General features: G+C 70.2%; 49 protein-coding genes and 2 pseudogenes (1 of these 51 running past the window's edge). 33 read left to right on the top strand and 18 right to left on the bottom strand.

All coding sequences use genetic code 11. The features are described 5' to 3' along the window. Positions 1 to 148 precede the first annotated feature (148 nt). From ABGB08_RS42405 to ABGB08_RS42425, 5 genes are all read right to left on the bottom strand, one after another. The gene (locus tag ABGB08_RS42405) at positions 149 to 1,225 is read right to left on the bottom strand and encodes a hypothetical protein (RefSeq protein WP_347602577.1); all 1,077 of its coding nucleotides are present in this window, start codon (positions 1,223 to 1,225) and stop codon (positions 149 to 151) included. Next, positions 1,222 to 2,136 carry a helix-turn-helix transcriptional regulator gene (locus ABGB08_RS42410; protein ID WP_347602580.1) on the bottom strand — a complete coding sequence of 305 codons (915 nt, stop codon included), beginning with the start codon at positions 2,134 to 2,136 and terminating at the stop codon, positions 1,222 to 1,224. Before ABGB08_RS42410 ends, ABGB08_RS42405 begins: the two co-directional genes overlap by 4 nt. A gap of 120 nt (positions 2,137 to 2,256) precedes the next feature. Beyond that, positions 2,257 to 2,451, bottom strand: a complete 195-nt coding sequence (locus ABGB08_RS42415; protein ID WP_347602583.1) for a hypothetical protein — start codon at positions 2,449 to 2,451, stop codon at positions 2,257 to 2,259. 678 nt (positions 2,452 to 3,129) lie between these two features. Further along, positions 3,130 to 4,047 carry an AAA family ATPase gene (locus tag ABGB08_RS42420; RefSeq protein WP_347602586.1) on the bottom strand — a complete coding sequence of 306 codons (918 nt, stop codon included), beginning with the start codon at positions 4,045 to 4,047 and terminating at the stop codon, positions 3,130 to 3,132. Positions 4,048 to 4,049: 2 nt separating this feature from the next. Then, the gene (locus tag ABGB08_RS42425) at positions 4,050 to 5,549 is read right to left on the bottom strand and encodes a Mu transposase C-terminal domain-containing protein (RefSeq protein WP_347602589.1); all 1,500 of its coding nucleotides are present in this window, start codon (positions 5,547 to 5,549) and stop codon (positions 4,050 to 4,052) included. A 180-nt stretch (positions 5,550 to 5,729) separates the two neighbouring features. Between ABGB08_RS42425 and ABGB08_RS42430 the strand changes: the two genes are divergently transcribed. From ABGB08_RS42430 to ABGB08_RS42445, 4 genes are all read left to right on the top strand, one after another. Next, on the top strand, positions 5,730 to 6,350 hold the full coding sequence (locus ABGB08_RS42430) for a recombinase family protein (protein WP_347602592.1): 621 nt from the start codon (positions 5,730 to 5,732) through the stop codon (positions 6,348 to 6,350). Next, a complete protein-coding gene (locus ABGB08_RS42435; protein ID WP_347602595.1) occupies positions 6,347 to 7,351 on the top strand; it encodes a hypothetical protein in 1,005 nt (334 codons plus the stop codon). Before ABGB08_RS42430 ends, ABGB08_RS42435 begins: the two co-directional genes overlap by 4 nt. An 828-nt stretch (positions 7,352 to 8,179) precedes the next feature. Next, positions 8,180 to 9,004 (top strand): hypothetical protein, encoded by an 825-nt coding sequence (locus tag ABGB08_RS42440; RefSeq protein ID WP_347602598.1) that lies wholly within the window; start codon positions 8,180 to 8,182, stop codon positions 9,002 to 9,004. Positions 9,005 to 9,417: 413 nt separating this feature from the next. Continuing rightward, entirely contained in the window at positions 9,418 to 11,742 is a 2,325-nt protein-coding gene (locus ABGB08_RS42445) for a hypothetical protein (protein ID WP_347602601.1), read from the top strand. 176 nt (positions 11,743 to 11,918) lie between these two features. On the opposite strand, the gene ABGB08_RS42450 is transcribed toward ABGB08_RS42445, so the two are convergent. The 5 genes and pseudogenes from ABGB08_RS42450 to ABGB08_RS42470 form a co-directional block, all read right to left on the bottom strand. Then, positions 11,919 to 12,521 (bottom strand): Tn3 family transposase, encoded by a 603-nt coding sequence (locus ABGB08_RS42450; RefSeq protein ID WP_347602736.1) that lies wholly within the window; start codon positions 12,519 to 12,521, stop codon positions 11,919 to 11,921. Continuing rightward, positions 12,516 to 13,407 (bottom strand): annotated as a pseudogene (locus tag ABGB08_RS42455) (alpha-amylase family glycosyl hydrolase); the annotation flags it as partial. The pseudogene ABGB08_RS42455 and the gene ABGB08_RS42450, both read right to left, overlap by 6 nt. A gap of 86 nt (positions 13,408 to 13,493) precedes the next feature. After that, positions 13,494 to 15,308: a glycosyl hydrolase family 28-related protein gene (locus ABGB08_RS42460; protein ID WP_347602604.1), complete on the bottom strand. Its 1,815-nt coding sequence runs from the start codon at positions 15,306 to 15,308 to the stop codon at positions 13,494 to 13,496. Positions 15,309 to 15,336: 28 nt separating this feature from the next. Then, the gene (locus ABGB08_RS42465) at positions 15,337 to 15,561 is read right to left on the bottom strand and encodes a hypothetical protein (protein WP_347602607.1); all 225 of its coding nucleotides are present in this window, start codon (positions 15,559 to 15,561) and stop codon (positions 15,337 to 15,339) included. A gap of 221 nt (positions 15,562 to 15,782) precedes the next feature. Next, entirely contained in the window at positions 15,783 to 16,787 is a 1,005-nt protein-coding gene (locus ABGB08_RS42470) for a LacI family DNA-binding transcriptional regulator (RefSeq protein WP_347602610.1), read from the bottom strand. 279 nt (positions 16,788 to 17,066) lie between these two features. Here ABGB08_RS42470 and ABGB08_RS42475 point away from each other — a divergent pair, with 279 nt between their 5' ends. Continuing rightward, entirely contained in the window at positions 17,067 to 18,359 is a 1,293-nt protein-coding gene (locus tag ABGB08_RS42475; RefSeq protein WP_347602612.1) for a hypothetical protein, read from the top strand. 2 nt (positions 18,360 to 18,361) lie between these two features. Then, on the top strand, positions 18,362 to 19,039 hold the full coding sequence (locus tag ABGB08_RS42480; RefSeq protein WP_347602615.1) for a hypothetical protein: 678 nt from the start codon (positions 18,362 to 18,364) through the stop codon (positions 19,037 to 19,039). A 160-nt stretch (positions 19,040 to 19,199) separates the two neighbouring features. Here ABGB08_RS42480 and ABGB08_RS42485 read toward each other — a convergent pair whose 3' ends face one another. The 3 genes from ABGB08_RS42485 to ABGB08_RS42495 form a co-directional block, all read right to left on the bottom strand. After that, positions 19,200 to 20,471 (bottom strand): ricin-type beta-trefoil lectin domain protein, encoded by a 1,272-nt coding sequence (locus ABGB08_RS42485; protein ID WP_347602618.1) that lies wholly within the window; start codon positions 20,469 to 20,471, stop codon positions 19,200 to 19,202. A gap of 84 nt (positions 20,472 to 20,555) precedes the next feature. Beyond that, positions 20,556 to 20,705, bottom strand: a complete 150-nt coding sequence (locus ABGB08_RS42490; RefSeq protein ID WP_347602621.1) for a hypothetical protein — start codon at positions 20,703 to 20,705, stop codon at positions 20,556 to 20,558. Next, on the bottom strand, positions 20,698 to 21,201 hold the full coding sequence (locus ABGB08_RS42495) for a hypothetical protein (protein WP_347602624.1): 504 nt from the start codon (positions 21,199 to 21,201) through the stop codon (positions 20,698 to 20,700). Before ABGB08_RS42495 ends, ABGB08_RS42490 begins: the two co-directional genes overlap by 8 nt. On the opposite strand from ABGB08_RS42495, the gene ABGB08_RS42500 reads away from it, so the two are divergent. The 20 genes and pseudogenes from ABGB08_RS42500 (at position 21,161) to ABGB08_RS42595 (ending at position 42,811) form a co-directional block, all read left to right on the top strand. After that, positions 21,161 to 21,442 (top strand): hypothetical protein, encoded by a 282-nt coding sequence (locus tag ABGB08_RS42500; protein WP_347602627.1) that lies wholly within the window; start codon positions 21,161 to 21,163, stop codon positions 21,440 to 21,442. The genes ABGB08_RS42495 and ABGB08_RS42500 overlap by 41 nt on opposite strands. Beyond that, the gene (locus ABGB08_RS42505; RefSeq protein WP_347602630.1) at positions 21,439 to 22,179 is read left to right on the top strand and encodes an ABC transporter ATP-binding protein; all 741 of its coding nucleotides are present in this window, start codon (positions 21,439 to 21,441) and stop codon (positions 22,177 to 22,179) included. Before ABGB08_RS42500 ends, ABGB08_RS42505 begins: the two co-directional genes overlap by 4 nt. Continuing rightward, positions 22,180 to 23,970 carry an FtsX-like permease family protein gene (locus ABGB08_RS42510; RefSeq protein ID WP_347602633.1) on the top strand — a complete coding sequence of 597 codons (1,791 nt, stop codon included), beginning with the start codon at positions 22,180 to 22,182 and terminating at the stop codon, positions 23,968 to 23,970. A 91-nt stretch (positions 23,971 to 24,061) separates the two neighbouring features. Then, on the top strand, positions 24,062 to 25,267 hold the full coding sequence (gene trpB / locus ABGB08_RS42515; RefSeq protein ID WP_347602636.1) for a tryptophan synthase subunit beta: 1,206 nt from the start codon (positions 24,062 to 24,064) through the stop codon (positions 25,265 to 25,267). Positions 25,268 to 25,341: 74 nt separating this feature from the next. Next, positions 25,342 to 26,006 (top strand): annotated as a pseudogene (trpA, locus tag ABGB08_RS42520) (tryptophan synthase subunit alpha). Positions 26,007 to 26,015: 9 nt separating this feature from the next. Further along, a complete protein-coding gene (locus ABGB08_RS42525; RefSeq protein WP_347602639.1) occupies positions 26,016 to 26,768 on the top strand; it encodes a GntR family transcriptional regulator in 753 nt (250 codons plus the stop codon). A 41-nt stretch (positions 26,769 to 26,809) separates the two neighbouring features. Beyond that, a complete protein-coding gene (locus ABGB08_RS42530) occupies positions 26,810 to 27,682 on the top strand; it encodes an LD-carboxypeptidase (protein ID WP_347602642.1) in 873 nt (290 codons plus the stop codon). 124 nt (positions 27,683 to 27,806) lie between these two features. Then, positions 27,807 to 28,718, top strand: a complete 912-nt coding sequence (gene gnd, locus ABGB08_RS42535) for a phosphogluconate dehydrogenase (NAD(+)-dependent, decarboxylating) (RefSeq protein ID WP_347602645.1) — start codon at positions 27,807 to 27,809, stop codon at positions 28,716 to 28,718. Positions 28,719 to 28,732: 14 nt separating this feature from the next. Next, on the top strand, positions 28,733 to 29,803 hold the full coding sequence (locus ABGB08_RS42540; protein ID WP_347602648.1) for a hypothetical protein: 1,071 nt from the start codon (positions 28,733 to 28,735) through the stop codon (positions 29,801 to 29,803). After that, complete coding sequence (locus ABGB08_RS42545) at positions 29,800 to 30,018, top strand: phosphopantetheine-binding protein (protein ID WP_347602651.1); 219 nt, start codon at positions 29,800 to 29,802, stop codon at positions 30,016 to 30,018. The genes ABGB08_RS42540 and ABGB08_RS42545 overlap by 4 nt, the downstream gene beginning before the upstream one ends. Further along, on the top strand, positions 30,015 to 31,427 hold the full coding sequence (locus ABGB08_RS42550; RefSeq protein WP_347602654.1) for an amino acid adenylation domain-containing protein: 1,413 nt from the start codon (positions 30,015 to 30,017) through the stop codon (positions 31,425 to 31,427). Before ABGB08_RS42545 ends, ABGB08_RS42550 begins: the two co-directional genes overlap by 4 nt. Positions 31,428 to 31,429: 2 nt before the next feature. Next, positions 31,430 to 32,725, top strand: a complete 1,296-nt coding sequence (locus ABGB08_RS42555) for a hypothetical protein (protein WP_347602657.1) — start codon at positions 31,430 to 31,432, stop codon at positions 32,723 to 32,725. Continuing rightward, positions 32,718 to 33,944 (top strand): MFS transporter, encoded by a 1,227-nt coding sequence (locus ABGB08_RS42560; RefSeq protein WP_347602659.1) that lies wholly within the window; start codon positions 32,718 to 32,720, stop codon positions 33,942 to 33,944. The genes ABGB08_RS42555 and ABGB08_RS42560 overlap by 8 nt, the downstream gene beginning before the upstream one ends. A 17-nt stretch (positions 33,945 to 33,961) precedes the next feature. Further along, positions 33,962 to 35,008, top strand: a complete 1,047-nt coding sequence (locus ABGB08_RS42565) for a thioesterase domain-containing protein (protein WP_347602662.1) — start codon at positions 33,962 to 33,964, stop codon at positions 35,006 to 35,008. A gap of 194 nt (positions 35,009 to 35,202) precedes the next feature. After that, positions 35,203 to 36,276 carry a sugar ABC transporter substrate-binding protein gene (locus ABGB08_RS42570; RefSeq protein WP_347602665.1) on the top strand — a complete coding sequence of 358 codons (1,074 nt, stop codon included), beginning with the start codon at positions 35,203 to 35,205 and terminating at the stop codon, positions 36,274 to 36,276. A 10-nt stretch (positions 36,277 to 36,286) separates the two neighbouring features. Next, on the top strand, positions 36,287 to 37,834 hold the full coding sequence (locus ABGB08_RS42575) for a sugar ABC transporter ATP-binding protein (RefSeq protein WP_347602668.1): 1,548 nt from the start codon (positions 36,287 to 36,289) through the stop codon (positions 37,832 to 37,834). Next, a complete protein-coding gene (locus tag ABGB08_RS42580) occupies positions 37,831 to 38,841 on the top strand; it encodes an ABC transporter permease (protein WP_347602671.1) in 1,011 nt (336 codons plus the stop codon). Before ABGB08_RS42575 ends, ABGB08_RS42580 begins: the two co-directional genes overlap by 4 nt. Next, positions 38,842 to 40,188, top strand: coding sequence for a hypothetical protein (locus tag ABGB08_RS42585; protein WP_347602674.1), 1,347 nt, complete (start codon positions 38,842 to 38,844; stop codon positions 40,186 to 40,188). Next, entirely contained in the window at positions 40,185 to 41,303 is a 1,119-nt protein-coding gene (locus tag ABGB08_RS42590; RefSeq protein ID WP_347602679.1) for a DUF917 domain-containing protein, read from the top strand. Before ABGB08_RS42585 ends, ABGB08_RS42590 begins: the two co-directional genes overlap by 4 nt. After that, positions 41,300 to 42,811 (top strand): helix-turn-helix domain-containing protein, encoded by a 1,512-nt coding sequence (locus tag ABGB08_RS42595; RefSeq protein ID WP_347602682.1) that lies wholly within the window; start codon positions 41,300 to 41,302, stop codon positions 42,809 to 42,811. The genes ABGB08_RS42590 and ABGB08_RS42595 overlap by 4 nt, the downstream gene beginning before the upstream one ends. Before the next feature lie 37 nt (positions 42,812 to 42,848). Here the strand turns inward: ABGB08_RS42595 and ABGB08_RS42600 are convergent, their stop codons facing one another. Both ABGB08_RS42600 and ABGB08_RS42605 read right to left on the bottom strand, forming a co-directional pair. Then, positions 42,849 to 44,525 (bottom strand): hydantoinase B/oxoprolinase family protein, encoded by a 1,677-nt coding sequence (locus tag ABGB08_RS42600; protein ID WP_347602685.1) that lies wholly within the window; start codon positions 44,523 to 44,525, stop codon positions 42,849 to 42,851. A 13-nt stretch (positions 44,526 to 44,538) separates the two neighbouring features. Further along, positions 44,539 to 46,596 (bottom strand): hydantoinase/oxoprolinase family protein, encoded by a 2,058-nt coding sequence (locus ABGB08_RS42605; protein ID WP_347602688.1) that lies wholly within the window; start codon positions 46,594 to 46,596, stop codon positions 44,539 to 44,541. A gap of 160 nt (positions 46,597 to 46,756) precedes the next feature. Between ABGB08_RS42605 and ABGB08_RS42610 the strand changes: the two genes are divergently transcribed. Together ABGB08_RS42610 and ABGB08_RS42615 are read left to right on the top strand one after the other, a co-directional pair. Next, positions 46,757 to 48,139, top strand: a complete 1,383-nt coding sequence (locus ABGB08_RS42610; RefSeq protein ID WP_347602691.1) for a leucyl aminopeptidase family protein — start codon at positions 46,757 to 46,759, stop codon at positions 48,137 to 48,139. Further along, entirely contained in the window at positions 48,136 to 49,071 is a 936-nt protein-coding gene (locus ABGB08_RS42615) for an ornithine cyclodeaminase family protein (RefSeq protein ID WP_347602694.1), read from the top strand. The genes ABGB08_RS42610 and ABGB08_RS42615 overlap by 4 nt, the downstream gene beginning before the upstream one ends. Positions 49,072 to 49,352: 281 nt before the next feature. Here ABGB08_RS42615 and ABGB08_RS42620 read toward each other — a convergent pair whose 3' ends face one another. After that, a complete protein-coding gene (locus tag ABGB08_RS42620; RefSeq protein WP_347602697.1) occupies positions 49,353 to 52,823 on the bottom strand; it encodes an indolepyruvate ferredoxin oxidoreductase family protein in 3,471 nt (1,156 codons plus the stop codon). A gap of 134 nt (positions 52,824 to 52,957) precedes the next feature. Between ABGB08_RS42620 and ABGB08_RS42625 the strand changes: the two genes are divergently transcribed. The 4 genes from ABGB08_RS42625 to ABGB08_RS42640 all read left to right on the top strand — a co-directional run bounded on the left by ABGB08_RS42625 (position 52,958) and on the right by ABGB08_RS42640 (position 55,180). Further along, positions 52,958 to 53,785, top strand: a complete 828-nt coding sequence (locus tag ABGB08_RS42625) for an IclR family transcriptional regulator (RefSeq protein ID WP_347602700.1) — start codon at positions 52,958 to 52,960, stop codon at positions 53,783 to 53,785. 98 nt (positions 53,786 to 53,883) lie between these two features. Next, positions 53,884 to 54,144 carry a 3-keto-5-aminohexanoate cleavage protein gene (locus ABGB08_RS42630; protein ID WP_347602703.1) on the top strand — a complete coding sequence of 87 codons (261 nt, stop codon included), beginning with the start codon at positions 53,884 to 53,886 and terminating at the stop codon, positions 54,142 to 54,144. Further along, positions 54,066 to 54,422 (top strand): dihydroxy-acid dehydratase, encoded by a 357-nt coding sequence (locus tag ABGB08_RS42635; RefSeq protein WP_347602706.1) that lies wholly within the window; start codon positions 54,066 to 54,068, stop codon positions 54,420 to 54,422. Before ABGB08_RS42630 ends, ABGB08_RS42635 begins: the two co-directional genes overlap by 79 nt. A gap of 32 nt (positions 54,423 to 54,454) precedes the next feature. After that, the gene (locus tag ABGB08_RS42640; RefSeq protein ID WP_347602709.1) at positions 54,455 to 55,180 is read left to right on the top strand and encodes an SDR family oxidoreductase; all 726 of its coding nucleotides are present in this window, start codon (positions 54,455 to 54,457) and stop codon (positions 55,178 to 55,180) included. A 27-nt stretch (positions 55,181 to 55,207) separates the two neighbouring features. Here ABGB08_RS42640 and ABGB08_RS42645 read toward each other — a convergent pair whose 3' ends face one another. Together ABGB08_RS42645 and ABGB08_RS42650 are read right to left on the bottom strand one after the other, a co-directional pair. Beyond that, positions 55,208 to 56,002 (bottom strand): IclR family transcriptional regulator, encoded by a 795-nt coding sequence (locus ABGB08_RS42645; protein ID WP_347602712.1) that lies wholly within the window; start codon positions 56,000 to 56,002, stop codon positions 55,208 to 55,210. 16 nt (positions 56,003 to 56,018) lie between these two features. After that, entirely contained in the window at positions 56,019 to 56,975 is a 957-nt protein-coding gene (locus ABGB08_RS42650; protein ID WP_347602715.1) for a LysR family transcriptional regulator, read from the bottom strand. Positions 56,976 to 57,101: 126 nt separating this feature from the next. Between ABGB08_RS42650 and ABGB08_RS42655 the strand changes: the two genes are divergently transcribed. After that, positions 57,102 to 57,671 carry the 5' portion of an MFS transporter gene (locus ABGB08_RS42655; RefSeq protein ID WP_347602718.1) on the top strand. Its footprint extends 669 nt past the window's final position, so only the first 570 of its 1,239 coding nucleotides appear in the window; its start codon is at positions 57,102 to 57,104; the stop codon falls past the right edge of the window.

Below are 57,671 nucleotides of genomic sequence, written 5' to 3' on the forward strand. Positions count from 1 at the left end.
CACCAAGCGGATCACCTCATCAGGGACAAAGCACGCACCCGGCTCGGCGTGTCGCCCGGCAACCCATGAACCTTGCTCGCCACACGAGGCTCACGAACACCCAGAGTCACTGGCGTGAATGTTTACCGCTATCTGTCGCTGTTCGGAGTTACTCACTTCTGTTGTCCTGTAGCTGGCCGGGTTTGAGAACGCCGGTTCTAGCAAGCAGCGATAGCAGGGGGCGTAGGACGCGTCGCGGCCCGAACTGGCGCTCAGGGAAATACCCATCCTTGGCGCTCGTACCAGTGGCGGAGACGAAGTGTAGTGTGCTGCTGACGAATTCATGGGTCGGCATCAGCCATGGCGAGCCTCCCTTGATGGCGAGGAACGCGTATACGTCTTCACTTTCCTGTTCAACTGTGCTCAGGTCAGTGTCGTCATCGCGGAGCAGCCAGCGTGCCACCTCAGGCATTTGATACTGCAGGAGGTCCGACTTGCTGATCACTGTCGCGATGGGTAGGGGGATGAAGCGCTCGTTCTCGTGGGAAATCTTGAGCCTCGCACAGATGTTGCTGAAGGTCGGGTCTCCGAGGGGGGAACCTGACCGGCGCTTACCGAATCCGGGTATCAATTCGGGGTCCGCGAGAAATATCAACGCGCTAGCAGCATTGAGAGTGAGGGGCGGGTTGTCTCTATGGAGTACTTCTCCTGAGAAGTCGAAGAATGCCAGCACAAACGGTCGCCCAGTTTGATGGTTGTATCCTCGCCAGGCATGCATGAAGAAGACATCATCCGTGGGACCCGTGTAGGGCAATCGTTGGCGCTCTTCTATCAGAGGCCTCACATAATTTGTTCGGAATATCTGGCCGAGCGTAGGGTCGAGTGGTTGGAAGCTCAGTTTCCCGGCCAGGATGGTGCCTCGCTCAAGTTCGGCAGCGAGCATGGTTAGCAGGTGGGTCTTCCCGCTGTTGGAGGTCCCCACAGCCACGATGATGATGGGTTCACCGTAGGCGCCGTAGAGGACGGGCAGGAAATGCCGGTAGAAGTCGCTGTTCGTGCATCGAATCCATGCATTCGCGGTTCGATGGAGCCAACTCTGCTCTGACTCACCACGGCGACGCTCCAGCGGCTCGTACCTGCGTGAATCTTCGTCAAACACGAACAGGCCCGCTTCTTTGGCCTGCCTCCAGTTGATCTGCTCAAGACAGATAGGACAGCGCACGGTGCCGGAGAAGGAGTTGCTCACAGAAATATCCCAACCACGAAAGCGATTAACAAAAGAGCGGAGAGTAGAGCGATTAATACGAATCGCCGAACGCGTACGGTGAACCAGCGTTCCCCGCGCCAAGCCGATAGGCGAGGTAACCCTTTCGAGTCACCATCATGTGGGGAGCGATGATCTGGGGTGGAGGTACCGTCGAGCTCGGCCGATTGCTGAGCGGCCTGCAGAGCGCGGAACCGCCTACGGGCGGTCTCCTCGGCTGCGGCCGTTTCGCTTATCAAAGAGCGGCCTTCTCTGAGGGCCAGCCCGAGTTGGGTGTCGGAAGAGGTCAGTCTCTGATAAGCGATCAACCAGGAAGCAAGCTCATGGCGATAACTGCCGCACAACTCAGCGATTCGCAGCACCTCATTCCAACGTGGTTCTCGGACACCCCGGAGAAGATCGGAAACCGTGGATCTCGACAGCACGGTTGGTTGACCAGCCATACCTGGAGTATCCAGCGAACGCTCTTCCAGCTGACGAAGACTTAGACCCGACATACGGCGAAGCTGCTCAAGCATGGCTGTGAGTTCGGGGAGCGATTGGGCTGCCATTGGATCAGGACGGGTGATCTCAACATTTTGGCCTGCCGGCCTGGTCGCAGGCATGACGTCGCTGACTCGAGTCCCGGCCACGGCCGCCGAATGGGCGATGCCGGGCTGGCCGGTACCAATGATCGGGGTGGCAGCCGCCTCCCACCGCCAACGCCACTCCTGTTCATCACCGCCACATGCGATGACGTAAGCAGCGGTGACCTCCCAGGAAGGAAGCCGTCCACCGGCCGCAGCCTGCGACAGCGCCGTAACCGAGAAATGTGCCTTTTGCGCCATCTCCCGGTAGCTCGGAGCGCCAGCCCAGCGACGAAGGTCCCGCAAAGCGCAGGCGAACGCCGCCACTGGGCCAGCGTCTGGATCGAGAGGCTTTTCGGGTCGGCCCACGCCTGCTCCTGCCGGAATGAAGGACACGGTCAACGGGAAAGGGCGTGGTGGCGGTCTTCAGCCGCCACCACGCCTTTCCTAGATGGTGACCATTCGGTGAGCGACCTTGGCAGCCGCAAGGCCCGCAGCAGCGGCGATCGCGGTCGCGGTCGCCGGATCGTTCCCCTGGACCACTAAGACGAGCACAACAATGAGCACGACGATGGCGACCAGAGCGCGATAGGCGGATAGGAGCAGGCGTGTGCCGCCGCGTGGCGCATCGGGGAGATTCATAATGAGGCGTCCCTCCTGGAAAGCATTGGCTCGGGCTGATGTGGACTGTTGACTTGATAGGACTCAGAGTGGGTTCAGGAGTGGTTGCCGCCACCGCTGAAACCTTTGCCCTACTTCTCGTCGCTCATCATGACCGGCGACTCTGGCCGGTGGAAGAGCCTTCCAGTACTGAGGTTGTTTGCGAACAAGTAGCACGCTTGCAGATGAGCGGTGCCATCCGGACCGTACGATTGTTCGCGGATCCCGAGCCGGAATGATGATCAGCGTGAACAACTGGCCGGATCCCGAGAAGAACAATCCGCTAAACGATCACCTTGGTGCATATGTGCAGGTTGGATGCGTGTTGAAAGCGCATCGCTAAGGGTGATGCGTCCGGGAAGCTCTTGACGCCTTGCCGGACAACCCCTCCTGTCTGTTTCCTGCAGGAGGAAGCCCACCGCGTCGATCTCGGATCGCGCCTTGGGCGAATCTCGATCGCGTCCCCTGTTGGCTCGGGCGGACACGTAGTGCGGGGTTTCCTGTTGCCGCGGGAAACCCCCGCACGTCCAACCCTCAACTCCGGTGACTGGGAAGACCGCCGGGTGGTCGGTGGACCTTCTCTTCAGGCTGGCTCGGATGGAAGAGTGACGCGGACGCGCCTCAGCTGACCCTGTCGATGAATCGAAGGGATTCCGGACGTTACAGCGTGCCGATCACGAGGGACTCGCGGGCGGTCTCGACGACTTCTTTGGTGATGGTCCGGAGTCCGTTGATCTCCAGGATGCGGGTGATCTGGGAGAACAGGCGTTGCACGAGGCGGAAGTTGCCCATCGTGATCCGGTGGACCGCGGCCAGGGCCTCGGCGTCGGTGAAGTCATCGGCGGCCAGGGTGAGCCCGATGGTGTGCCAGTGGTGGCGCAGGACGAAGGTGAGCTCCTCAGGTGACAGCGGCCGGTATTGGTGGACGAAGCCGATCCGGCTGTAGAGCTGGGGGTAGCGGGCCAGGCGTTTCTCGATGCCGGGCATGCCGATGAGGATCATGCCGAATCGGCTGCGGTCGTAGTGGTCGCGCAGTTGTTCCAGGGCTGTGGTTTTGAGCCGGTCGACTTCGTCGACGATGAGCAGTTCGACGAAGGCAGGCAGGCCGTGCGGGTCGGTGAAGGTGCGCCGGTCGTAGGGGTCGGGGGCGCGCAGGGTGGCGAAGTCCCAGCCCATGTGGGTGAGCTCTTTGTCGATCATGCGGGGGGTGGCGCTGACGGTCGGGGTGTACAGCAGGGTGTGCCAGTCGTCGCGGTCCTTGCCGAGGGTGAAGTTGCGGGAGGAGGCGCGCAGCAGCGGTGCCACCTCCTGCCAGCAGGCGTAGCGGCGCGCCGACAGGGTCTTACCCACCCCGGGCGGGCCATGGCAGAGGCCGATGTAGTGGTCACGGCGAACCGCGTCGGCGAATTCGATGAACCGGCGATGTTCCTTGGTGACGATGAAGGAGACATCGTCCAAGGGGACCTGCGGCCCGGACAGTTCGACGGCCGGGAATGCGCGCTCGACCACGCTGGCCAGCGGATGGACATCGCCGAGTTCAGGCTGGGCCGGATCGGACGGGCCAGGGCCGGGAGGCATGGCTACTCCTCTCGGTAACGCTTGAGCCGCCGCACCGGCGGCGCCTCGGCAGGGGCGGCTGGCGGCGGGAGCGGCATGGGGTCGGGCACCTGGTGGGCCTCGATCAGGCGGTCGACCACGCTGGCGCGGTCACGGAGTTGGGCACGCAGGTCGCGGCGGCGGGCGTTGCGGGCGGCGGTGATGTCTTTCAAGCTGATGGTGTGGTTGGCCAGGTCGGGGCAGATCGCCCGGCACAGGAAGTGGCCGGTGTGGAAAATGCGGATCTCGGCCATGTCGCGCGGGTCGTAGCGGATGACGACGCTGTCGCCGACGTAGGCGGCCAGGATCGGGTCCAGGTAGCGCAGGCCCTGGAAGTGGATCCCGTCGGGGTGGATCTTGCGGGGTTTGGCGATGGTGAGCAGCAGCAGGTCCAGCTGCTCCAGGGAGTCCGGCATCCGGGGGATGAACGAGGCGGATTCCCAGCGCTGCTGCGGAGGGACGCCGGTCTCGCCGTGCGGGGAGTGGTTGTAGATCGTGCGGATGAAGGTGCCGATGGCGGTATCGAGTTCGGCCAGGGTGAGCTGGGCGCGCCCGGCCCGGTCGCGGGTGCCGCGCGGAGCGTATCCGGGCAGCTGGGACAGGCACATCTGGTTGACGGTGCCGAAGATCCGCTCCACCTTCCCCCGGCCGCGTGGCCGGCCGGGAAGGGAGAAGACGGGTCGGATGCGCAGGTCGGCCATCACTTGCTCCAGGTGCAGGGAGGTGAAGTCGCTGCCGTGGTCGACGTGGAAGATCTCGGGGATGCCGCACACGTGCCAGCCGGGATCGCTCTTGCGCCAGATCGCCTGCCGCAGCGTCAGCGCGGTCGTCAACGCTGTGGGGGCGCCGAGGTTGACCGCGTACCCGGCGATCGCCCGGGAGTGGTCGTCCTGGATCACGGTCAGCCAGGGCCTGGCCGGTCTGCCGGCGGGGGTGATCACCCACAGGTCCAGCTGGGTGTGGTCGGCCTGCCAGATCTGGTTGGGCCGCTCGGCCTGGCGGCGGTGCACCAGGTCGAAGACATCCCGGTAGCGCTTTTCCCCGTCCAGCGCCAGGGTGGCCATGGCCGGGTCGATCCGGCGGACGATGTCGTAGACGGTGGCGTAGGACGGGATCGGCCACCCCTGATCCCGGGCGACCGCGGCGGCCTGGCGGGCAACGGTAGCGATGCTCGCCCGTGGCTCGCGTAGCGCCAGCCCTTCGATCAGCAGCCGCAAGTCAGCGGGGAAGTGCCGCCTGCCCTTGTCCGCGCGCGGGCGGCGGGCCAGGCCCGCGAGCCCGTCGTTCCGGTATGCGGTCAGCCACCGGTGCAAGGTCCGCGGCGAGGCATCGGTGGCGGCGGCGAGCCGGGTGATCGCAACCCCGTCTTCCAGATGGGGGCGAAGAAGCCGCCAGCGGCGCATGGCCTGCTGCCGCTGCGCTTCGGTCAGCTCGGCGAGTGCGGCAACCGGATCATCCGGTCGTCCGGCCGCGGATGAGCTCATTCCCTCAGAATCACCCCGGTCGGCGATCGTTCGCAGGCTGTTCCACAACCTTGGAAGTGGAACACCCACTCCCGACCCTCGCCAGACCCGGGCGACGACACCGGATTTCGTTCCACAAGTCGTTCCGGAAGTAATGTTCCGTAATGGGAGTACGGAGTTGACTTCCGGTACGATTCCGGCATGGTATCCGATCATGATCACCCCACGCGAGGGCTGGAACTCGGCTACGCCCGCGTTTCCACCACCAAACAGTCCCTGGAGCGCCAGCTCGACGCGCTGACCGCGACCGGCATCCCGCTCGATCGGATCTACACCGACAAGAAGACCGGCACCAGCATCGACCGCGACGGCTTGACCGCCCTGCTCGGCTACGCCCGCGCCAGCGACACCATCGTCGTGCACACCCTGGACCGGATCGGCCGCAACCTGCGCGAGGTCCTCAACCTCGTCCACGACCTCTCCGAACGCGGCATCGGAGTCCGCTCCCTGGCCGACCCACTGCCGATCAACACCACCGACGACGGGATGGGCCGCATCGCCTTCCTGCTGCTGGCGCTGTTCGCCGAGATGGAACGCACCTTCACCGCCGAACGCGCCGCCCACGCCCGCGCCGTCGCCGAAGCCCACGACCGGCGCGTCGGCCGCCCCATCGCCCACCCGGCCGACAAGATCGAATACGCACGCCTGCTCAAGGCACAAGGACGCTCCCTCGGCGAGATCAGCACCAAGACGGGAATCCCCAAGACCTCCCTGCACCGCTACCTCGCCGATGAGGTATCCGCACCCGGCGGCGCATCGTGAGCGATTTATGGGATGTGCCGGATGATCTGTGGGCGGTCCTTCAGCGCCGAAGCCGCTGGAACCGGACCCTGCTGCTCAAGGTCGATGGGGAACCCCTGCGCAAAGGCCGACTCGGCGCACGATCCGCCGCCGCAATCCAAAAACAACTCATCGGCCAGATGATCGCCTATCGCCGCCATCCCTACACCGGGCCCATCGCACTTGACCTGCACGCCGTCGCGGCACGCAAGAATCCACCCAGCATCCACCAAACAGCCAAGTACCTCCTGGACGTCCTGGGCAACGCCGACGCGAGCCTCGCCCAGCCCCGCCGACGCAGTGTTCTCTACCGCGACGACCGCCAGGTCAAGTACCTGTACGTGTCCCTCGACCAGGCCTGGAATCGCGACCGCGACCGTAGCGACGGATCAACCCACCTGATCGCCCGGCCCGGTCGTGACGTCACCGCTGACTTCCGAGACGCTCACCAACTCAGGCTCAACGCCTCCGGCGAAGAGGAGGAGGACTACGACAACGAGCGCAACCCCTTCTGGTGCCCGGACCTGCCAGAGGATGATCCCGACTGGGACCCGCCCATCGATACTCCCCGCGGTCAGATTTCCGTTCTCGAGTCCTACTTGGAGGAGTCGCACCGCTTCTACAGCCTCATGCGATTACAGGACTCTTTGCTCGCCCGCAACGACGCCATCCTCACCTCGGCCCTGTCCTCCTACCTCGACAGACCTCCTCATACGAAGGAGGATCAATGGGCAGCGCTGTTATCCCCTGAGTCCAAGGCCCTTTCGCTCAAGACGCGCCGCATGGCCCGCAACCTGCTGTTGGCGAATCCGCTCACGGTCCGCCTGCCTGCACTCCCTCAAGCCAACATGGCCTCCAGCGACTTCACGCGGGAAGTCAGTGAGCGGCTAGGCGTCTATCTGGCCCGTTCTCCGCCCGCTCGTCATCCCTGGTGGGCTCACATCGCCGATTATCTCGACCAACGCGCCCGACGGTTCGGGTAAACCCTTATCACAGGCTGCCTTTTTCGACGCATCATGTCTACTTTCGAAGGGCCGCGACAACAGATCGTCTAGGGGGCATCAGCCCAGATCCGGCCACACTGCGAGGTCGCCACACACATACCAACGACTGGATTCCGTTTAACGGGTGGTCACCAACCGCAATTGCGGATTCCCCTTAATGGGCCTCGTGTAATGTCAATCCGCATTAAGTGGATCTATAGGGTATGGAGCATCCAGGGCTGGGGATGGATGAGCTGACCAAGCGGACCGTGCTGGGTTACGAGGCCGATTCGGCCAATGCTATGAAAGAGTTCCCACCAGGTTGATGTTCGCGTTCCTGCTCGAGGACTACACCGAGCAGGCAAGCTCTCCTCGCGACCAGGTCTGTCAGAAAATCCACCGACATAGATCGCAAGCCCCGAGAGCCGTCAGGAGCTTGAAGTGACTGTGGACGAAGCGGGTCTGGTGAGGATCCTCTGTGGAGCCGACAGTAGCGATCCATTCGGACACCAGGCGGGGGTAGCCGTCCACTTGGATGTCGTCTCGCCCGACGACGCGCAAACCGGTTCGGCGATATCCGCACCGATACCTCCAGGTACGGCGTTCCGGACCGCACCAATTCTGGCGATCCTCGATACCGGTGCGGGCCAACTCGTGGTGGTCGGCCACTGCCAGGTGACCGTAGATCCGCATCGCGCCCCTGTTGTCCGCGTGCTAGCCCAGGGATTGTGGCTGGCGTCGCACATTGCCGACACACCGCGCCCGCGACGTCGTCGCCCAGGTCCTAGCGCAGGCCGACCGCCCAGCACCACAGACCATAACTGGCAGATGATTCCCGAGTTCGACCGACTGCGAGACCTGCTGGTCCTATGGTTTCGCAACAACCCGCACGCGATTCCGGCCGACGGGGAGGGCCGCGCGACGGTGATCGCCAAGGCGATCGCTGAGTCGTCTCGCAACGAGGTGTACACCGTGCGTGCACTTCGCTACGAAGTCGAACGTGTGATCGGTGCAAATTTGCGCCGGTTGCGGACCCAGGAACTAGAGGTCATCCTCGCCGACGTCGTCGAACTCACCTTGGCCATCAGCCGTGCCCGCGACGAAGCTACAGAAGCATGGCGTAACGGTCTAAGCAGTTGGCGCAGCGATCCCGCGGCCTACCACGCACAGCGGCGGCTTCAGGATCCGACACTGCCGCGCCGCGCCGGGGCATGGCGGGCCCGCCGCCGACCTTGGTTTGCGATCCTCGACGCCGGAGTTCGCCAGTGCAAGGCGATGGATCAGCTATTGGCCGAGGAGACAACGCTGTTGCACCAGCTGCTAGATGCCGCCGCCAGTGTGTCCGTGGCCAGGGACGCGCAGGCGCAGGAGACATTCACCCTGGTCGCAACCGTTGGTGGTGTACTGATCGGCGTACCAGCGCTGATCATCGCGCTTTACGGTGCGGACGCGGTGCTTCCGCTCAACCTGTCGAACGCTGTCGTTCTTCTACCGGTGGGGGCGGCCGGCCTCGTGGCTGGTCTCTTGGCCGCCTTCCTTCCGGGGCGTGAGCGCGTCGGCAAGATTGGACGGTTCTCCGCGACGCTGATCGCCACAGCGGCCGCGATCATCCTTCTTGCATTGGCTGGCTCGTTGGTCAGCCCGAAAGGCTAACCCGGGACAGCTGTCGTTTCTTGTCGAGCCGGCTCGACAAGATCGTTATCCTCAATGCGAGCCAGTACATGTGGTCCGTGACAGGGGTATCTGGATTGCCGCGCGGTACGGGCTCTTCCCGACGAAACCTGACGCTAAGATCACCCATTCGATGTGCAGTCCGGCGACCCAGCGGCCTGAAAGCACCGAAGAACCTCGGCCATTTAATGCTGAAGGTCACAGTCAGGATGGCACGGGCCAGCGGCTGCCGCAGTAAATCCGGTATTTACTGCGGCAGCGTCGATGAGGACCGCCCATGGGTACCCAAGCTCTCGGCCGCGCTCCCGAACGCGTAGTTCATCACATAACGGAACCGCGTTCCGGCCCCGGCGAGTACCGCCCGTTGCAAGTACTCACAGAGACCGGAGTTCCCCATGAAGATCGATTTCAAGCGTCTGCTGGCCGGAGCGGCCACACTGGCGATAGGCATGACGGGCTGGCAGACCGGCACCGCGTCAGCGGACTCGGCCTCCTGCCTGGCCACCACCAAGGTCAACACGTTCACCGCCACCGGCAGCCCGTTCGGCGGCACCACGCTGTCGTGGAACGTCACGCCTGGATGCCCCGGCGTGGCCGTCGTCCTGCTCGGCGGCGTCGGCGAGAACGGCGGTGTCGGCGCGAACGGCAACGTGGTCAAGAATCCCGCCACCACCACGGAGTACCGGCTCTACGCCATGACCGGAACCCTGCTGACCAAGCAGCTCGGCTCCCAGGTGGTGCTGGCCGGCAAGAGCATCGGCTACAAATCGACACAGGAGGGTGACTCCGTCACCGTGGGGCCATGCGGGACGCCACCATGGAATGGCTATAACTTACAGTTTTACCCTAAGACCATTGCTGCGACGCAGCCCTGGGTCGCCCGATGGTGCCCCGCTCCTGGGTCGCCATCCGTTACCTCGGTCAGCCTCGGCTACTACGGCACAGGCGGCTACTCGGGCACAAGCTCTCAGCCTATGTGCATTCCCCAGAACACCGAAGTGCCGATCGGCACCAAGATTCTGACCCCGGGCCCGGACGGTTATCCGCGACAGGCGCCGCCGCATGACCCCGGGGAGCTGGTCACACACACCGGCGGGGGTGGACTCGATTGCGCTTCGCTGCCACCGGGCGACTGGCCGGGGCCGCGCGTCAGACTGGAGGCCAAGCTGCGTACGTCGAACGCCGCAGTGCCCGGTGAGTCCTCTCGGCCGATCAAGCACGCCAAGGTGGCCCTGTTCTATCTCGGTCCACCGGATGGGGAGGACCCCGACGCGCTGCCCGAGTGGCAGCCGGTGCGGAAGAAGGCCGGGAACACGGGAGATGCGGTGATTGCCCATACGAACGGGAATGGGGATCTGTCGCTGGACTTCAACTACCCTCAGGACCACCAGCTGGCTGACGGCAGCACGTGGTTCGGCTGTCGGCCCAGCGACCCGCCTCTAATGTTCCTGCGCTCGCATGCATGCGAGGACTCCGACATCGAATTGCGGGTCTATGGCGAGAGCGAAGACGGCTCCGTCATCGTCAAGGGGCTCGACAACGCAGTAGCCGAGTTGGATGCCATCCCCATCGGCCGCTTCTTCCAGGATCCGAGCGATCCCATCACCTACAACATCGACAATCCCGGAGGTCACGCCTATCGAGGTGCCTACAACGTCAAGGACGTTACCGCCAGCCTGCCGGACGGTCTGCGACCAGGCAATGTGGCGATCAGGCTGACAAACCAGGACGGTTCCCGCTACGACGCCGCCTCGAGGACAGTGTTACTCAGCCACGTCGACGCTCCCTTCGACAGCGTCGAACACGAGGTGGCGCACAGCTATCATCACCACCTGGCGGCCAGCTTCCCCGACATCCCCAACACGGGCTGCCAGGGGCACAGGACCCCCGATCCCAGTGACGTCTGGTGCGCGTGGACGGAAGGTCTGGCCGAGTTCCTCGCGGCTGCGGCGGTCAACGGACCCGGAAACCTGAGCCCCCCGATCACCTATCGCGCTCTAGGCTTAATCGACGTTGAAGAGTGCGGACTGCTGGCGAATGGACAAGCGGATATCGCTCGCTGCCAGCCGGGCCCGGAGGTAGAAGGCCGGATCATGGCGGCGTTGTGGGATATCTACGACGCCGCAGGCGACGAGGAGGACGAACACGGGCTTCGTGATCGTCTGGCTGAGCCACTGCAGGCAATCGCGGCCGTGGTGGCCAGCGCCGAGCCCGACACCTTCGCCGAGTTTTGGTCAGCGTGGCGCTACGGGCGGGCTATCAGCGGCCCTGGCGATGAGGACAACGAAACAATGTTCGCCAACACGCTGGTGTATTCGGCAATCGAGGATGCCGACAAGGCTCTCGGCACAGGTACCTGGAACGAGGTCGCTTGCAACAACTGCCTGGGCGGCATGTTCCTGCGCTCTGCGCCGTCCTGGGAACAGACAGCGGAAATGGCCTGGCAGCCAACCCTAAGCCCGCAGAGCGGGGTGAAGTATCACGTATGGGTGCATCTGCCCAACGACGGTAACCTGGCCGGACGAGACGGCCGCGCCGGCTATCTGGTGCCCACGAGTGCCGGCCAGCAGACGGTGACCGTCGATCAGAGTGCCAGCTCAGGTTGGGTCCGTATCACCGGTGAGGCGCTGGATCTCAGCCCTGGTCCAATCCGGCTCGTCAACGGAGACACAACTCGATTGCTGGCTGCCGATGGTCTTATCGTCGTACCAAACAATTAGTCACGCTCCTGCCCTGTCGGAACGACCCAACGCTGTTCAAGCTGCTGTCCACGGTGTACCAGGGCGTCCTGATCTGCAACCCGTCAGCTTCTGCAGCCTGTGACGGTCAGGCCCCCGACGTCGCATCCTCGGCGTCGGGGGACGGCACCATCGAGCAGGTCAAGGAGCACACAGCGTCAGTCCTCGTCGTCCCCGTCGTGGGACGCGTCGGGGTCACGAAGGTCGCGGATCGCGCCCGGAGCCAGATCCGGCAGAAGGAAACTGTAGGTCCCGTGCACGCCCAGGTGCTTGCGGACGAACGGCGACAACCGGGCCATGTCCTGCTCGCGGACCGGATAGCCCTGCGCCTTGAGCTGGGCAACGGCGGCGTCCAGGTACACCGTCGTCCACAGAACAACGCAATTCAAGACAAGTCCCAGGACACCGAGCTGGTTCTCCAGGCCGCGTTCATAGCGGTGATGGAGCTCGCCCTTCTTGCCGTGGCAGATCCTCCTGGCCAGGTCATGGCGGCCTTCTTGCAGGTTGCGGATGTGCATGATGTCGCGCCGGTAGGTCTCGTCGACGTAAATGTAGGCCAGGATGTGCAGGGACTTGAAGATCCGGCCGTAGGCGGCGATCGCCTCCCCGAGCGCGGTGGGGTGGCCGTCGCGCTGCAGCATGGTGATCACGTCGTAGGCGCGGACCGTGCCGGTGTAGATGGAGGCGACCACGCGCAGGATGTCCTCCCAGTTCCGGCGGACCTTCCGCAGGTCGATCTTGCCTCGTGCGAAGGCGCGTATCGCGGCGGCGTCCCAAGGGCAGCCGAGGAAGTCGAAGTTGAAGGCGGCGTGCATTTCGTCGGACCGGAGATAGCGGGCGAACCTGGCGGTGTCGGCCAGCCATACCTCGCCGATGAGGGCGCGGGGGGTGGGGTAGGAGTCGGCGACGGCCCGCCAGCGGGGTAGATGTCGTGGACGTCTTCCCTGTCGACGTAGGGGTGCGGGTCGGGCGGCGACGCGTGGTCGAAGTCGGGTAGCGCGGGGTCTTTGACGCACATTGTGGCGGAGTCGACGCGGATGCCGTCGACGCCGCGGTCGAACCAGAACCGGAGCACGTCCTCGAACTCGTCGTGAACCCTCGGGTGGTTCCAGTTGAGGTCGGGCTGCTGGGGGGCGAACAGGTGCAGGTACCAGGGCCGGGGAGGCCGTCGGGCTCGGTGACGCGGGTCCAGGCGGGGCCGCCGAAGATCGACTCCCAGTCGTTGGGCGGGAGTTCGCCGTGCTCGCCCCGGCCGGGCCTGAACCAGAAAAGGTCGCGGGCCGGGCCGCCGGCCAGGGCCTCGTGGAACCACTGGTGCTCGTTGGAGCAGTGGTTGGGCACGACGTCGACGATGATGCGGATGCCCCGCTCGTGCGCCTCCTCGATGAGCTTCTCGGCCTCGGCGAGGGTGCCGAACAGGGGGTCGATCTCGCGGTAGTCGGTCACGTCGTAGCCCGCGTCGGCCATCGGCGACAGGTACCAGGGGTTGAACCAGATCGCGTTGACTCCCAGCCTGCGCAGGTAGTCCAGGCGCGAGCGGACACCGGCCAGGTCACCGACGCCGTCGCCGTTGCCGTCGGCGAAGCTGCGGGGGTAGAGCTGGTAGATGGCGGCGGTGCGCCACCAGTCGCGATTGTCGACGGTCACGGGACCTGCTTTCGGGGTGAGTGAGGGTCCCGGCCGGGGACCCGTGGTGGGGTGGGGGTCCCAGGCTGGGACCCCCACCGGGTGGGTCAGAATCCGCTGTTTCCGGGACCACGGATGATCGTGTAGCCGGACGGGTTGTTGAGTCCGCCCGAGGCCGCGCCGGTCACCGTCACGTAGGTGAAGGTGGCGCTGCCCGCGGCGTTGAGGTCGATGCCGTGGGTGCCCGCACCGTTGAACGTCACGTGGTCGAGGGTCAGGTTGCTGATGGTCTTCTGCCAGCTCAGCAGCAGACCCTGGTAGGTGCTGTCGGTGACCGTCAGGTCCTTGAGCAGGACGGGCGCGGTGATGTCGCGTCCCTCGGCGTAGATCCATACGGCGCCCTGGCTGCTGTTCCAGTCGTTGTTCCAGCCCCCGGTACGGGTCAGCGTGTTGCGCTGGACCACGGTGGTCCCACTGAAGGGCAGGGCCCCGTGCCACGTGCTGACGGTGACGCCCGCGGCGGTGTAGACCGTGTCGGAGAAGAGGTTGTCCTCGATACGGTTGCCGTTGCCGCCGTAGATGGCCGAGGTGTTGGCCAGCATCGGGAGGGTGGCGGTGTTGAAGGTGAACGCGGAGTTGCTCACCGAGGCGTTCTTCGACCACATGGCCAGCGCGTCGTCGCCGGTGTTGCGGAGCACGCTCTGTTCGACGCGGGTGTTGCTGAGCGGGTCGTTGCGGTTGGCCTCTTCGGACGCGGTGTTGAGGTTGACGCCGTCGGTGGTGACGATGGCGTCGGGGTCCCGGTAGCGTACGTCGCCGGCGAAGGTGAAGTCGGCCAGCTGGACGTTGCCGCCGACCGCGTAGAAGCCGCCCCGGCCGTTGTTGCCGCGGACGGTGGTGTGCCACATGCCGGCGCCCCGGATGGTGACTCCCGCCACCTCGACCCGCGAGGTGAGGTCGAACGTGCCCGCGGGGATCCACACGCTCCTGCCCTGCGATTTCGCCGCGGCGACGGCCGCGTTGATCGCCGCCGTGTCGTCACCGGATCCGGATGTGGCGCCGTACGCGGTGATGTCCACGGAGTTGACGGGTGCGGCGAACGCCGGCGGCACGACCTCGGTGTCGGCGAGGTCGACGGTGATCGGGGTCGACGTCTCGTTCTGGAGCCGCAGGACGGTGCCCTCGGCGAGGGTCGGCAGCGTCGCGCGCACCTCGTCGAAGAAGCGGTGCGCGCCGCCGAGCGCGGGATCGTTGGGGAACGGGTAGTTCCCGTACACCCAGCTGTAGGCGGAGGTGAGGGGCAGGTCCTTGATCTTGGCGCCGCCCGCGTAGACGGCCAGCGGAGCGGTGCTGCCGGTGCCTGCGGCGTTGTCGGGGATGGAGTAGCGGACCACGATCCCGCTGGCCGGACGGGTCAGGGTGAACTGGACGTGCTTGCCCGCGTTGTCGAGCCTTACGGCACGCCGGCCCGAGGACTCCGACGCCAGCGTGCGGTAGGTGCGGTCGGGGCCGAGGACGGTGCCGTTGGTGCTGCCGTTCTCTGCCTCGTACCCGGTGTAGGGGACGGTGGCGCCGCGTTCGGCCAGGGCGGCGCCGCCGGCGACGGTGACGTTGTCCAGGGCCACGTTGCCGGTGTCGCCGGCGTCGAACTGGTAGCCGACGAGGTTCAGACCGGCGCGCAGTGCCAGGTTCCGCGACTGGGTGAGCCATCCCGATCCGGGGGGCAGGGAGATCTGGCCGGACTTGACGCCGTTGGCGTACACGCTCAGCCGCTGGGTGGCACCGGTTCCGTTGGCGTAGCGGAGGGTGACGGCGGCGGTGGCGGCGGACGGCAGGTTGACGGTGCGGATCACTCTCGCGCCGGCGGCGGTGAGGCCGGTGACGTAGCCGCTGCCGGTGTAACCCGTGGTGGCCGTGGCCACGGTCGCCCCGCCGGAGGTGAAGCCGGTCTCAAGCTCGTAGGCCGGCCCCCCGGGTGTGGGGCTGGGGCTCGGGCTGGAGGTCGAACTTCGCCCGGTTGAACGCGTCGGTCGCCGGGGGCATGCCGTTGACCGTGATGGTCACCGGGCCGGATGCGGCCGTCGGCTTGCCGGGGTTCGTCTGGCTGGAGCATGCGGTGCCGAGCAGGGCCACGCCGGTGACCAGTGTCACCCCGAGCGCCGTACCTCGCTTCATGGATGCCGTCCCTTCATGTACGCGCGCCGAAGCCCGGCCAGGGGACGTCCGAGGTCCGTGTCGGCACGGTGTTAAGTCCGTGTTGCCGCCCTGTCGCCCGAAGATTTCGAACGGGGGGACGTAGCCAGAACGGTAAAACCGCGATCAAAGCGCGTCCAGAGATTTATGCAAAAAATCGATAAAATGATCTGTTATGCTTGCATAACAGAGCAAGCCTTCGACTATCTGACGGCAGGCATGCTCGTTGAGCCACGCACGATCAGTTCGGGGTCGAACAGCATCTCCTCGCCGGAGACCGCATGCCCTTCGACCTGCGCCATCAGCGACGCGATAGCCGCCGTGCCCATCGCCTGGATGGGCTGGCGCACCGTCGTCAGAGGCGGGTCGGTCACGTTCATGTACATCGAGTCGTCGAAGCCGACCACCGACAGATCGCGCGGCACCTCCAGGCCCTGGCGGCGCGCGGCCCGGATCGCGCCGAGGGCCAGCGCGTCGCTGGCGCAGACCAGCGCGCTGACCCCTTCCGCCAGCAACCGGGTGGCCGCCACGCTCCCGCCCTCCATCGAGAAGATCGTGTGAGCCACCCGCCGACGCCAGTCCGCCTCTCCCCTGCGCTGCCAATAGGCCGCGTACGCTGCGAGTTTGCGTGCGGAAGGGACATGACCCCGCGGCCCGACCACCAGTCCGACGCGCTCGTGCCCGAGCATGACCAGGTGGGCCAGGGACTGCTCCACGGCCAGCTCGTCGTCCACGCAGACCCGGGGCACCCCGAGGTTCTCGTCGGCCGCGTTGACCAGCACGATCGGCAACCGGGTTTCCCGCAACGTACGGCAGTGCTCGGGCCCCGCGTCCGCGAAGGACGCGCCGACGAAGACGATTCCCGCCACATTGTGCGCCAGCAACATCTCGATGTAGTTCGCCTCCGACACCCCGTCGGCCGTCCGCGTGCACAACACGGTCGACAGACCTTTCTTGACCAGCGCCGACGTCAGAACCTCGGCGAACGCCGGGAAGATCGGATTCTGCAGGTCGGGCAGCACCAGGCCGACCAGGGCGGCGCCCTCGTGACGCAGACCCGACGGCCGCTCCCAGCCCAGCACGTCGAGTGCCGTCAGAACCGCCTCCCTGGTCGCCTTGGCGGTGCCCGGCCTGCCGTTCAACACCCGGCTGACGGTCGCAGTGCTGACCCCTGCGAACTTGGCCACGTCGATGATTCGCTTCGTCACCTTGTCAGCGTACAAGATGGAATGAAAATTCATCCATAGCTACGCAAAAAACTGACAACCAGGGCTTCTGGGAGCGCTCGGTGCTGGATGCAGTGATCGAGCAGAGGCCAGCCTCCTGAAGGGGGCAGGGAAAACCCTCGGTTCCGCACCGAGCGGGCACCGATGTGTCCGGCGTGGATACAGCGCATTCTCATAGCGCACGCAAATCCCGCCAATCGACACTGGAGGAGACATGGAACGCCCGGTGCACCACCACATGAACCGCGCGAGGTGACCGTCATGGAGATCGCCATCGTGATCACCCTGGCCGCGGGCGTCGTCAAGGGACTGGCCTGGCTCCAGCAGCGTCTTCGCAGGCGCAGAACGGAAGGCGGCGTCCCGCTCGGGCAGGCCAGTATCGACTCCGCCGTCCCGACCTTCCGGATCGTGTCCCTCGGACTGCAGGGCGCGGGCAAGACGCTGCTGCTGGCCAGCATGTTCCACGAACTTCAGGCGCCGACGCGGCAGAGCTACTACCTGTCCGCCGCGCCGGCCGACGTGGCCAAGCTCACCGAGTGGTTCGCCACCATGGCCGACACCACCGACCCCGGGGGCTGGCCGGCCGGGACCACGCTGAGCGAGACCCGGCGTTTCGCCTTCACCGTCAAGACCAGGACCGCGGACTCCGTGCACGACGTCCTGCGCCTGGACTACCTGGAGTACGCCGGCGAACTGCTCACCCGCACCGACCCGGCCGGAGCCGAACGGCAGGCGGAACTGTTCGCCCAGGTCCAGTCGGCCGACGCCGTGCTCGGCATCCTGGACGGCCAGCGGATCCGCCAGCACCTGGACGGCGAGGCGCGCGGCTGGGCCGAACTGGACCGGACTCTCAACATCCTCATCCCGCACATGATGAACATCACCTGCCCGATCAGCTTCGTCCTCACCAAATGGGACCTGCTGGCCGACCTGCACGAGGACGAGGACACCCGGCTGGCCCGCGTCCGTGACCTGCTGATGGCCAACGGTCAGTTCCGGGCCCTGGTGAACACGCACGGCACGCAGCGCGTGGTCCGGCTCATCCCGGTGAGCGCGGTCGGCCGGGGATTCGCCACCATCGACCAGCACGGTCACGTGGTCAAGGTCCCGAGCGCCCAGGCGCAGCCGACCTACGCCGACGTGCCCCTGTCCGCCGTGGTTCCCGACGTCTTCGACCAGGCCGAGATGCGCCTGCACGAGGAGTTCACCGCCGACCTGGACGAGGAGATCCGCCAGTGGACCCGGCGGACGCCGCTGGAGCGGCTCTCCTCGGCGGCCACGCTGGCCGGGCAGTCGGCCGGGCGGGCGCTCCTGCAGTACATCGGCACGCCCGCTGTCACCGTGATGGGCGACGTGATGATGGGCATGTTCCTGGACTCCCGCCGCCGCCGCGCCGAGACCGAGGAGGTCCAGGTCGACCGGCAGGTGAACCAGGTCGAACAGCGGGTCCAGGAGTTCCTGCACGCCCGCCGACGAGTGCTCCGCGACATGCGCGGCAAGCCTGACCAGCTCGAAGGCCGGCTTCCCAGTTCCCGTCTCACGGCTGGACTGTGATCATGGCCACCGTGACCGCGCAGGCGTGGCCCTTCCTCGTCGCTCGGGGGCGGCGCGCCGGTTACCGCACGCTGCTGATGCCCCAGCCGTTCCTCGCCGAAGGCGATGCCGCCCTGCTGGAGAACAACGTCCAGCCCAGCGGCGTACCTGACCGGCCGGAGGTCCTCAACCTCACCACCCGCATGGGGAGGGCGATCAGCGTGGTCCACGCGACCCATCGCCTGACCGCGGCCGACCTGGGCCAGGCCGATGATCCCAAGGACGAACACGGCCGCCCCCTGCAGTTGCTGTACGGCTACGTCCGCCCGCGCGGTGCCCGCGTCGAGCCTGACCCGGCGGATCTGCGTACGGCCCGGGCCACCGCCCTTGAGGTGTACCGCCGGTTCCTCGACGACGAGGCGAACTTCACCACCGGCGCGGGTCAGCCCTTCCCCCTGCGAACCAGCCTCCGGACGCCTGGAGAAAGCAGGCCCGCGCCCGGCGCCGCCCCACGCTGGCGGCCGTCCCTCCCCGTCGTCCTCGCCGCGACGCTGGCACTCCTGTGCATCGTGTTCTTGCTGCTCACGCTGACGATCCTGGGTGACACGCCGGCACCGCCCAAGCCCGGATATGTGATCGGGGCCGACACCACCCACTGCCCGACGCCGACCCCGCGCGGGAGCCCGTTCACAGCGGGGTGATCACATGCGCCGCGAGGGAGACGCCGGCGAACCGCTCCGTCGCCTCGGAACTCGTTTGAAGGTCACGGTCTGGGCGGGCTACGCGACCCATGACACCGTCCGACCGGTGAGACCAGGGCGATAGCACGTGCGCGTGGACGGGGATGCCGCTGACGCTGACCTACCACATGGTCCATTGCTGATTGGGATTTCCCAGGCAGTCCCAGAGTTGCACCCGGGTGCCGTCGGACCTGTCGGCCATGGGGAGGTCGAGGCAGCGGCCGCTCAGGTTGTGGACGAATGTGCCGTCGCCGGGTACGTGCCAGACCTGGCTTTGCGATGCGGGGTCGCAGGTGCGCTGGCGTAGCCGGGATCCGTTGCCGAGGCCTTCGACGTCCAGGCACAGGCCATCGGCGCGGAACGCCCGGCCATCGTAGTGCCAGTACTGGTTGTTGCCGCCGTTGCAGGTCCACACCTGCACGATCGCGCCGTCGGGGATGGGACTGCCGCCGGAGTTGTCGGCATCCAGGCAGGTGGCGGTCTGCCCGAAGCGTATGGTGGTGGGCCGCTTGGTCGGGGTGAGGATGATGCTCTGAGTGGAGGTCAGCTCCAGGGCGAGCTCACCGGTAGGGCGCAGACGGACCCGCTTCTCGTTGTAGGCGCCGTATCCCCACGTGTTGGAGGCCCAGACCTTGGTGCCGTCGCCTCTCAGCAGGACGAGGTTGCCGTCCGCGCCCATGGCGAGACTCTTGGCACCGGACCCGGCCGTGTGGGTGGACCAGCGGACGTTGTATCCGGGGGCGTAGAGCACCAGGTCGCCGTCGGCGCGCAGGAGCAGGTGGTAGACGCCGCCGTAGTGGAGGTCACTGGAGGTGAGGTAGTTGTAGCCGCGGGGCGGGGCGAGCAGGGCGTCGCCCGCGTACAGCGAGTCGACCGGGGTGGACGGCCGCACCGCCGGAATGCGGGCCGGGGCCAGCTCTCTGACGAGCGCGCCGGTAGTGCTGTTGGCGATGGTCAGCCTGCCGGACCTCTCGATGGTCAGCTGCGCGCCGGCGACGTGCGTGTCCGACTGCCAGGCGGTGCTGCCGTCGGGCCGGTACACCACCAGGTTGCCGTCCATCCGCATCACGACGCGGTTGCCCGGCTGGCCGGAGGTGCCGGTCGACCACCACGCGTACGGCCCGGGGCAGTCATCGGGCTGAAGGAACCCGCACGGCGCCGGACCGTACAGGACGAGGTCGCCGTTGAGCTGCATGATCAACCCATAGCGGCCGTCGTCGGAGGTCAGGTACTGGCCGGGATTGATGAACTGGTCATGGTTCATGCAGCATCGGCCGACGTGGGCGGCGTACAGGAAGGGATCCGGTCCGGGCACGGCGGCGGCCGCACCGGCCGGTACGGCCATGGCGACGGTCGCCACAAGCGCCAGCAGAATCCGCAGGAGGTGTCGCATCGGTGTCGTCGCTCTTTCGTGAGAGTCGAAGTGAGTCGACGATCTGTCGCGAGTATCCACGGATCCGGTTCATTCCTCCTGCGGCTACGTGCCGTACATCTTGGCGAGATCCCTGACGGTTTCGGCCATCAGGTCACGCAGGTCGGGCGGGTCCAAGATCTTCATCGGTCTGGTCGCCCCACCCAGCACGAGCGTGACCGCCAGGTCGGTGATGATCTTCCCGGGGTCATGCACCGCCTGGGGCTTCGGCGGTCAGGAGCTGGACCAGTGTCGCGTCGGGCACGGATCCGGCGTCGAGGAGGTCCACGCCCGCGGGCACCCGCGGCTGGTTGAAGTGGACGTAGTCGACGGTGAGCCGCAGATCGGGTTGTCCCTTCACACGTTTCTTGTTCGCGGCCATGGGGTCGGCCTGGAGCGGGCCGAAGCTGTCCCAATCGGTGTAGGCGGCGATGCCCCACTGGAGGGTGTCCGGCAGGTCCTCGCGCCGCCAGCGGGCGCCCACCCACCAGGCGCCGCCGTCCGGGCGGTAGAGAGAGATGACCGCGCCGCCGACCCGGGCCAGGACGAGGTCCACCCATTCGGTGGTCATCGGCCGCAGGCTCAGGGTGGACTTGCCGTTCTCGGTGGTCTTGATCTCGACCTCGCGCGGGCGGTTTCCGGTGCCCGTGGTGATGAACAGCCAGTTGGCGGTGTTCGGGCCGGATCCGGGGGCGAGCGGGACGCGGACCATCGGGCCGCGGAAGTCGGCCGCGGCCCGGCTGGCCGACCCGGTGGAGCTGGTGGCGGCGCAGCGCCGCGAGTTACTGCGGCGCTTGCGTGAGGCGCAGCAGGCGGCGCTGGCCGAGCCGGCGGGGTCGGGCGCCGGCCTGCTGCTGGAAGGGGTCGCGCTGCGGCTGCAAGCGGACCTGCGCTGGCTGGATGCCTGCGAGCGGGCCTGGTCCAAGGCCGATGACGAAATCGAGGGTGGATGAACGTGTCAAGTGCCGTGGTCCGGGCCTGCGGCCTGGTGAAGACGCATGGTCAGGGGCAGAGCCGGGTCCACGCGGTGGACGAGGTCGACCTGGAGGTGCCTCAGGGGCAGATGCTGGCGGTGATGGGGCCCAGCGGCTGCGGGAAATCCACGCTGCTGCACCTGCTGGGTGGCCTGGAGCGGCCCACCGATGGAGAGGTGTGGGTGGCCGGGCGGCGCATCGACACGCTGAGCGAGCGAGCTCTGGCGCGCATGCGGCGCCGGTCGGTGGGGTTCGTCTTCCAGGCCTTCCATCTGGTGGAGGAGTTGTCGGCGGCCGAGAACGTGGAGCTGCCCGCGCTGCTGGCCGGGCGCTCGCGGCGCCAGGCCAGGCGGCGCGCGAGCCTGCTGCTGGACCGGGTCGGGCTCGCCGCGCGCGCCCGGCACCTGCCGTCGCAACTGTCCGGCGGGCAGCGCCAGCGGGTCGCCGTCGCCCGCGCGCTGGTCAACGACCCGCTGGTCGTCCTGGCCGACGAGCCGACCGGCAACCTCGACACCGCGGCGACCCTCGAGGTGCTGAGGATCTTCGAGGAGCTGCGTTCCGCGGGGCAGACCCTCGTGATCGTCACTCATGACGAGCGGGTGGCGGCCACGGCGGATCGGGTGGTCTCGATGCGCGACGGGATGTTCGTCGACGACACCCGGCTGGCCGGCTCCCAGCCGCGCGGGCTCGGCGGGCTGATCGGACTGGAGGGCTGAATGGGCTCCATCGTGCTCGTCGTGCGCCTGGTGCTGGCTGACGTGCGCCGGCACAAGGTCCAGGTCGCGATCCTCCTGCTCGCGGTGACCGTGGCCACCGCCACGATGGCCCTGGGCCTGTCCCTGCGCGACGTGAGCGACACGCTGTACGAGCAGACCCGCGCGGCCACCGCCGGGCCGGACGTGGTGGCGCTCTCCGGCGACAGGGGCCCCGCCGTGACCTCGGCCCTGGCCTCGCTGGCGAAAGATCCCGAAGTCGTCGCCCACCATGGCCCCTATCGCATCGTCTACGCCGACCTCACCACGCGCGATTCCACGTCGTCCCCCGTGGTGGTGCACGGTTTCGCCGAGACGCCCGGCGCGGTCAACCGGCCGCTGGTGACCTCGGGTCAGTGGGTACGCCCCGGCGGCACGGTCCTCGAACGCGGCTTCGCCACCGCGCTGGGCGTCGGCGTCGGCGACCACGTCACCATCGCCGGCCGGTCGTACCCCGTCGTCGGGATCGCCGTCACCGCGGCCACCTCCATCTACCCCTGGGCGGCGCAGATCGGCCCGGGCGGCGGCCCCAGCGACTACAGCGGCCTGGCCTGGATGACCCGATCAGATGCCCGGACGCTGGCGTCGTCCCAGGACCTCCCGGTGACCTTGGCCCTGGACCTCAAGCTGCGCGACCCCGCCGCCACCGAGGCCTTCCGCGACGCCCACCACGTCTCCATCATCAGGATCAACTTCCACTCCTGGCAGTTCAAAGCCATCCAGGACATGGTCATCCTCCGGGACAGCCAGCCGATCCTGGTCGTCGGGAGCTGGCTGCTCAGCTTCCTGGCCATCACCGGAGTGACCGCGCTGGCCGTGGGACGCGCCGCCGAGCAGACGCGCCGGGCCGGGCTGCTCAAGGCCGTCGGCGCCGCCCCGGGTCTGATCGCCGCCGTCCTGCTCACCGAGTACCTGGCGCTGGCGCTGGCCGGCGACGCGCTGGGGCTGGTGATCGCCCGCCTGACCATGCCCGCCATCGCCAGCCCCACCGCCAGCCGGATCGGCGACGCCGCCGGGCTGACCGTCGCCACCGTTGCCACGGCGACCGTACTCGCCGTGGCGGTGGCGGTGCTGTCCACGCTGCGCCCGACGCTGCGGGCCATGCGTACGGCGACCGTCACGGCGCTGTCCGCCACCGCGTACCAGCCCCGGCACCGCCCCTGGCTCACCGCGCTGTCCGCGCTGCTGCCCACGCCGCTCCTGCTCGGGCTGCGGCTGACCGCCCGCCGGCCGGGCCGCGCCGTGCTGCAGGCGTGCTCCACCGCCACCATAGTGATCGCGATCGTCGCCCTGCTGATCCGCTATGCCCAGCGGGAGCGGGGCTACGGCCTTGATGGCTCCTCCGCCCTGCCCAACCTGCGGGGCGAGCACGACCGCCAGCTGATGCTCGCCGTCGCCATCCTGCTGATCGCGCTCGCCGTCGTGAACACCATCACGCTCACCTGGACCACTGCCATCGAGGCCCGGCCGAGCATGGCCATCGCACGTACGCTCGGCGCCACCCCGGGACAGATCTCCGCGGGGCTGTCCACCGCCCAGCTCCTGTCCAGCCTGCCCGGCGCCATCCTCGGCGTTCCCCTGGGCCTCGGCCTGTTCTCGATATTCGCTCTCGGGAAGTGGACCGTACCCCCCTCCTCCTGGCTGCTCGGCGCCGCGCTCGCGACTCTCCTGGCGACGGCTGCGCTCACCGCGCTGCCCGCACGCCTGGCGGCGCGCCAGCCCGTGGCGCAGGCCCTCAGCGCCGAAACAGCGTGATCGACGGCGGTGGTGGCGCGTCCACGCTGTCCGTGCCATGCTCACTGTTATAGAACTCTTGGATAGAGTTATAGAACGATAGGAGCATGGCATGCGAGACGTGTTGCCGTGGCGTGAGCCGGTCCCGCTGGACGGGACGATGGGCGAGCCCCGAGCGCGGGGCCGATTCGGCGAGTACGGCGGACGGTACGCGCCGGAGTCCCTGGTGGAGGCGTGCCGCGAAGTGGACGCGGAGTTCAGGGAGGCCTGGGCGGATCCGGGGTTCCGCGGCGCCCTGGCGCGGCTGCTCGCCGTGCACGCCGGGCGGCCGACCCCGCTCACCCCGGCCGGTCGGCTGTCGGAGGCGCTGGGCGTGCGGCTGTACCTCAAGCGCGAGGATCTCACCCACACCGGCTCCCACAAGATCAACAACGTGCTGGGCCAGGCCTTGCTGGCCACCCGGATGGGACGGCGCAGGCTGATCGCCGAGACGGGAGCGGGCCAGCACGGGGTGGCCACCGCGACCGCCGCCGCGCTGCTCGGGCTGGAGGCCACGGTGTTCATGGGCGAGCGCGACATCGAGCGGCAGGCGCTGAACGTCTTCCGGATGCGCATGCTGGGCGCCGAGGTGGTCCCGGTGACCACGGGCAGCCGTACCCTCAAGGACGCGACCAGCGAGGCCATGCGGCACTGGGTGGGCGCGACCGGCGACTCCCACTACTGCATCGGCTCGGTCGTCGGGCCGGATCCGTACCCATGGATGGTCAGGGAGTTCCAGCGGATCATCGGCGACGAGGCGCGCGGGCAGTGCGCCGCCGAGCTGCGGACCGGCGTCCCGGACTACGTGGTCGCGTGCGTCGGCGGCGGCTCCAACGCGGCCGGCACGTTCGCCGGATTCGCCGACACCGCGGCGCGCCTGGTCGGGGTCGAGGCGGAGGGCGGCGCCGGGGCGGCCCGCGGCCGGCTTGGCGTCCTGCACGGCTGCCGCTCGCTGTTCCTGCAGGACGGCGACGGGCAGATCACCCAGGCGCACTCCATCGCCGCCGGGCTCGACTACCCGGGAGTCGGCCCGGAGCACGCCCACCTGCGCGACCTGGGCCGGGCCCGCTACGTCACGGTGACCGACGACGAGGCGGTCGGCGCGGCGGTACGGCTGGCGCGTACCGAAGGCATCGTCCCGGCGCTCGAATCGGCGCACGCCCTCGCCTGGGTGATCCGCGCGGCGGGCGGCGGGGACCTGCCCGCGGGATCGACGGTGCTGATGACGTTGTCCGGCCGGGGCGACAAGGACGTCTCAACCCTGAAGGAGCTGCTGTGACGAGCCCTGCCCTGGCCGCGGGCGCGGTCGAACGCCACCTGCGTGCCCGCCGGGACACCGGCCGCGGCCTGCTCATGCCGTACGTCACCGGGGGGATCACGCCCGGCTGGACGGACTACCTGCGGGCGTTCGCCGCCGCCGGGGCGGACGCGATCGAGGTCGGCCTGCCCTTCTCCGACCCCACGCTGGACGGCGTCACCATCCAGCAGGCCAGCCGGACCTGGGCGTGCCGCTGGTCATCAGCACTTACTACAACCTGGTGCTGCACGACGGCCCCGAGGCGTTCTGCGCCGCGCTGCGCCGGGCCGGCGTCGGCGGCCTGATCGTGCCCGACCTGCCGGTGCACGAGGCGGACGAGCTGACGGACGTGGCCGTCGCCGCCGGGATCGAGCTGGTCCTGCTGGCGTCGCCGGCGACGCCGCAGCCGCGGCTGGCGGAGATCTCGGGCCGCAGCCGCGGATTCGTCTACGCGGTGTCGCTGATGGGCACCACCGGTGAGCGGGCCGCCCTCGCCGCTTCGGCGGCGGAGCTCACCGAGCGGATCAGGCGCGTCACCGACCGGCCGGTCTTGCTAGGATTTGGCATTTCCACCCCGGACCAGGCACGCGAAGCCCGCCGGCACGCCGACGGCGTGGTGGTCGGCGCCGCGGTCATGCGGCGGGTGCTCGACGGGGCTGGGCCGGACGACCTGCGGGCCTTCCTCGCGACCCTGCGGCAGGCCCTCGACCAGGAGTTGTGACCGACCACGATGACCCCCGACTCTGGGCACGAGGCGAGATACCGCGCCATCGCCGCCGACCTCGCCGCGAAGATCCGGTCGGGACACTACGCCCCCGGTGCGGCCCTGCCGCCGCAACGGGAGCTGAGCGCCTCCTACGGGGTGACTCTTATGACGCTGCGCCAGGCGTTGCGGGAGCTCAGCGACGAGAGGCTGATCGTGCAGCAGCCCGGCAGCGGCACGTTCGTCGCCCCGCCCCACCTGGCGTACCAGCTCGACTCGCTCCGCAGCCTGGTCGACGACCTGCGTAAACAGGGCCACGACGTGCGCACCGCGGTGGCCGGGCGGGCGGTGCGCCGCGCCCCCGCCCGGATCGCCGCGGAGCTACGGCTGCGTCCCGGCGACACCGCCCTGCGGCTGGAGCGGGTCCGCGAGTTCGCGGGACGTCCCGCCGTACACCAGGTGTCCTGGGTCCGCCGGCCGGTGGCCGACCAGATCCGCGACCGCGACTTCACCGCCGTCTCCCTCTACACGGCCCTCGCCGACGCGGGAGTGGCGGTCGCCCGGGCGTCCGAGGTGGTCCGGCCCGGTCTGCTCGACCCCGCCGCCGCCCGCCACCTCCACGAGCCGCAGGGCAGCCCGGTGCTCGTCAGCACCCGGATCACCTACACGCTCGACGCCACGCCCGTGGTGTCCGACCATGCCACCATCCTCGGCAGCATGATGGAGATCCGCACCGAACGCGCCGCCACCGGCCTCTCCCTCACCTGGGTCGCCACCTGACCGCGATTGCGCGCCCACCCAGGCTGCGGCCGGGAGACCGGGTGGCCGTGGTCGCACCCAGCGGACCGGTCTCGCCGGAACGGCTGGCGTACGGTTGCGCCCGCCTCCGCGCCGCCGGCCTGGACGTGGTCACCGGCGAGCACGTCCTCGCGCGGCATGGCCTATTCGCCGGCACCGACCAGGAGCGGGCCGCCGACCTTACCGCCGCTTGGTGCGACGAGCGGGTCCGCGCGGTGCTGTGCGCTCGTGGCGGGTACGGCGCGTTGCGAGTGCTGGATCACCTCGATCCGGAGCGGTTCGCCGCCGCCGCACCGAAGCCGCTGGTCGGCTCGAGCGACGTGACGGTGCTGCACCGCTGGCTGGCCGAGCACACCGGTACCGTCGGCCTCTACGGGCCGATGGTGGCCGGTACGGCACTGGGCACCGATCGCCTCGGCGACCGATGGGCCCAGGAGCTGATCCGGACGCTGATGTCCCCGGAAGAGACGCAGCGCCTGCACTGCCCGGCCGCGACCGAACTGGTGCCCGGACGGGCCGGCGGCCCGGTCGTCGGCGGCAACCTCAACCTGCTGGCAGCCCTGCTGGGCAGTCCCGAGGCCGGGTCGGCGGCGGGCTGCGTCGTGGTGCTGGAGGACGTCAACAAGGAACCGCACCGGCTTGACCGGCTGTTCACCCAGATGCTGCGGTCCGGCTGGTTCGACGGCGCCGTCGCGGTGGTGGCGGGGCGGTGGCAGAACTGCGGCCCGGATCCGGACGCGATCGTGCGCGAGCGTCTCGGCCCGCTGGGCATTCCGATCCTGGCCGGTTTCGACGTCGGGCACGGCCCCCGCCAGCTCACCGTCCCCCTCGGCGTCCCGGCCGTGCTGGACACGGGCAGCCGATCACTGCACTACACCGTGCCGGCCCTGAGGTGAAGGGCGACGCTCGACATTGCGCCTCCGATTTCCGGATCTTAAATATCCGAGACTAGGCCGGGCGTTTTGATAACGTGCGAAACGCAACATTTCACCGTAACGGGGCACGGCGTCGGGAGGTTGCATGGACATCGGGCTGGTGGGACTCGGGCGGATGGGGGCCGGGATCGCGCGGCACTGGCTGCGGGACGGTTACCGGGTGGTGGGCCATGACCTGGACAAGGCGGTGATGGCCGAGCTGGCGGATGACGGTCTGGAACCGGTCGAGGACCTCGCGGCCCTGATCTCCGCCCTGCCGGCACCGAGGACGGTGTGGACGATGCTGCCGGCCGGTCCGCCGACGCGGGCGGTCACCGCCTACCTCGAGGAGGCTCTCGAACCGGGAGATCTCCTGATGGATGGCGGGAACACCAACTTTCACGAGTCGGTTGAGCGGGCCGCCCGGTGCCGGGAGAAGGGCCTGCGGTTCCTCGACGTCGGCACGTCGTCGGGGCTGCTCGGCCGGGCGGAGGGGTACTGCCTGATGGTCGGCGGTGACCCCGAACTGGCGGCGGAGACGATGCCGGTCCTGCGGAGCATCGCCGCCGAGGGCGGCTGCCGGTACGTCGGCCCCTCCGGTGCCGGGCACTACGTGAAGATGATCCACAACGGCATCGAATACGGGCTGCTGGAAGCGTATGCCGAAGGCTTCGAGGTGCTCAACGCCAGCGAGTACGACCTCGACCTGCCCGCGATCGCCGAACTGTGGCGGCACAACAGCCTGGTCCAGTCCCGGCTGCTCGACTTACTCGCCAACAAGCTCGACGCCGACCCGGAACTGTCCAAGTTCTCCGACTACGTCGAGGATCTGGGGACGGGTCGCTGGGCGGTGCTGGAAGCGATCGACCGGAACGTCCCGGCCCCCGCGATGACCGCCGCCCTGCTGACGCGTCTTCGCTCCCGGCAGGAGACCTCCTTCGGCGGACAGGTCCTGTCGGCGCTGCGGGAGGAATTCGGCGGTCACGTCGTCAACCGGCCAAACGGACCGGTGGCCTGACGCCAACGCGGGCCATGGGGCTCACGCGGTTCCGGATCGGCACCGGGCTGTCGGGCCTGCCCGACCTGGAGCCTGCCGCGTTCGACCCCAGTGCGGGGGCCGCCGGCATCCGGGCCCGGCTGCTCAGCGTCGAGACGGACGGACGTTGGCAGCGCCGCTATGTGGCAGCGGAATCGGCCGGAAGCGGGTTTACGCGCCTGGCCGCGCTGCTGCCGGTGTACTGGCCGACCGGTCGTTCGTGGCCGGATCCCGCGTACGCCCCGGCCACCTGGCCGATCCCCGAGCTGTCCCCTGCCGAGGTCACACCCGACCGCTGCCTGCTCGTCGGAGGCGTGTACGACCGCCGGACAGCCCTGCACCTTCCCGACAACGGCGCCCTGGCCCGGGACGGCCTGCGCGAGGTGGCCCGGATCGCCGTGGCATCGGGTCGCTGCCTGGTCTTCCCGTTCGTCTACGCCCGGGCCCGCCGGATCCTCGACGCCGCCACCGGCGGCCGCATCCGGTGGGGCGTCCTCGAGCACGAGGCCTGCTTCCACGATGTGCTCAGGACCGAGGGCACGCAGGCCCGGGTCCGCGGCGTGCTGCGCCGCGACCGGCGGATCATCGAGCGGGCGGCGACCACCGCGTCCGTCGTGCCGTGGCAGGACGCCGCCCCGCGGACCGCCGGGCTGATCGCCGAGCACAACCGCCGGATGGGTCAGCTCGACGACCCCGAGTTCGTGCGCATGCGGTACACGCAGTGGGCGGACTGCGCGGGGGTGCGGGTGATCGTGTTCGACGCGCGTGCCGGATCCCAGCACGGCGTGCTCACGGCGCTGGTGTGGCAGGACAGCCTCGAGCTGCACGAGATCGGCCTGCCGCCGTCCGACGACCCGGCGCGGCTGGCGCTCTACCTCGACCTGATCTTCCACCGGCCTCACGCGTACGCCCGCGAGAACCGGCTGAACACCATTCGCGCGGGGACGGCCGCACGAACGCCCAAGGCATCGAGAGGGGCCGCGTTCGAGCCGCTGCACGGGGGCGTACTCGACGCCGAGAACACCGAGTGGCTCGCGCGCGGGCCCGATCTGAGGAGCACCGAATGACCCAGTCCGAGGTGGCCACCCTGATGGCCGAGATTCTGGAGACCGACGAGATCGCGGCCGATGAGAGCTTCTTCGAGGTCGGTGGCAGCTCGTTCCTGGTGCTGACACTGATCGCCCGGATCCAGGAGCGCACGGGGGTGACGCTGCGCATGATCGACATCATCCGCCGTCCCACGCCGGTCGGGGTGCACGAACTGGTGGACGGTGTCTCGTGAACTTCCCCGGCGTCTGGACCGCATTCCAGGCCCATGCCGAACGGCACCCGGACCACCCGGCGATCCGCTCCGACGCCGTAGTCGTCACCTACGGCGAACTCTCGGCTCGCGCGGCCGATCTCGGATCCCGGCTGGAGGACGCCCTCTCCCCCGGCAGTCTGGTCGCCCTCGATGCGGGAGACCCGGCTCTGGGTGCCCTGGCCTTCCTCGCCACCGCGCGCTCGCGGTGCGCGCTGCTGCCGCTCAACCAGGACAGTCCGGCGCGGCACCGGACGGCCGTGCTGGCGGACGCCCGGCCCGCGGCGACACTTCGCCCGGGCGGTCCCGGGCTGCTCGAGGTCGTGCTTGAACCGGCTGCGGACGGTGCCCGGCGAACCAGGTTCGACGAGGTCGCGTACCTGCTCTACACCTCCGGCTCGACCGGGAGCCCGAAAGGCGTACTGGTCTCGCACCAGGCGCTGGCCGACCGGCTCACCGGTCTGGCCGCCGTGCCGGGTCTGCGGGCGGGCCAGAGCATGCTGGCGATGACCGCGCTGTCGTTCGACATCTCGATCGCGGAGATGCTGCTGCCGTTGACCGTCGGTGGCACCGTCGTCGCGGCCCCGGAGGGGACCCGCCTCGACCCGGAGATCTTCGCGGCGGTGGTGCGCCGCCATGCCCCCGACGTCCTGCAGGCGACCCCGAGTTTCTGGCGGCTGGCGGTGGCCGCCGGCTGGGCCGGCGCACCGGGCAGCGACCTTTGGTGTGGCGGCGAGGAGCTGACCGCCGCCCTGGCCGCGCAGCTGCGCTCACGGGGTCGCCGGCTCTGGAATGTGTACGGGCCGACCGAAGCGACCATCTGGGCCTCGGCCCAGCTGGTGTCCGCCGCCGATGACGTGACCCTCGGCACCGCGTTGCCGGGCAGCGGAATGTGCCTGTCCGGTCCGGAGGGCGAGATCCTGCTGTACGGCGACGGTCTCGCCCTGGGCTACCTGAATCAGCCCGAACTGACGGCAGAACGTTTCCGGCCCCGGCAGACCGATACCGGCACCCGGCTCTGCTACCACACCGGAGATCGCGGGCGGTACCGCGCGGACGGCCGTATCGAGTTCCTGGGGCGCGACGACGGGCAGGTCAAGCTGCGCGGGCACCGGATCGAGCTGGGCGAGATCGAACGGACGCTAGAAGCGCACGAGAGCGTGTCCGAGGCGGTGGTCGTCGTCAGCGCCCGGGACGACCCGGGCCGAACGCACCTCACCGCGTTCGTCGTCGTCCGTCCTCGCCCGGACGCCGGGCTGGACGTCAGAAGCCTGCGGCTCTGGCTGGCCGAACGGTTACCCGCGGTCATGCGTCCCGCGCGCATCGAACTGATGGCCGCGTTGCCCAGGACAACCGCGGGCAAGATCGACCGCCGGGCCTTGGTCCGGTGACGATGAAACGTCCGCTGGCCGTCCTGATCGCGGAGCGGGGATCCCTGACGCCGGTGGAGATCGTCACGGCCGCCGGGGACACGCTGCCGGTCCTGTTCGTCCTCGACGAAGGGGCAGAAGGCCCCCTCCGGCTGGTCGCCGAGTCCCTGGCGCCCACCTTGTACGCCGATTTCACCGACGTCGAAGGCTGCGCGGCCGCGATCGCGGCTGCCGGGGCCGCGGCGGTGACCACGTTCACCGATCGGCTCTGCCCGCTGGCCGCGCGGATCCGACGCCGTCTGCGGCCTGCCGGCGGTCACGAACTGTGGAGCCACAAGGAGGAGCAGCGCCGACGTCTGGTCGCGGCGGGTGTCTCCCGGGTCCGGTCGACCGTGCTCGACGAGCCGGAACAGGCACGGACGCTGCTGGCCCAATGGGGCTCGGGTGTGGTGGTCAAACCGGTCAACGGGGTCGCCAGCGCCCACACCTGGTTGCTGCGCTCGCCGAAGGACGTCGACGAGTTCACTTCCGCGCTCGGTCACCGCGACGATGCCCCACCGCTGTTCGCCGAGGAGTTCATCGCCGGACTCCCCCGGGAGACGCCCCGGTTGGCCGACTACGTGTCCGTGGAGGTGATCAGGCCTGCCACCGGTACGGCACCGCGACTGGCGTTCGTCACCGACCGCGCGCCGCTGGCCGCGCCCTGCCGGGAGACCGGACTGATGTGGCCGACGTCGCTGCCGGAAACCGCGGTGGCCCGGTTGGTGGCCACGGCCAACGACGCGCTCGATGCGCTGCCGGCCGGCCCCGGCAGCTACCACGTCGAGATCAAGCCCGGGCCGGACCGAGACGAGATCATCGAGGTCAACGGGCGGCTGGGCGGTTTCGTCGCCCGCGCGGCCCGGTACGGGGCCGATCTCGACGTGGCCCGGCTCGCCCTCGACGTCGCGGCCGGCTCACCGGACCGGGCACAGCGGCTGACGATCACCTGGCGGCGGTGTGTGGCCGTCCTGCTGTTCCCGGCGCCCCAGGCCGCGCGGCGGATCAGCCGGGCTCCTGACCGCCGGATCCTGAGCCGTCGCCCGGGGGTACTGGCTGTCGATCAGGTGCGCGGCGAAGGAGAACCGTGCGCCTGGCAGCGCGGCACCGACGACGCGGTGGCAACGCTCTGGCTGGCCGGCGACAGCCATCGCGAGCTCTGGGACCGTTTCCTGGACATCGCCGAATATCTCCATACGACCTTTGCCTTCGTCGACGGCCAGCGGAAACCCGTGGCCGATCAGGGCTGGCTGCAGCGGTTGCGAGACCCAGATGCCTGACGGAACTATTCCGGAGCCGCGCACGGGCCGGTACGTGCGCCGGTACGTGCTCGGCTCGTCGGTGTCGGCGTTCGGCAATCAGATGGCAGCGGTCGCACTGCCGGTGGCGCTGGTCTGGCACGGCGCGAGTGCCGCCTCCCTCGGGGTGGTGCTCGGTGCGGCGATCCTGCCCAAGACGGTGTTCCTGCTGGCCGGTGGGGTGATCAGTGACCGCCTCGACCGCCGGGGCGTGCTGATCCTCGGTGATCTGCTGATGGCGGCCACCCAGGTCGCGACCGCCCTGCTGCTGTGGCACAGCGGCACGCGGCAGCTGCACCTGCTGGTAATCCTCCAGATCCTGTACGGCTGTGCGAACGCCCTCGCCGTGCCCGCCCTCATCGGCGTACTCCCGCAGTTGGTGCCGCTGGAGGGCCTGCAGCGGGCGAACGCCGTGCTGCGCACGGCCATGAACACGGCATCGGTGCTGGGCCCCCCGGCCGCCGCCGGTTTCGCGGCCGTGCTGAGACCGGAGTGGGCGCTGCTCGCGAACGCGGTGACGTTCATGGTGTCCGCGGTGGCGGTGTCCCGGCTGCCGAAACTGTCCTCGCCGTCCGAACGTGCATCGCTCCGGCAGGAACTGGTCGCCGGGTGGTCGGTGTTCCGTCGCACGACCTGGGTCTGGCTGATGGTCGGGTCGTTCGCGATCTACCAGGCCACCGTGCTGCCGGTGGTCTTCGTCATCGGACCTCTGGTCACCCAGGACGACGTCGGCGCGAGCGGGTGGGCCGCGGTGCTGACGGCACGCAGCGTCGGCGCCATCCTCGGCGGCGCGCTGCTCCTGCGCTGGCGGCCGCGCCGACCGGTTGCCCTGGCCTGCGCCCTGCTCCTGCTCGACCTGCCGTTCCTGCTCGGACTGAGCGCCGGGCTCGGCGTGGTGGCGTTGGTGCTCGCTTCGGTCGTGGCGACCGTGGGGCTGCTCGCGGCGGACACGCTCTGGGAATCGGCGCTGCAGGAGAACGTCGATCCCGCGTTCATCTCGAGGATCAGCTCCTACGACTGGATGGGTTCGGTGTTCTTCGCCCCGCTCGGGTACCTGGCGATCGGGGCCGTCGCGGCCGCGGCCGGGACCTCGGCGACCGTCGTCACGATCACCATCCTGCACGGCGTCATTCATCTGCTGCTCCCGCTGGCCCGCCCGATCCGGGCCGTCCAGCGCAAGCCCAGCCCGGCATCGTTGTGACGAGAGGACGATCGAACATGGACGAGTACCTGCGTTCTCGATGGCAACAGATCTCGCCCGGGGCGAGTGACGATTTCCTGGCCGGCCATGGCGGCGTGGAAGCGATGGTCGCTCTGGTGGTCCAGCTGCAGCAATCCGGCTTCCCGGTCAGCATGCGCGACCTGCTCCGGTCCCCGACCGTACCGTTGCTGGCCGGCGCGCTGCGGGAACGGGTCATCGGCGCGGCCGGGGAATATCCCGCTTTCGCCGATCTGTGGGCCGAGAGCACGTCGGTGTGGTCGTCCGCGGTCCACACTCTGGTACCGCTGGCCGCCGGTACCGGTCTCCCTCTGTTCTTCGTCCATACCGGTCTTGGGCAGGTGCGATTCATCGAACGGGCCGTGGACCATTTCCGGCGCGGACGGCCGGTGTACGGGTTCGAGGCGATCGGGCTACGTGACCGGACGCGGCCCCCGCTGTCGATGGTCGAGATCGCCGACCAGTACATCGCTCAGCTGCGCCGGGTGCAGCGGCACGGCCCGTACTCGATCGGCGGATTCTGCATGGGCAGTCATGTGGCGTTCGAGATGGCGCACCGGCTCACCGAGGCGGGGGAAGAGGTGGCCGTACTCGCCCTGATGCCCTCCGCGTTCTCGCTGGATGCAGCAGGGTTGAACTCGATCCGGCCAGGCATTCGGCAGCGACCGCCCGGAATCGGACTGTCGGACCTCTACCTCGAACGGCTCGCCTACGTGCAGCTCATGTTCGGCGACCTGGACCTGGACGCGAACCGTTCGGACGTGCTCGAGGCCTTCGAGCAGACCTTCTGGCTCGACGGGGTGAAGCCCGAGGACTTCTTCTGGCATGCGGCGGTGGCCGCGGCGGCCGCCTTCGCCCAGGAGAACTACGACCCGCGGCCGTATCCGGGGCCGGCTCTGGTCTTCCAGACGGCGCAGACCGCGGCCGGGGAGGCCGCGGACTGGTCACCGGTGGCCCCGAACGCCCGGAATTACATCTTCGACGAGCCAGACAGCTTGGCCATCATGCAGACCCCGGAATTCAGCAACGCCGTGGCCCTGCCCTAGGGCCCCTCAGCCGTTCGCTCGTGTGGCTTCCCGCAGCCTGACTGCGGTGGATCCGAGGGGGACGGCGTGGTGCACAGCGATGGCGCGTCCCGATGTGCGGCGCGCCCAGGGAGGTGCCGGGCCGGTTTCTACAGTTTCTGCCACGTCGTAGGGGGCGGCGGGCAGCGACCATTCCATCTGCTCGGAGGCTTCACGTGATCCGCAGTGTTCTCTACCTCAAGCGAATTGACATGAAGATCAAGAAAAGGGCACTCGCCCTCGGCGTCGCGGCCGGAGTCCTCGGGCTGAGCACCGCGTGTGTCGCGCCGGAATCGGGCACCACGACGACGGGCACGGCCCCCGAGGGTTCGTCGGCCGCGTCAAGCGCGGCGGGACACAAGCGGATCGCCTTCTTCGGGTTCGCCCGGGCGAACTCGTTCGCCTCGGCCACCTGGTCGGGAGTCGAGGAGTACGCCAAGGCCAACGACGCCGAGGCCGAGTTCTTCGACCCCAACTTCGACGCGCAGACCCAGGTCCAGCAGATCCAGGACGCGGTGACCTCCAAGCGCTTCGACGTGTTCATCGTGCAGGCCAACGACGGCGCGGCCGTGGTGCCCGCGGTGAAGCAGGCGCTCGCGGCGGGGATCACGGTGGTGGCCGAGTTCACCCCGGTGGGCACCCGCTACGACACCGCCGAGTCGCAGGTGCCCGGCATGATCACGCTGATAGACGTGCCGGTGGACAACGGCCGCGTGCTCGGCGAGCTCGGCGTGGCCGCCTGCGAGAGCAAGAAGCTCGACCCCTGCGAGGTCGCCTACCTGGAGGGCTTCAAGTCCCTGCCGCTGGACAACGCGCGCACCGACGCCGTGGTCCAGGCGCTTTCCGCCGGGACCGGAGTGACGGTGGCCGCCCAGGTCGAGGGCGGCTACACCAAGGAGAGCGGGCGCAAGGCGATGCAGGACGTGCTCCAGTCCCACCCCGGCGTCGACGTCGTCATCGGCTCCTCGCAGGCCATCGCGGGCGCCGAGGCCGTACTCAAGGGCAAGGACGTGCTGCTGATCGGCAACGGCAGCTCCCGCCAGGCGGTGCGGGCGGTGCAGGAGGGCCGCTGGTTCGCCACCTACTACCTGCCGGAGAAGACCGCCGGTGCCAAGGCGGCCGAACTCGGCCTCGCCAAGGCTCGCGGCCAGAACGTCGCGGCGAGCACCAGCTCGACCGCCCTCGGCCCCAACGGCGGCAAGGGCACCAAGGACGCGCTCGCCGGTGTGCAGGGCGAGTACGACGAATAGGGGTCACCCGATGTCCCAGCCGGTCAGGATCGACCTGGAAGGTTTCGGCAAGGCCTACGGTGGCGTGCCCGTGCTCCGTGACGTGTCCTTCACCCTGTACGGGGGACGGGTGCACGGGCTGCTGGGCGAGAACGGCGCGGGCAAGTCGACGTTGCTCAAGGCGGTGTGCGGGGCGGTGGCCCCGGACACCGGCCGGATACTGCTGGACGGCAGGCCGATCTCGGTCGGCTCGCCGAGGGACGCGCTGCGGCACGGATTCGCGCTGATCTCCCAGGAGCTCGCCCTGGTGCCGGCGATGACCGTGCTGGACAACGTCTACCTCGGCCGCTGGCGGAACCGGCTGGGCTGGCGGACCGCCGGGGCGGACAGCCGGAACTTCGCCCGGCTGCTGGAGCGCACCGGATTCGAGCTGGACCCGGCGGTCCTGGTCCGGGACCTGCCACTCGCGGCACAGCAGCAGGTGGAGATCCTCCGGGCGCTGGCGTCCGGCGCCTCGGTGATCGGCATGGACGAACCCACCGCGCTGCTCACCAAGACCGAGACCGACCGGCTGCTGGCCGTGGTCCGGCAGCTCGCGGCCGACGGCGCGGCGGTCGTGCTCATCTCGCACTTCCTGGACGAGCTGCTGTCCGTCTGCGACGACATCACCGTGCTCCGCGACGGCCGGCACGTGACCACCGGACCGGCCGCCGAGCAGACGCCCGACAGCCTGGTCCGGCACATGGTCGGCCGGCCGCTCGACCTGTTCTACCCGGAACCGGCCCCGGTGCCGGAGACCGCTCCGGTGCTGCTCAGCGCGCGTGACCTGCGCGGCGGCTCGGCGGTGCGCGGCGTGTCGATGGAGATAAGAGCCGGGGAGATCGTAGGGGTGGCGGGGCTGGTCGGCAGCGGCCGGTCGGAGACGCTGCGCGCGATCTTCGGCGCCGACCCGCGGGACGGCGGGGTCGTCGAAGTGGACGGTCACCCGGTGCCTGCCGGCTCCCCGTCGCGGGCCATGCGCGCCGGCCTGGCGATGGTCCCGGAGTCTCGCAAGGAGCAGGGGCTGGTGCTCGAGCGTTCGGTCCGCGAGAACATCGCGCTGGCCAGCCTGGGCGAACGGCAGCTCGCCGGCTTCGTCCGGGGCGGCTCCGAGCGGGCGGCGGCCGGATCCATGCTCCACGACCTGGACGTACGCGGCTCCGACCTGAGCGGCCCCGTCTGGACGCTGTCGGGCGGCAACCAGCAGAAGGTGCTGTTCGGCAAGTGGCTACTGGAACGGCCCAAGGTGCTGCTGGTCGACGAGCCGACCCGGGGCGTGGACGTGGCGGCCAAGAGCCAGATCCACCGGCTCCTCGTCGATCTCGCCGCGCAGGGAATGGCCGTGCTCATGGTCTCCTCGGAGGTCGAGGAAGTACTGGGTCTGGCGCACCGGGTGCTGGTGATGCGGCACGGCCGGCTCGTCGCCGAGTTCCCCCGAGGTGAGGCGACCCGAGAACAGGTGCTCGCCCTGGCGTTCGCCGACGAGGACGCCAGGCCTGACCCGATATCCAGCCCCACCGGCACGGAGGAGCGACAATGACCACCACCGCTGACGCGGAGGCCGCGCTCGACGCGGCCGGACGAGCCGGTGGCCGGGCCGCCGCCAGCAGGTTCACCAGGCTGCACGACTTCGGCATCGTGCTGACCGTGGTGGTGATCGTGGTCGCGCTGTCGCTGACCACCCAGACCTTCCTGACCACCGGCAACCTGGTCAACCTGCTCGACCAGGCGGCGGTGGTCGGGCTGCTGGCCTGTGCCGCCACCATCGTCATCATCTCGGGCGCGTTCGACCTGTCGATCACCGCCGTGCTGGCCGTGTCCGCGATCACCGCGGTGGTGGTCACCACGCACGCCGGGGTGCCGGCCGGCATGATCGCCGCGGTGCTGGCCGGCGGCGCGCTCGGCGCGCTCAACGGCCTGGTCGTGGTCACCGTCAAGGTGCACTCGTTCATCGCCACGCTCGCGCTCAGCATCATGTACCGGGGGCTCGCCGTGATCCTCACGGCGGGCGCCATCGTGTACCCGCAGGAGAGCCTGCTCCAGGCCTTCCAGGCGCTCAGCTGGCCGACCGTGCTCGGCGGGATCACCGCTTCCTCGCTGCTGTTCCTGCTGGTCGCCGGGGTCTGCTGGGTGGTGCTCGCGCGAACCACGTTCGGCCGCCGGGTCTACGCCGTCGGCGGCAGCGAGGAGGCCGCCCGGCTGTCCGGCATCCGGGTCGGCACGATCAGGATCGCGGTCTTCGCCATCAGCGGGGTGTGCGCGGCCCTGGCCGGGCTGATCCTCGCCGCTCGCGGCGGCTCCGCACAGGCCAGCATGGGCACGGGCATGGAGCTGACCGCGATCGCGGCGGCGGTGGTGGGCGGCACCAGCGTGCTCGGCGGCGAGGGCGCGATCTGGCGCGGGCTGATCGGGGTGGTGCTCATCACCTTGATCGGCAACGGATTCAACCTGCTGGGCTGGGATACCATATATCAGCAGGTCGTCCAGGGTGCGCTGATTCTCGGCGCGGTGAGCTTCGACCGGTTGCTCCGAGGTCGAAGGAGTTAGGTGGAGGGTGCGCGGATCGGGGTCCGGCTGGCCGCCGGACACGCCCACGCGGCCCTCGTCGCCGGCGGTGAGGTCCGCCAGGCCGCCGGCCGCTCCGACGACGACCGCGCGCTTTCCCGCATGCTGCGCGGCCTCGCCCAGGGGACGCCGGTCCGGTCGGTGACCTGGGACGTCTCCGCCGAGCTCGATCCCGCGAGCGCCGGTTCCCCGGTGGCCGCCGTACGGATCCTGCCCCGGATGCCGTTTCGCGGCCTCGGCAGCGGGCACCCCTCCCCCTTGCTCCGGGCGCTCGTCGGACGGCAGGCCGCGGTGATCGGAGGGCATGATCTGTTCGGAGTGGAGCTGGCCATGCTGGACATCTACGCGCTGCTTCGCGACGCGGCGGAGGCCGAGGCGCAGGGCCTGACCGCGCTGGCGCTGACGGCCACGGGGGCCCCTGGGTGTCACGACCACGAGCTGGTCGCGGGCGAGCTCATCCGCGACGCGCTCCCCCAGCTCAGGGTCTCGCTCTCGCACCAGGTCGGCGGCCTCGGCCTGCTGGACCGCGAGGCGGCGACGGTGATCAACGCCGCGCTGCTGGGCCGGGCCGAGCAGGTGGTGGAACGCTGCGGACGCGTCGCCGGCGGGCTCGGACCGCTGACGTCGTCCTGGTTCGTGGCCGGCGACGGCGGCCGGATCTCCGCCGAGCGGCTGCGGCTGCTGCCGGTGCTGGGGCTGTCGGCCACCGGAGCCGCCGCCCTGACCGGCGCCGCGCGGCTCGCCGGAGTGGACGACGCGGTCGTGGGTCTCGCCCGGCCGGACGGGCTCGCCGTGGGCCACGTCCGCGACGGCCTCCCGCACGTGGCGACGGACCTGCCCGGCCCCGGCGGGGTGCGGATGGCCGTGCCGCAGGCGGCACTGACCCCGATCTCCGGCTCCGCCGCGGCCTCGGCCGCGGCGTTCGCCCTGCTGGCCGAGCACGACCAGCACCCCGCGGTCGTCGCCGTCGCCGGGGAGGCTGCCAGCGACCAGGACGGGGCCGCGACCGACCGGGCCCGGGCCGTCGCCGCCCGGCTGCCGTCCGCGACCGTGCTGGTGGAGCCCCCTGCCGAGCTGGCCGCCATCGGCGCGGCCGGCACCGAGCCGAGCGCCTGGCTGGACACCGTGCTGTACGCCGAGACCTCCGAGGAACTCGCCCGCAAGCGGGCCGTGGTGGAGCAACGGGCGCTCACCCTGGTGGCGGAGAGCGGCGCCCGGCTCGGCAGCGAGCGCGTGGTGAGCTCCCGCGCCCTGTCGGTGTCGTTCCTCCGCAGCGGGTCCTACCGGCTGGTGGTACGCGCCGGCGGGCGAGCCGAGGACGACGCGTGACCGCCCGCACCATCACCGTGGCGGACGTCCCGGCCTTGCTGGCGGGCGCGGAGTTCTTCTCGACCAGCGCCGCGGGCGAGGGGATCGAGTTCGCGGGCGTCTGGCTGGAGGACATCCTCGCGCACACAGGGCCGGTGGAGCTCGTCGCGGCCGACGAGCTCGACCCGGACACGCCGTGCGCGGCGATCGGCGCGATGGGCTCGACGGTCGCCATGGCCGAGCTGCCGCCCTCAGGGGACGAACCCGTGGTCCTCGCCCGCAGCCTGGCCGGCCGGTTCGGTGCCCCGCTGGGCGCGGTGATGCCGCTGAACGCGGCCAGCGTCAACGCGCTGCACCCCGTGGCCGCGGCCGCGGTCCTCGGGCTGCCGCTGATCGACTGCGACGGCATGGGCCGGGTGTTCCCGCTGATCCACCAGACCACCTACGAGCTGGCCGGGGTGTCGCTGAGCCCGCTGGCCGTCGTCAGTGCCGGGCATGATTCGCTGCTGCTCGACACCGGCTCGGCCCGCGCCGAGCAGATCGCCAGGTCGATGGCGCAGGCGGCCGGCGGGTGGCTGCTGTGCGGGATGTATCCGGCCCGGGTGGGCCGCTTGCGGGAGGCCGCGATCCACGGTTCCGTGAGCCGCGTGCTCGAGGTGGGCCGGGTGTTGTGCGAGCACGCCTCGCGCGACGACCGGTCAGGGCACGGGACCGCGCGGCACGAGCGGCTGCTCCGCGAGCTGACGGCAGCCACCGGAGCGGCGGTTCTGGGCGGCGGCCGGGTGGTGGAGATCGGCCCTTCGGTCCGGCAGGCGGGAACCGTCTATCCGGGAAACCCGGTGGGCATGGTGGTGCACGATCACGACAGCGGTCGCCTGATCCGGCTGGAGGCGCACAACGAGCTGGTGCTCGCCCTGTCCGACGGCGCGCTCGCCGCCGCCGTACCGGACCTGCTCTGCCTGCTGGACCGGAGCACGCTGCGGATGACCGGGCCGGAACGGCTGACCGCCGGGGATCAGGTGGACGTGCTCTGCGTGCCGGCCGCTCCCGTCTGGCACAGCGTCGCCGGGCTCGCCCTCGGCGGTCCTGGGGCTTTCGGATTCCCCCTGCGCCATCCCCGCGAAGAGGGCCGATGAAGCGCGCCGGACGTCCCGCGGAACAGCTGACCGTGGACGAGCTCGTCAGGTACGGGCCGCTCGGCCACGCGGAGATGCTGGTCGGTGAGAACCTGACCCGGCCGGTGTCGCGGGTGGCGCTGGTCTCCGACCTGGACCAGGTCCGCCGCTGCGGGCCCGGCACCGCGGTGGTGCTCACGGGCGGGCTCGCGCTCGGGGCCTGGGCGGTCGAGTCGGCGCTCCGCCTGGCCTGGGAGCGCAGCGCCGCCTGCCTGGTGTGTCCGGCCGTCACCGGACTGACCCAGGCCTCCGCCCAGCTCGCCCGGCGGATGCGGCTTCCCGTCTTCGTCGTGACCGGGGACACCGCCGCCTGCGCGCTGGAACTGGCCGCGGCGATCGCCAGCCCCGAGGCGGCCCGGGCCCGGCTGGCGGCGCGCTGCGCGGAGCTCTTCGCCGAGCGGAGCAACGTCCGCGGCATCGTCGGGGTGATCAATTCGGAGGTTCCCGGGGTGCTGGTCGCGCTGGTCGCTCCGGACGGTCACGTGATCGCCGGTCAGGCCTCCGCCGACCGGGCCGAGCATCGGATCCGGGTGGACGTGCCGGGCCCGGACGGCCGCCGTTGGGCCGAGCTGGTGGCGGCCGTGGCCGGCCCGCCGTCGCCGACCTGGGGCGAGACCGTGCGTCTCATCCTCCGGCTGGCCCGGGCGCCGCTGGCCGCCTCGGTGGCCAGGGAACGGGTCGACGCGGTGCACGACGCCGAGCGCGGCCGGGTGGCCCTGACCGCCCTCTTCGCGGCAGCCGGGGCGGATGCCGAGCCGGCCGGTCGGGAGAATCCGGGCAACGGCGGCTGGTCCGTGCCCGAAGAGGTTCTCGGGTGGCGTGTCGAGGGACGTCACGTGGCGGTCTTCCTGCGGTCGGACACCACGCTCGACAGCGCGACCGCCAGCCCTGGCGTGGTTTCGGCCTGGCAGGAAGCCGTCCAGGAGCTGCCTCTGGTGCCCTGGGACCAGGGCTGGGCGAGCTGGTGGACAGGCGACGACATCACCGTGGAGCAGGTGGTGGGGACGCTGCGGCGTAATCTGACGCGGATGCGCTCTCCCATCCCGCTGAGCGGTGGCGTCGGCCGTGCCGCGGCGGGAGCCGAGGGGCTGCGGGAGTCGTTGTCCCAGGCCGTGCTGGCGGCCGGGGTCACGGTCAGGGACGGCCACGGGACGGTGCGCTCCTTTGACGAGCTCGGCTATCGGGTGCTGCTCGCCTCGCTGTCGCAGCCGGAGCTGGTCGGCTCCGCCCGGGTGGTGCTCGCCGACCTGCTCGCCGCGCCGGACGGGCCGGTGCTGGTGACCACGCTGGCCGCGCTGCTCGACTGCTCGGGCTCGACCAGCCAGGCCGCCGCCCAGCTCGGCGTGCATCGCAACACGGTGCTCGGCCGGGTGGAGCGAATCCGGGCGCGCGGCGTCGACCTGGACCGCCCCGACCAGCGGCTCGCCCTGCACCTGGCGTGCTACGCCCTGCTCCCCGAGATGAGCTGACCCGGTACGGCGGCCGCCGTACCGGGTGGGTGATGGCTCAGGCGGGTGCCGGGTAGAGCTCGGCCGCGCGGGCGGCGGAGACGTGGCCGTCGAGCACGTCCACCCGGACCGCGCCGGGGTCGCGCTCGGCCGGGTCGCCGAAGCCACCGCCGCCACCGGTCATGCAGCGGATCACATCACCGGCGGCCAGGCGCAGGCCGTTGCACTTGAGGATGCGCCGCTCGCCGGGACGGCCCGGGTTGAGGACGATCTCCGGTGGGATCGCGTCGTGCCCGCCGAACAGGCCCCACGCGGGGGTGAACGACCGCTCGAACCAGAGCGACACCGTGCAGTCGTGCAGCGCCGTGTACTCGCGGAGCACGCCGTTCCCGCCGCGGAAGCGGCCGGCGCCGCCGGAGTCGGGCCGGATCTCGTACCGGCTGATCCGGAACGGGTAGCGGGTCTCGAACACCTCGATCGGGATGTCCTTGAGCGAGCCGTTCACGTTGTTGATCAGAGCGGTCTCGCCGTCCGATCCGTCCCAGGCGCCCCAGCCGCCGAGGGTGGCCTCCAGGCTGACGTAGTCGCGCCTGGTCCGCGGGTCGGTTCCGGCCAGCAGCACGATCATGGAGTCGCCGTGGCTCGCGCCGGCCACCTTGTCCGGCATCGCCGGGGCGAGCGCCCTGGCCACCATGTCGATGAGCAGCCCGAGGTGGGAGAAGTACCACTGGCAGGCGGCCGGGGCCACCGCGCCGAACACCGACCCCTCGCGCACCTGGACCGTCATCGGGCGGAACGAGCCCCCGTTGCCGGGCACGTCCGGGCTGACGAGCAACTTGTAGCCGACCCGGCACGCCGACACCGTCTGGGAGGTGCCGCAGTTGATCGGCCCGGTCGCCTGGTCGGCCGACTTCGTGACGTCGAAGTCGATGTCCGAACCGCTGACCGTGATGGTGAGCCTGACCGGGATGGGGGTGTCCAGGTCGATCCCGTCGTTGTCGAGGAAGCCCTCCGCGGCGTACACCCCGTCCGGGATGGCGGCGATGACCTCCCGCTCCAGCGCCTCGGTCTGGGCGAAGATCTCGTCACGGGCGGCCCGCAGCGTGTCGAGGCCGAAGCGCCGGACGAGCTCCTCCAGCCGCGCCTGCCCCATCTTGATGGTGGCGATCATCGCGTGCATGTCGCCACTGGTCTGGTAGGGAAAGCGCACATTCGTGGCGATCGTGCTCATCACCCCGGGGACGTCGCGGCCCCCCTCGACCAGCTTCTGCGGACCCAGCCGGAGGCCCTCCTGGTAGATGTTCACCGAGTCCATGGACCCGCCGGGGTCCTTGGAGCCCACGTCGATCCAGTGCGCCCGCGTGGCGGTGAAGCCGACCAGCTCCGCGTCGACGAAGACCGGCCCGAAGATGGTGACGTCGTTGAGGTGGGTGCCGCCGAGATAGCTGTCGTTGAGTATCCAGACGTCGCCCGGCTGCCACGCCTCGCGGCCGAACTGCTCTTCGGTGGCCTTCGTGCAGGTCTCCAGGTTGCCCAGGAAGATCGGCAGACCCGCGGACTGGCCCAGCACCTGATGCCGGTCGTCCAGGAGCGCGACGACGCAGTCGCCGCACTCGTAGATGATCGGGGTGTAGGCCGATCTGATCAGGGTGGCGTTCATGTCGTCGGCGGCCGCGGAGAGCGCGTTGCGGATGATCTCCACGATGACCGGGTCGACGGTCCTGGCTTCGGTCACGACTGCTCCTGTCCTAAAGCGTCTTGCCCGCGGCCGGTACGGCGCGAACCACGAGGGAGCCGATGGGGTCCACCGACACCGAGAAGCCGGGCGGGACCACGGTGGTGGCGGTGCTCTCCACGATGATCGCCGGGCCTTCCAAGGCATGCCCGGCCGCGAGCTCCTCGCGACGGACCAGCGGCGTCGGGCGGCGCACGCCGTCGAACACGACCTCGCGCACCTCGTGCGGGAACTCCGTCCCGACGGCACGCTCGACCCGCTCGGCGGCGCCTCGGCCGAGGTCGCCGAACGCGGTGGCGCGCAGCGTGACGAACTCGATCGGCGCGCCGAGGTTCGCGTGGCCGTACCGCGACTCGTGCTGCTGCCCGAACCGCTTGGCGATGATCTCCACGAAGTCGTCCCTGGCCGGCTCGCCCGCGTCGAGGAGCGGCACCGTCAGGGTGTACTCCTGGGCGGCGTAACGGATGTCGACCGCGTGCTCCACCCGGCGGTTCTCCGCGGGGACACCCTCGTCGGCCAGCGAGGTCCGGGCGGCGTCCGCCATCGCCGCGAGCCTGGCGGCCATGTCGGCGGTGTCCAGGTCGGCGTCGAGGGAGAAGTAGGTGTCGGAGAAGTCCTTGCGGATGTCGGTCTGCAGCATGCCCCACGCGGAGAACGCGCCGGGGAAGCGCGGCACCACGATCTCGGAGATGCCGAGTTCCTGGGCGAGGAAGACCGCGTGCATCGGACCGGCCCCGCCGAACGCGACCAGGGTGAACTCGCGCGGCTCGATGCCCCGCGAGACGGTGATGGTCCTGATGGCCTGGGCCATCTTCGCGTTCGCCACATCGCAGACGCCTTCGGCCATCGCCACGGTGTCCAGGCCGAGCCCCTCGGCCAGGCCTTCGAGCGCGGTCCTCGCCGCGCCGGTGTCCAGCGTGAGCGAGCCACCGGCGAACCACTCCGGGTCGATGCGGCCCAGCACGAGGTTGGCGTCCGTCACCGTCGGCTCGGTGCCGCCGCGGCGGTAACAGGCGGGGCCCGGGTTCGCGCCCGCGGACCGGGGGCCGACCCGCAGGCCGCCCGCCTCCAGCCACGCGACCGAACCGCCGCCGGCGCCGATCGTGTGGATGTTCACGACGCTCATCAGCATCGGCAGGCCCTCGATCTTGGCCTCCGGTGAGATGTCCGGCTGCCCGTCGATGACCAGCGACACGTCGAAGGACGTGCCGCCCATGTCCACGCAGATGAGGTTCGGCCGGCCGATCGCGCGGGCCAGCTCGACCCCGCCCATGGTGCCGCCGACCGGGCCGGACAGCAGGGTCTGCAGGGGACGGCGGCGGGCCGACTCGGCGGTGAGGATGCCCCCGGACGACTGCATGACGTGCAACGGCACGGCGAGGCCCCGCTCCGTCAGGTTCGTCTCCAGCCGCTCCAGGTAGCGCCGCACCACCGGCCCGGTGTACGCCTCGACGACCGCCGACGAGGTGCGCTCGTACTCCCGCCACTCCTTGGCGGCCTCGTGCGACAGCGAGATCGTGAGAGTCTCGCCGAGCTCCTCGAACAGGATCTCGCGGGTGCGCAGCTCGTGGGCCGGGTCGAGGTAGCTGAAGAGATAGGCGACGGCGATCGCGCCGAACCCGCCGTCGCGGTAGCGCTGGGCGGCCTGCCGCACGGCCTGCTCGTCCAGCGGCGCGAGCTCGGCCCCCGCGGCGTCGAACCGGCCACCGACCTCGACGATGTCGCGCAGCGGGACCAGCGGTTCCGGCTTGCGGAAGTGCAGGTCGTACAGGCGGGTGCGGGGACCTCGGGCGATGTGGTAGGTGTCCCCGGAACCCGCGGAGGACAGCAGCAGCACCTTCACGCCGCGCCGCTCCAGGAAGGCGTTGAGCCCCTGCGTGGTGCCGTGCACCGTGAAGGAGATGTCGCCTGGGGAGTCCACCAGGGACGCGAGCGCGGTCAGCACACCCTTGGTCAGGTCCTCCGGCGTCGTGGACGACTTGCCGACCTCGTACCGGCCGGTGGCTTCGTCGTAGCCGATGACGTCGGTGAATGTGCCGCCGATGTCCATGGAGACCCGGATTCGGCTCATCAACGAGCTCCTCTCTGCAAGGTGTAGCGGTGACCGTAGCTCCGGCGAAGCCGCCCGCGATGTGCACAGCGTCCACCAGGTCGGCAGGTCACCGTGCTGGACGCCCTGCGGAGCCTGGGCGTACGGCGGGAGACTGGCCCGTAACACGGGGAGGTGGGCGATGGACGTCGTGATCGGGCCCGGCCGGGCGGACGTGCCAGAGGTGCGCGGGGTGTTCACCGAAGAGGTGGAGAGCCTGCGCGCGGCGGGTCTGCTGGCGTGGACGGGGTTCACGGCCGAGCCCGGGTCCACCGCGACGGTCCACGACGGCGGCCCGGTGCTGCTGGCCGGGCTCGGGCCGCGGGACGGCTGCGACGCCGAACGGCTGCGCACGGCCGCGGCGGCTTCGGCCGGCCTGCTGTCCGGCGACGCGGTACGGGTCGATCTGGCCGGTCGCGCCGCCGCCCGGCTCGGCGCCCGCGAGGCCGTCCGCGCGGTCGTCGCCGGTCTGGCGCTCGCGGCCGGGCGCCCGATCGGCGTGACGCTCACCGGGCTGGCCCGGCCCGAGGGCGATCCCGTCACGGCGGGACTGCTCGACGCGGAGGCCGTACTGCTGGCACGGGACCTGACCAACCGCCCGCCGAGCGAACTCGTGCCCGCGGACCTCGCCGCCGAGGCGCGGGGCATCGCCACCGAAAACGGGCTGGCCGCCCACGTCCTGGGCGAGCGGGACCTGCGCGAACTCGGCATGGGCGCATTGCTCGGCATGGGCGCGGGATCGCCGCACCCGCCGCGCCTGGTGGATCTCCGCTATGAGCCCCCGGACGCTCGGCGCAGCATCGCGCTGGTGGGCAAGGGCATCACCTTCGACTCCGGCGGCCTGTCACTCAAGTCGCCGGCGGCGATGATGAGCATGCGGTCCGACATGGCGGGCGCGGCGGTCGTGCTCGCCGTGATGTCGGTGCTGGCCAGGCGCGGGCTCCCGGTCGCGGTCCGTGGCCTGCTCCCGCTCGCGGAGAACATGATCGGCCCGAACGGCGTCCGCCCTGGCGACGTGCTGCGCGCCTGTGACGGGAGGCGGATCCAGGTGCTCGACACCGACTTCGAGGGCCGGGTGGTGCTGGCCGACGCGCTCGCCCTGGCCGCGAAGGAGCGCCCGGACGCCATCGTGGACATCGCCACGCTGACCTACCAGGTGGTGGCGGCGCTCGGACCCGACATCGGCGGGGTGCTCGGCCGCGACCGCGAGCTCACCCGGCGGGTGCTCGGAGCGGGCGCCCTGGCCGGCGAGCCGCTGTGGGCGCTGCCCTGGGCGCGGCGCTACCGGCACCAGATCACATCCGGCTACGCGGACGTACGGAACTTCCCCGAAACCGATACGGGACGCGCCATCACGGCTGCCCTGCTGCTCGGCGAGTTCGTCCCGGAGGAGATCCCGTTCGCCCATCTGGACATCACGGGACCGGCCTGGCGCGGTCCCGCCTCCGGCCACGGCGCGACCGGTTTCGGGGTGCTCACCCTCACCCGGCTGCTGGAGTCCCTGGCCGTACAGGAGTTCGCGTGACGGCGCCGCCGCCGTACGTGACGGGTGAGCAGATCCGGCGGGTGCTGCCGATGGAGCACGCGGTGATGGCGCTCGAGCAGGCCTTCCGCGCCGAGGCGGGCCGGTCGGACCCGCTCCGCACGGCCGTACCGTGGAGCCGGGGCGAGTTGCTGGTGATGCCCAGCGAGCACGGCGAGTGGGCGGGCACCAAGCTGGTCACCGTCGCCCCCGGCAACCTCGCCCGCGGGCTGGGCCGGATCAACGGCGTGTACGTGCTGTTCGAGGCCGCGACCCTCGTCCCCCGGCTGGTTCTGGACGCGGCCGGACTGACCACGCTGCGCACCGCCGCGGTCAGCGCGCTCGCCACCCGCTACCTGGCCCGCACCGACGCCAGGACCCTGGTGGTCTTCGGGACAGGACCGCAGGCCCGGGCGCACGTGCGGGCCATGCTCGGCGTCCGGCAACTGGCCGAGGTGCGCATCGTGTCCCGAGACCCCGACCGAGCCGGGAGACTGGCCGCCGAACTCGCCGTGGCGCACGGGCTGCCGGTCATCGCCGGCACCCCGGCCGACGTGGCGGCGGCCGACATCGTCTGCACCTGCACGGATTCGTCCTCCCCCGTGTTCGACGGCCGCCTCCTGTCCGACACGGCACACGTCAACGCCATCGGCAGCCACCGCCCGGAGGTCCGCGAGGTCGACGACGAGACCGTACGGCGGGCCTTCGTGGTGACCGAACACGCGGGCGCGGCCCGCCGGGAGGCCGGTGACCTGATCCTGGCGGTGCGATCCGGCGCTGCGGACGAGTCCGTCTTCCAGGTCGACCTCCACCACATCGTCACCGAACCGTGGAGCCGCCCGCACGGCCCCACGCTCTTCAAGTCGGTGGGCCTCGCCGTGGAGGACCTCGTCGTCGCCGCCGAGATCGCCGCCAAGGTACTCGCGAGCCCCTGACCTGCCCATCAGCCGGAGGGAAGGTCGACCAGTTCTGTTGGTTTCGTCCATGTCTGGGCCTCCAGAAGGTGCTCAAGGAGCCACGTAGACGACGCGGCCGATCGTCTGGCCGTCCGCCAGCCGCTGCAGGCCGGCGGCGACCGACTCGAAGCTGAGCCGCTCGCCGACCAGCGGCCGGATCAGTCCCGCCGCGGCCAGCTTCGTCAGCTCGTCGTGGGGATGGCCGGGTCGGAGACCACCGCACGTATCATCATCTGCTCCTTGGAGTTTGTTTTCGTTCTTCAGCCCGCCGCCGGGGCCGGCTCGTCGCGCAGTTCCGCGAGCCGCCGCCGGTAGCGTTCGACGTTGTCGAGCTTGATCTGCTCGTATCCCCTGATCATGTCGGGCAGTTCCGCGATCCGGACGGCCAGGTCATGGCCGTCCTGGTCGAGGGTCCGCCGCAGTTCGCCGAGGACGGCGCGGTACTCGGCGATCAGCTCGCGTTCCACGCGCCGTACTCTGGCGAGCCCGAACAGGTCCAGCCGGGTGCCGCGCAGCCGCCGGGCCGCGCGCAGCAGGGCAAGCGCCGGCCGGGCCCACGGTCCCAGGGAGATCTTGCGATCCAGCCCCATGGCCCGCAGCACCGGCGGGTGCAGCCGCCAGGCGAAGCGGGCGCCGGGACCGAACTCCGCGGTGACGCGCGCGGCGAACTCCGGATCCAGGCACAGCCGCGCGACCTCGTATTCGTCCTTGTACGCCATGAGCTTGTACAACTGGCGGGCCACCGCCTCGGTGAGCGCCCGCGCTCCCGGCGCCCGCTCCGACTCGGCCCGCCACGTCCGCTCCACCTCGGCCAGGTAGTCCTCGGCATATCGAACGTCCTGGTAGGCGATGAGATCGGCGGCCCGGCCGGCGACCAGGGCCGCGAGATCTTCTGCTGCCGTGGCGTGCACGCCGGGAGCGATCCGGGCGAGCAGGGCGCGTTCCGCGCCGGTTCCCTGCCGCTCCTCCGGTACGGCGGGCACGCCTTCCCCGGCGGTCCGGCGGCCCAGTTCGAAGGCCCGGAGGTTGCGCTCCACCGCGGCGCCGTTCAGCTTGATCGCCTCCTGGAGCGCGGTCACCGGCAGCGGGAGCGCGCCCGCCTGGTAGGCGGCGCCGAGGAGCACCACGTTGGCGCACTGGTCGTCGCTGAATTCCGCGACGGTGAGCGCTCGGGCGTCGAGGAAGACGCTCGGCTGAGGGCGGGCAGCGGTCGCGACCCGCGCGGTCAGTTCGGATATGTCGGGAAACGCCATGCCGGGATCCACGACCATCCGCCCGGTGGGCACCTGGGCGGTGGACACCACGGCGACGGTGCGCCCAGGGTGGGCGGTCGCGAGGTTCCGCTCGTCCGCCGCGACCAGGAGATCGCACCCCAGATAGAGATCGCACTCGCCTTCGGCGGCCTTGTTGGCCCTGTCGACCGGGGTCCGGGAGATCTTCAGATCGGAGACGACGGCGCCGCCCTTCTGCGACAGGCCGGTCTGGTCGAGGGTGCTGACGTACCGGCCGTCCAGCTGGGCCGCCGCCGCCACGATCTGCGCGACCGTCACCACGCCGGTGCCGCCGACGCCGGTGATCCGGATCGTGAAATCGGTCCCGTCCACACTCGGCGCCGGCTCTTCGAGCGGCCGGTCCCGGCCGGGGCCGCTGCGGGCCGGCCGTCTGCCGGGACGAACCGTCACGAACGACGGGCAGTCGCCGTCCAGGCAGGAATAGTCGGTGTTACACGACGACTGGTGGATCCGCGTCTTGCGGCCGTACTCGGTCTGCACCGGCTGCACCGACAGGCAGTTCGACTTGGCTCCGCAGTCGCCGCAACCCTCGCACACCCGTTCGTTGATGACGATCCGGGTCTGCGGCGCGGCGGCCCCGGCGCGGTTGCGGTCACGGCGTCGTTCGGCCGCGCACTGCTGGTCGTGGATGAGGACGGTCACCCCGGGCACGGCCGCGAGCGTGCGCTGAGCCTCCTCCAGCCGGTCCCGGTGCCAGACCGCGGCGCCGCGGGCCAGCCGCACCCGCCGGTACCGGCGGAGGTCCTCGGTGGTCACGATGATCCGGCGCGCCCCTTCGGCGGCCAGCAGTTCGGTCAACTCCGGCACGCTGCGCATGCCCACCGCCCGCTGGCCCCCGGTCATGGCGACGGCCGAGTTGTACAGCAGCTTGAACGTGATGTTGGCCTCCGCCGCGACGGCCGCCCGGACCGCCAGGCTGCCGGAATGGTGGAAGGTGCCGTCGCCGAGGTTCTGCACCAGGTGACCGGTGTCCACGAACGGCGCCATGCCGAGCCACTGCGCCCCCTCGCCGCCCATCTGCGTCACCCCGAGCACGTCGCCGACCTGTTCCGGCTCCATCAGCAGCACCATCGCGTGGCAGCCGATGCCGCCACCGACCAGAGTTCCCGGGGGAACCCGGGTGGACCGGTTGTGCGGGCAGCCCGAGCAGAAGTAGGGAGTGCGCGAGACCAGCGGCAACGGCCTGCCCACGGTGACCCGCTGCCGGGGCGCGCGCTCCGCGAGCCAGGCCCGCGCCTGGGGCAGGTCCAGCACGTCGGACAGCCGCGCGGCGAGGGCCGCGGTGACCGCCTCGACGTCCAGTTCGGCGTCCTGTCGCAGCAACGGGGCGCCGCTCGGGTCGTGCTTGCCGACGATCCTGGGCGCCGCGGTCCCGTAGAGCCGCTCCTTGAGGGCGGTTTCCAGGAAGGGGCGCTTCTCCTCCACGACGAGGATCTCGTCGAGGCCGCCGGCGAACTCCGCCGTGATCACGGGTTCCAGCGGGTAGATCAGGCCGAGCTTGAGCACCCGGATGCCGTGGCGGGCCAGCGCCTCGTCGTCCAGTCCAAGGCGGCGCAGCGCCTGGCACACATCGAGGTACGCCTTGCCCGCGGCCACGATGCCGAACCGGTCGGCGGGCCCGGCCGAACGCAGCACGTTGAGCCCGTTGCGGGCGGCGTACTCGCCGGCGACGCGCAGCCGGACGCCGAAGGCCGTCGCCTCAGCGGTCACGGGCACGCCGCCGACCAGCTTCGCGGTGACCTCATGCCGGTACGGACGGCCGTCGTGGCTCACCTCGGGCCGGACCGGCCGGATCCGGTCGAGGCCGACCCGCACCGTGGAACCGCCGTCGGCGATGTTGGTGACCAGCTTCATGGCCGTCCACAGGCCGCTGGCCCGCGACATCTGCACCGCGTGCAGCCCGAGGTCCAGGATGTCCTGCGAATCGCTCGGGTAGAGCGTGGGCATGCCGAGGTCGGCCAGCGCGTGCTCGGACGCGCTGGGCACCGTCGAGGACTTCGCCACCGGGTCGTCGCCTACCAGGGCCAGGGCCCCGCCCATCGGATGGGTGCCCATCAGGTTGGCGTGCCGCAGGGCGTCGGTGGCGCGGTCGAGGCCGGGCGCCTTGCCGTACCAGACGCCGAAGACGCCCGCGTGGCGCGCGTCGGGCCGGGTCGCGGCGAGCTGGCTGCCCTGTACGGCCGTCGCCGCGAGCTCCTCGTTGAGGCCGGGGCGGTGGACCAGGTCGTGTTCGGCGAGCAGGGCGGACTGCCGCGCCAGCTCGATGTCGTAACCCGCCAGCGGCGACCCCTCGTAACCGGACACGAACCCCGCCGTGCCCAGCCCACGGGCACGGTCCAGCCGCCGCTGGTCCAGCAGTAACCGGACCAGCGCCTGCGTGCCGGTCAGGTAGACGGTGCCCGCCGTCGCGGTGTATCGGTCCCGCAGGGTGTCGTTCATGGCGGCCCTCTCGAGCGTGATTGTTCCGAATAGGGAAACCTTGATTCGGATAGTGGTACGAATTGCTCGCACTGATCCTGCGGTTTTTCTGCTGAATGTCAAGACCGGGCAGCCCGCCGATAGCATGTTCCGCTATGAGGAACGAATCTGAGGAGACGAGCCGGGAGGAGCGCGGGCTCGGGTCGGTGGCCAACGCGCTTCGCCTGCTGGAGACCATGGCGCGAGTGCCCCAGGCCGGAGTGTCGGAACTGGCCAGGGCGCTGAACCTGTCGAAGGCGTCGGTGGACCGCCTGCTGTCCACGTTCACCCGCGCGGGGTTCGCCGAGCAGGACCCGGCCACCCGGAAGTACCGGCTGACCGTCAAGATCGTCGCACTCGCCGAGAGCGTGCGATCGCGGATCGGCCTCGTGGAGATCGCCCGGCCGCACCTGACCGGGCTGGCCGAACAGGTCCACGAGGCCGTCAACCTCGGCGTCTACCTCGACGGGGGAATGGTGTATCTCGACAGCATCCCCTCCAGGCACACCTTCCAGATCGAGGCGCGGCCCGGAGTCATGCTGCCGGCGTACTGCACCGGTGCGGGCAAGGCCATCCTGGCCTTCAGCCGGCCCGAGGTGGTCGAGTCGTACCTGGCCGGGGTGGCCCCGGTCGCGCACACGCGGTTCACCCTCACCAGCGTCTCGCTCATCCGGGAGGAGCTGGAGTCCATCCGGCGGGCCGGTTTCGCCGAGGACAAAGGGGAACTGCTGGAGGAGGCGTGCTGCGCGGCCGCGCCGGTGCCCGGCCCCGACGGCTACGCGGTGGCGGCCGTGTCCATCACCGCTCCCCGCTCCCGCTACTCCGTCAGGCGGGCCGAACTGATCTCGGCCGTCACCGCGGCGGCGGAGCGGGTCACCGCCGGTATCGCCGCCGCGGGCATCACCGCCCCGGGCCGGACGAACCCGGCGCCGCCGCTGTCGTGACGAAGATTCCGGCCTGGCGTCCCGATGATCGGGACGGCTCCATTGCCGCTTCGTGACCGGCCGATGAGGATGCGACAACCGCGCACCTGGAGGTTGTGATGAAGAAGCTGGTCATCGGGGTGCACCCGAACGAAGGCACCATGCGGGAGCCGAACCCGCATGTCCCGTGGACTCCGGAGGAGATCGCGGACGACACGGCCGCAGCCCGGGAGGCGGGGGCCGCCGTGGTGCGCTTCCACGCCCGTACGGCCACCGGCGCGGGTACCCCGGGATGCCGGAGGTGGGCAACCTTCCCCTGGCGCGCGCCCTGCTCCGCCGCGGCGTCCGGGACCTGGTACGGATCTCCGACGCCCGGATGAGCGGCACCGTCGTCCTGCACGTGTCACCGGAAGCGGCGGCCGGCGGACCACTGGCGCTGGTCCGGGACGGCGACATGATCGAACTCGACGTCGAGCACCGCCGGCTGCATCTCGACATCTCCGCGGCGGAACTCACCCGTCGCCGCCGGCAGTGGCGGCCCCCCCCCCCGCCGCGCCGCAGGGGGGCGGCTATCGGAGACTGTACGTCGACCACGAGCTCCAGGCCGACCGGGGAGCCGACTTCGACTTCCTGGTCGGCCGACGCGGGGTGCAGGTGACGGGCGACAACCACCTTGGGTAAGGGGAGACGATGACGGGTGTCGCGGTGGTGACCGGTGCGGGTTCCGGGATCGGCAGGGTGGTGAGCAGAGCGCTCCTGGAAGCCGGGTACCTGGTGGCGCTCGCCGGCCGGCGGGCGGAACCGCTCCGGCAGAGTGCCGGAGACCACCCCGGCGCCCTGGTCGTGCCCGCGGACGTGGCCGACCCGGACTCGGTGGCCGCGCTCTTCGATCGGGTACGGGACCACTGGGGCCGGCTGGACCTGCTGTTCAACAACGCCGGCACCTTCGGTCCGCGCGGCGCCGTCGACGAGATCTCGGCGACGGACTGGCGCCGCGTCGTGGACACGAACCTGACCGGCGCGTTCCTGTGCGCCCAGCACGCGTTCGCCATCATGAAACAGCAGCTACCCCAGGGCGGGCGCATCATCAACAACGGCTCCGTCTCCGCGCACACCCCTCGCCCCCGCAGCGTGGCGTACACCGCCACCAAGCACGCGCTCACCGGCCTGACGAAGTCGATCGCGCTCGACGGCCGGCCGTACCGGATCGCCTGCGGACAGATCGACATCGGCAACGCGGCCACCGAGATGACCGTCGACCTGGCCCGGCCGGACCACGGGCCCGCGCCGGAACCGACGTTCGACCCGGCCCACGTCGCGGACGCGGTGCTCCTGATGGCGAATCTTCCCCTGGACGCGAACGTGCTGTTCCTGACCATCACCGCGACGGCTATGCCATTCGTCGGCCGGGGCTGAGGCCCGGGTACCTGACGGCGAGGCCGTTCAGCGGCCGAGGCCCAGCACCGGACGCACCACCGACGCACCGCGGGCGAGGTCGCGGGAGATCCCCAAGGCGCCCGCACGCACCGCCGTGTCCACCCGCGCCAGACTGATCCGGCCGACCGGACCCGAGATCGCCAGCGCGCCGAGCACCGCGCCGTCACCGTCCTGCACCGGTGCGGCCGCCCCCACCACCCCCGCGATGGACTCCTGCCGGTCGAACGCCACCCCGGAACGGCGGATCTGCGCCAACTCGGCGAGCAGCGCCGGCGGATCGGTGATGGTGCGATCGGTCAGCCGGGGCAACACTCCGCCGAGGACTCCCCGGACCTTGTCCGCCGGGGAGAGGGCGAGCATGACCTTGCCCGCGCAACCGGCATGAGCGGGCCACCGGCCCCCGACGCGCTGCGGCAGCCGACGTCCGCGGTCTCCCCGGAATATCTCCACGTAGACGACCTCGGTCTCCTCCAGCACCGCCAGCGCCACGTTGTGCCCGGTCGCGTCGTGCGGGTTCACCATATGCGGCCGCGCCGCCTCCACCAGGCCATTCGCCCGGGGCGCCGTCTGCCCGAGCTCGAACGGCAACAGCCCGACCCGAAAGGCATTGCCCGCCTGCTCCAGCAGGCCCACCCGCACCAGCTCATGCACCGTCCGGTGCACCGTGGACTTGGGCAACCCAGTCCGCCGGGTCAGCTCCGCGATGCCCAGCGCGCCGTCTCCCTTCCGGAACTCCTTCAGCAGAACGGCCGCACGCCCGATAGCGCTGACCTCACCATCGTTCCGATGAGCGGGACTCACCCTTGCATGGTACGCATCACCGAGAGGCTGCTTTATGGCCGGTTCGGGCCGCCCAGTTCGGCGTCCAGGTCCCGGCGGCGTCGTGGCCAGTCCCTGTGGCGGCGAGGTGGGCGCGGAGGGTGGCCAGCGCTGGGTGGGGGTTGTCGCGGTGCCACAGGAGCGAGTGCGGGTAGACGGGCGTCGGGTCGGTCACCGGGATGCGGCGCAGGCCGTGGCCGGCGGGCCAGACCAGGCGGGTCTGCGCGCCCATGAAAGTGGCCAGGGCCGGGGTGTCGGCGATGGTGTCGAGAAGCGCGTCGGAGCCGAAGTTGGGGCCGGTCGCCTCGATGGTGAGGCCGAACTCGGCGACGAGATCGTCGTAGTAGGCGGCCCACTCGGTACCGGGGACGATGCCGGGCATCCAGATCCGGTGCCCGGCGAGCTGAGCGACGGTCACCGACCGGGCGCCCGTCAGCGCATGGGCGGGCCCGGTGAGGAGCTGGAGCGCCTCGTCGAGCACCCGGACGGACTCGATGCCCTCGGGAAGGGGCCGGCCCGGCACGGCGACGGCGCGGAAGGACGCGTCGATCGCACCGGACCGGATGGCGGCGACGGCGCTCTCGACATCGAACAGCATCACCACGTCGAGCTCGATCTCGGGGTGCGCGCGGTGGAAGCCGCGCATCAGGCCCGACGCCGCGCTGCGCGAGGCGAGCACGTCGACGCGCAGCGCACGGCTGCCGGCGCGCACGGACGCGACCGCGCGCTCGGCGACGCGCAGCAGCTCGCGCGCGTGCGGCAGGAACGCCTGCCCGTCAATGGTGAGCTCGGTGCCGCGCGCGGTGCGGGTGAACAGCCGCACGCCGAGGTTGCGCTCCAGCGCGGCGATGCGCTTGGAGACAGCCTGCTGGGTGACCGCCAGCTCGGCGGCGGCCTCCTGAAACTGCCCCGCGTCGGCGGCGGCCACGAAGGTCCGGACGGTGTTGAGGTCCATGCCGACACCCTATGGACACAACCGTTCGTTGTAGCTGACGGCCCTGCAGTTGTTTGATCCCCTGGTACGGCGCGCGCTTTGATGCTTGCGATCGCGGATCGGTTGTGTGGGTGAGGGGCGTCGGGCATGCGGAGCGGGCAGCGGTTGGGGCGGCGGTTCGGGTGGCTCTGGGGAGCGTACGGGACCAGCGCGCTCGGTACGTGGCTCGCCTTCGGCGCGTTCCCGCTGATCGCCATCCAGGTGTTGCAGGCCGGACCGGCCGAGGTCGCCGCGCTCTCCTGCGTGGGGGCTGTGGTGGGCGCGGCCGTGGCGGTGCCGCTCGGCCCGTGGGTGGAGTTCCGCCGCAAGCGGCCGGTGCTGATCGCGATGGACCTGGTGCGGTTCGCGGCGCTGCTGACGATCCCCGCCGCGTTCGCGCTCGGCGTGCTCACCTTCCTTCAGCTCCTGCTGGTCTCGGTCGTCGTCGCGGCGGCCGACATCACCTTCCGCGCCGCCTCCGGCGCGTACCTGAAGACGTTGCTGCGGGCCGAGGACCTGCTGGTGGCCAACGCCCGATTCGAGTCCACGGCCTGGACGACCACGATCATCGGACCGCCGCTGGGCGGCGCGGCGACCGGGCTCCTCGGTCCGGTGGCGACGGTGGTGGCCGACGCGGTCAGCTACCTGCTCTCCGCCTTGGGCATCAGCGCGATGGGC

The sequence above is a fragment of the Acrocarpospora sp. B8E8 genome (assembly GCF_039871605.1).
Lineage (GTDB): Bacteria > Actinomycetota > Actinomycetes > Streptosporangiales > Streptosporangiaceae > Acrocarpospora > Acrocarpospora macrocephala.

Coding starts and splice junctions, on each gene's coding strand:
- ABGB08_RS42415 (WP_347602583.1), bottom strand. CDS start 2,451: ATGAATCTCCCCGATGCGCCACGCGGCGGCACACGCCTGCTCCTATCC.
- ABGB08_RS42420 (WP_347602586.1), bottom strand. CDS start 4,047: ATGCCTCCCGGCCCTGGCCCGTCCGATCCGGCCCAGCCTGAACTCGGC.
- ABGB08_RS42425 (WP_347602589.1), bottom strand. CDS start 5,549: ATGAGCTCATCCGCGGCCGGACGACCGGATGATCCGGTTGCCGCACTC.
- ABGB08_RS42430 (WP_347602592.1), top strand. CDS start 5,730: ATGGTATCCGATCATGATCACCCCACGCGAGGGCTGGAACTCGGCTAC.
- ABGB08_RS42440 (WP_347602598.1), top strand. CDS start 8,180: ATGATTCCCGAGTTCGACCGACTGCGAGACCTGCTGGTCCTATGGTTT.
- ABGB08_RS42445 (WP_347602601.1), top strand. CDS start 9,418: ATGAAGATCGATTTCAAGCGTCTGCTGGCCGGAGCGGCCACACTGGCG.
- ABGB08_RS42465 (WP_347602607.1), bottom strand. CDS start 15,561: ATGAAGCGAGGTACGGCGCTCGGGGTGACACTGGTCACCGGCGTGGCC.
- ABGB08_RS42475 (WP_347602612.1), top strand. CDS start 17,067: ATGGAGATCGCCATCGTGATCACCCTGGCCGCGGGCGTCGTCAAGGGA.
- ABGB08_RS42480 (WP_347602615.1), top strand. CDS start 18,362: ATGGCCACCGTGACCGCGCAGGCGTGGCCCTTCCTCGTCGCTCGGGGG.
- ABGB08_RS42485 (WP_347602618.1), bottom strand. CDS start 20,471: ATGCGACACCTCCTGCGGATTCTGCTGGCGCTTGTGGCGACCGTCGCC.
- ABGB08_RS42495 (WP_347602624.1), bottom strand. CDS start 21,201: ATGGTCCGCGTCCCGCTCGCCCCCGGATCCGGCCCGAACACCGCCAAC.
- ABGB08_RS42505 (WP_347602630.1), top strand. CDS start 21,439: ATGAACGTGTCAAGTGCCGTGGTCCGGGCCTGCGGCCTGGTGAAGACG.
- ABGB08_RS42510 (WP_347602633.1), top strand. CDS start 22,180: ATGGGCTCCATCGTGCTCGTCGTGCGCCTGGTGCTGGCTGACGTGCGC.
- trpB (WP_347602636.1), top strand. CDS start 24,062: ATGCGAGACGTGTTGCCGTGGCGTGAGCCGGTCCCGCTGGACGGGACG.
- ABGB08_RS42525 (WP_347602639.1), top strand. CDS start 26,016: ATGACCCCCGACTCTGGGCACGAGGCGAGATACCGCGCCATCGCCGCC.
- gnd (WP_347602645.1), top strand. CDS start 27,807: ATGGACATCGGGCTGGTGGGACTCGGGCGGATGGGGGCCGGGATCGCG.
- ABGB08_RS42540 (WP_347602648.1), top strand. CDS start 28,733: ATGGGGCTCACGCGGTTCCGGATCGGCACCGGGCTGTCGGGCCTGCCC.
- ABGB08_RS42545 (WP_347602651.1), top strand. CDS start 29,800: ATGACCCAGTCCGAGGTGGCCACCCTGATGGCCGAGATTCTGGAGACC.
- ABGB08_RS42555 (WP_347602657.1), top strand. CDS start 31,430: ATGAAACGTCCGCTGGCCGTCCTGATCGCGGAGCGGGGATCCCTGACG.
- ABGB08_RS42560 (WP_347602659.1), top strand. CDS start 32,718: ATGCCTGACGGAACTATTCCGGAGCCGCGCACGGGCCGGTACGTGCGC.
- ABGB08_RS42565 (WP_347602662.1), top strand. CDS start 33,962: ATGGACGAGTACCTGCGTTCTCGATGGCAACAGATCTCGCCCGGGGCG.
- ABGB08_RS42575 (WP_347602668.1), top strand. CDS start 36,287: ATGTCCCAGCCGGTCAGGATCGACCTGGAAGGTTTCGGCAAGGCCTAC.
- ABGB08_RS42580 (WP_347602671.1), top strand. CDS start 37,831: ATGACCACCACCGCTGACGCGGAGGCCGCGCTCGACGCGGCCGGACGA.
- ABGB08_RS42595 (WP_347602682.1), top strand. CDS start 41,300: ATGAAGCGCGCCGGACGTCCCGCGGAACAGCTGACCGTGGACGAGCTC.
- ABGB08_RS42605 (WP_347602688.1), bottom strand. CDS start 46,596: ATGAGCCGAATCCGGGTCTCCATGGACATCGGCGGCACATTCACCGAC.
- ABGB08_RS42610 (WP_347602691.1), top strand. CDS start 46,757: ATGGACGTCGTGATCGGGCCCGGCCGGGCGGACGTGCCAGAGGTGCGC.
- ABGB08_RS42620 (WP_347602697.1), bottom strand. CDS start 52,823: ATGAACGACACCCTGCGGGACCGATACACCGCGACGGCGGGCACCGTC.
- ABGB08_RS42625 (WP_347602700.1), top strand. CDS start 52,958: ATGAGGAACGAATCTGAGGAGACGAGCCGGGAGGAGCGCGGGCTCGGG.
- ABGB08_RS42630 (WP_347602703.1), top strand. CDS start 53,884: ATGAAGAAGCTGGTCATCGGGGTGCACCCGAACGAAGGCACCATGCGG.
- ABGB08_RS42640 (WP_347602709.1), top strand. CDS start 54,455: ATGACGGGTGTCGCGGTGGTGACCGGTGCGGGTTCCGGGATCGGCAGG.
- ABGB08_RS42650 (WP_347602715.1), bottom strand. CDS start 56,975: ATGGACCTCAACACCGTCCGGACCTTCGTGGCCGCCGCCGACGCGGGG.